Below are 57289 nucleotides of genomic sequence, written 5' to 3'. Positions count from 1 at the left end.
TCACCGATTTCTCGATCGCTAAAGCTTTCACGAGCCATCACGTGGCACCAATGGCAGGTGGCATAGCCGATGCTGATCAGGATGGGAACATCGCGCCGCTTTGCCTCAGCGAACGGTTCGAGGCCCCAAGGCCACCAATCGACCGGGTTTTCCGCGTGTTGGTGCAAATAGGGGCTCGTTGCCAAAGCGAGACGGTTTGCCATTGCTGTCACTCCTCACGAGTGGAACGCGCATGAGACCTTCAGAGTGATGCGCGACGCGCATCGGTCCCACCTGTTCCCCGGTTGTGCCCACAGGCTACAACTCCAAGCGTAAGAGGGCAGCCCCGGAGCGCCAGGACACATCATGTCTCCCGGGCCCGCTCACTGCGAGCGCGTCAACTTTTTCGACCCAAACGAACCACGTGTTAAAAATTTCGAAAAAAGTTAACACATCGGGAGAGTAGGTCAAATCTCTCAACACATCGGAATAGTTCCGACAAGGCGCTGACTGTCCGGAGGTCACACACCACACGAAGCCATTGCCGAATGACCAACAACGAAACCCAGTAATCCGATGCCTCCAGGGATAACCTGCCTGACCTCCAGTGTGGTGATCCAAGGCCCGGGAGGAGCTGCACTGACCACGCCAGCGGTGGATGAGCGACCTACCAGTTGCCTTCATTCGGGTGGGTGCCCACCCGCATCCCCTGGTCCATGGCTTTCATGGTCGCCATGTCGTCGGCGTCGAGCTCGAAGGAGAACACGTCAAAGTTTTCTACCAGGCGCTCCCTCCTTGTGGTCTTGGGAAAGACGATGACGCCTTCCTGGAGGTGCCAGCGAAGAACCACTTGAGCGAGAGTCTTGGAGTGCTTGGCGGCAATATCAGCCAAACCCGGCATGTCCTCCAGAGAGTACTTACCTTGGCCGAGTGGACCCCACGCTTCTGTCAGGATGCCCCGGGGTTCCTGCAAACCTCGAAGCTCACGCTGTTGAAGGGCTGGGTGTAGCTCTACCTGGTTGACAGCGGGAATCACCGAAGAGTGTTCTGCCAACCGATCGAGGTGTTCTGGTTCAAAGTTTGAGACCCCGATAGAGCGCGCCAGGCCTTCACCGTGCAGCTGCTCCAATGCCCGCCACGATTCGACATACAGGTTGCGCTGGGGTGCTGGCCAGTGGATGAGATACAGGTCGACGTAATCAAGACCCAGCTTCCGCAAGCTCTCTTCCAATGCGGGCCGAGGACCGTCAGTTCCCTGGTCGGTGTTCCACAGTTTGGTGGTGATGAACAATTCCTCACGAGGAATCCCACTTTCAGCGAGAGCCCGACCCACACCTTCTTCGTTTTGATAGACCGCCGCGTTATCGATGTGGCGGTAGCCAATCTCGAGGGCGTCTGCCACCACACGCTGGGCATCATCTTGTGGAACACGAAATACGCCAAGGCCGAGCTGGGGAATCGTGTGCCCCGAATTCATGGTGAGCTCTGGGGTGGTGTGGGTCACGTGGTTGTCCTCTCGTGTCGATGTTGCCCTGTGCCATCGGCCAGACAGCGATGGGCCGCTACACAACAGTGGGAGGGGACTCCGTCGCTGTCCCCTCCCACTGTGTTGGGAAAAATCTACCGCGCTCTGGCGGTTGGTGGTATCCCTAGCCCACCTTTCACTTCTCGCTAGACCTTCGTCGACTGTGCGTTGACCTCGTAGGAGGTGTTAGTCGATTCGAAGAAGTTCACCAACTGCAAGGTGTCGTTGGCTGTTGCCATCCACTTGGCTGGGTTGGTCACGTTGTACTGAGCGGGGAGACCCAACTCTTCGAACCGGCGGTCAGCCAAGTACTTCACATACTGGTTGACGTAGTTCGCGTTGAGTCCGAGAATGCCTGAGGGGAACATCTCCTCGTTGTATTCGCACTCCATCTCAACCGCTTCTTTAATCATTGCGACGACCTCTTCAACGAACTCCTCGGTGGCGACCTCGGGGTTCTCCTCCAGCACGGTGAGGATCAAGTTGATACCGAACTTGAGGTGAAGGGACTCGTCACGCACAACCCAGTCGATCAAGGAGCCGTAGTTCCTCAGGAGGTTGCGCTGACGGAAGCTCAGAGCAACCATGAAGCCCGAGTAGAACCAGATGCCCTCCATGATGATGTTGTAGGCAATGAGGTTGCGCAGGAAGTCCTGCTTACCCTCTGTGGTGTTGATGTCGAGGGTGGACTCCGTCATGCGCTTGATGAACTTTGTCTCAAACGCTTCCTTACGAGCGATTGTCGGAGACTCGATGTGCTGACCATAAATCTTCTCGCGGTCAACCGGGAAGGTCTCCAGCACGTATTCAAAGCTCATGCAGTGGTTGGCTTCTTCCCACATCTGCTTTGCGAGGTAGAGGTGCGCCTCGGGAGCATTGACGTAGGGGTAGACGCCGAAGGCGAGGGCCTTGTTGACGATGAGTTCGCTGGGGTTGAAAAAGGACATGAGGAACTCAATAGCGTGGCGCTCTTCGTCCGTCATCTTCTTGAAGTCAGCGATGTCTTCACCCAACTGAATTTCGTTGGGGAACCAAGTGTTGGCGACAGCTTGGTCGTAAAGATCCATTGCCCAGCGGTATTTCACTGGTTTGAGCAGAAGACCTTCTTGGATTCCTGTTCCTAAGATTCCCATGAGTGGGGTCCTTTCACGTTGTGATGTGGTCGTTGATTAAATGTGTGGTTCGTTGTGTGAGGTAGTCGGTTCGTGCTGTTGCGGCCTGTTACTGGCAGGACTCGCACTGGAGCAGATCCATCGGGTCCACGGGGACCAAGTAGTCCTCGTGCGTGGGAGTCTGGGTCGGATTCATCACTCACCCCCCTTGCTGGCTCCACCGAAGCCGAAGCCTTTTTTGGCTCCTGCACCGGCAGCGACCGGAGCGGGTTCAGAACTTCCAGCGGCAGCGCCAAATCCTTTACGCGGTGCCGATGAGCCATCACCCTGGTTAACTTGCTCGGACTTGTTCACCTTCACTGTCGACTGCTCAGCAGTGTGGCGGGGCTTCATGTGCAGGTAGTAGGTGGTTTTCACGCCACGCTTCCACGCTGAGGTGTAAATGGACATCAGGTCGTCAATGTCTCGGGTTTCGAGGTACATGTTTCGACTAATGGCCTGATCGATCCATTTCTGTGCTCGTGCCGCCACCTCGAGGAAGGCGTAGGGCGAGAGCTGGAAGCTGGTCTTGTAGATCTGCTTCAGATCGTCAGGGATTTCTGCAATGCCTTGGATGTCTCCCTGGCTTTGCAAAATGGCCTCGCGGGTCTTCTCCCACAGCCCACGCTCACGCAGTGCCTCAACGAGGTTGCGGTTGACTTCGAGGAATTTCCCGGAGCTCGTCGAGCGGCTGAAGATTTGCGAGAACTGGGGGTCCAGCCCAGGAGTGGTTCCGGCAACCAGTCCGATGGACGCGGTGGGAGCGATCGCCATGAGGGTGGCGTTTCGCATTCCACCCTTCACTTTTTCGCGCAGGGCATCCCAGTCTAGGCGGGTTGTGCGCGGCACGTCGATTTCGATACCACGATCGGCTTCCGCCAGGTCGATGGTGTCGAAGGGGACGAGACCCTGCGACCAACGCGAACCCTCAAAGTTCTTGTAGGACCCGCGCTCTTTGGCCAGGTTGGCTGATTCGTCAATGGCGGCGTAGGCGACGTGTTCCATGATTTCGTCGATGAGGTCGTAGGCCTCTTCAGATTCATAGCTGTAGCCCAGACGCTCAATGATGTCGGTGAAGCCCATCACACCGAGGCCCACTGCGCGGTTTTGTTCGTTGGAGAAGTCGGCTTCTTCCACGCTGGAGCGGGTGATGTCGATGAGGTTGTCCAGCTGGCGCACGGCCACCCGGGCGCTCTCGTGCACCAGATCCCAATCCATTTTTCCGTCGATGAGGTGCATGGAGAGGTTGATGGACGCAAGGTTGCACACTGAGACGTTGTCGACATCCTGCGGCAGGCAGATTTCGGTGCAGAGGTTGGACAGGTGGATCGTGCCGGTGTTGTTGTTCACGGCACGGTTGTTGATGGTGTCTTTCCAGGTCAACCACGGGTGGCTGGTTCCTTGGAGAGAGATGAGGATGGCTTTGAACTGCTCCCTCGCGCCCATCTTCTTGAACATTTTCAGCTCGCCAGCTTCTGCCATGGCGACGTATTCGGCGTAGCGCTTGGAGAAGGCTTGGCCGTACAGCTCGTTCAGGTCGGCCACTTCGAGCGGGTCAAAGAGGTACCAGTAGTCGTCGTTTTGTACGCGCTTCATGAATTCGTCAGAAATCCACACCGCGGTGTTTGCCGTACGGGTACGGCGGTACGGGTCACCGGAGTTTTGGCGAAGGTCCAAGAATTCGGGGAAGTCGAGGTGCCAGTTTTCCATGTAGAAACACAGCGCCCCGAATTTCTTTCCCCCACGGCTCACCGCGCGCAGCACCGAATCAATGGTGTGCATGAAGGGGATCGGACCGGTGCTGCTGGTGTTGTTCGAGCGAATGGGTGAACCCTGGGCACGCAGCTTGGTCACCGACAGGCCGATTCCTCCGGTGCCTTTGGTCAGCCACATCACATCGCGGGTGGTTTTTGCGATGTGCTCAATGTCGTCCTGCATTTCCATGACGAAGCAGTTGGCCAGCTGCGGGTAGCTGGTGCCACCATTGACAAGCGTTGAACCTGCGGCGAGGTATTCCAACTTGGACATTTTTTCGTAGAAGCGAAGCGCCTGCGTGGTGGGGTCTTGCTCGTTGAGGGTCAGGCCCATGGCGATGCGCATCCAGAAGTACTGGGGGACTTCGAGTGGGTCGCCGTTTCGGCCTTTAATGCCGTAACGGTTGTTCAGTGTGACCACACCGATGTACTTGAGGCGGTCGTCGCGGGAAGGCTCGAGGGCTTCAGCGAGGCGATCGAGGTCAAACATTTGGGTGAGGCGTGGATCGAGCAAGCCTTCTTCCACCCCGCGGGTGATGTTTTCGGCGAAGTGTGCCCGGTGGAGTTCTTTGAGCTCTTCGGGGGCGTCGTAGTCACCGAGTACTCGCTTGTACAGGGTTTTCAGCAACAACCTGGCGGCCACAGTGTCGAATGCAGGGTCATCTTTGACGTTCTGCAGGGCGACCTGAATGACGGCTTCGTCGAGCTGTTGAGTAGAGATGCCATCGAAAAGCGTGAGTTCCAGTTCGCTGGCGATTTGGGTCACCCACGCGATGGAGTCGTCCAGGCCTTCGGCAGCCTTCTCGATGGCCAGGTTGATCTTGTTGGCGTCGTAGCCCTCTTTTTGGCCATCGCGCTTTACGACTGTGATGTTCACGTCTTCTCCTTACACCGACTGTGCCGGGTTGTCATCTCTGTTGCGTCTTGTGTTGTCTGAAGTCTCTCGGGGACACCTCTATGCCCCGATTTCACCCCGGGTATTACTCCGGCGGACCCTCGCGGGTCGGTGAGGCTTAATCACTATATCTATGGCCCCTGACAAGTCGTGAACCCTAGATATTGTGGGCGTGTCCTCCCCACCTGTGGACAACTTCGAGGGGTTTTCCACAAGATTTCCGGCCACCGAGGCACGCCTAAAAGTCAGCTTTTCATTGACCACCGACACTCTCCCGCCAGGGCCTAGGCTGGCAAGGCTGTGAACAGATATCGCGACTTGTTAACAACTCCCGGAGTGGCCCGACTGATCTCGGCGCAACTCACCGCCAGGCTGCCCTCCGGAATGATCTCTTTGGCGTATCTCATCCACGTGGAGCGCCTCTTTGACTCTTACGGTCTAGCGGGCCTCGTCCTCGCCGCTACCAGCTTTGGGCAGGCCGCAGCCGGTCCACTCACCAGCCGGTGGATGGGCCGCTGGGGTATGCGCCCCGTGATCAACCTCACCCTGGCGGTGTCGATCGTGAGCATGGCCGCCATCGCCTTTCTCGCCATGCCCCTGTGGGGCTACATGGTCTTTGGGTTAATCGGTGGCCTCGCCACTCCCCCCATCCAACCCGCAGTGCGCACCATCTACCCCAAGATGGTGACCTCAAAACAGCTCGTGCCACTGTTTTCTCTCGATGCTTCTGCCCAGGAAATTATTTGGGTGATGGGCCCCGTGATTACCACAGTGCTCGCCATTCAAGTCTCCCCACCAGTCGCCATCATCGTCGCAGGGGTGTTTCTCATTGTCGGCGGGGTGTGGTTTGTCAGCTCCCCAGAGCTCGGCAGCGTGCGCATTCCTCCCAATAAGGGACGCATCGGTCGCGTTCTCACCAAACCACCTGTTCTCCTCGCCACCGTCACCGGCTTTTTGCTCATTGGTGCGGCTGCCGCCGTCGAAGTCGCCGTCGTGTCGGTCTTCGGTGAAACCGGTCCGCAAGCAGGCGCAGTACTCGCCCTGTGGGCGATTGCGTCACTTATTGGCGGGCTCTCCCTGGGTGGGGTGAAAATCGGACCCTGGGCGCTCACCGTGCGCATGGCACTGGTCACTGTGGGCATGGCGTTAGCCATGGGCAGTACTGACTTTTGGTGGCTGGTCGCCACACTCGCCATCGCCGGTGCCGGGTTAGCACCGGCCTTGGCGGTGATGTTCGCCATCGTCTCTGCCAGTGTGAAATTCTCCGAAACTGCCGAATCTTACGGTTGGGTCGGCTCCGGCCAACTCATTGGAGCCGCACTGGGCTCCGCCATCGCAGGCTTCGCCATCGATGGCTACGGCTCGATTGGGGGCTTTGCCACCGCGTTCGTCTTTTCCCTGGTCGGCACCCTGGTCGCACTCGCTTTTAAACGCTCACACCCCGACTTACGCGATCGGGACCCGAGCCCTATGCCCGATACTGAACCCATCTCTGTTGTGCGCCCGGCACCGCCGGTAGCCTAAAAAGCATGACTCCACTCACCTTGCCCCGCCTGTGTTGGGGCGATTCACACTCCACCCGCCACGCCCTCATCGTTCACGGCTTAGGTTCCTCTGCACAGACCGGCTGGCAACTCGGTAGTGGCCTGTCAGAAGCCGGCTGGTATGCCACCGCCGTGGATTTGCGCGGCCACGGTGTGGCACCGAGAGCACCGCGTTACCGCATCAGCGATTTTGCCACCGACCTGGCCCACACCCGCCCCGAACACGGTGGCGCCTGGGATGTCGTCATCGGCCACTCCATTGGCGCCGCCGCCAGTGTGGTCGCCCAAGCAGGCTCCCCCCAGTGGGCGAGGAAACTGATTTTGCTCGACCCGGCTCTCGCCCTCGGTGACGACCGAAAAGAGTTGGTGCGCACCGGTCAGCTCTATGCCCACGACCAGCTCACCGAAGAAGAAGCTGCGAAAGATAACCCGCACTGGCATCCGATGGATGTGGAACTTCGGGTGTGGTCCAACCGAGCAGCCAGTCGTTTTGCGATTGAACACGCTGTGTTGGATAACCCCCACTGGGATGTCACCGAAGAGGCCAGCAAAGTGAACGTGTCGACATTGGTTCTTGGCGGTGACCCGGCGGTCGATTCGATGTTTACCGGCGAGCACGCCGCCGCAGTGCTGGAATCAAACGCGCTGATGACCCACGTGGTGATCCAAGGTGCCGGTCACAGTGTCCACCGCGATAAGCCCGAAGACACACTGAGCCAGATTGTGCGATTCCTCGTTTAGTTTTCGCCGCCCACTAACCGAATGGGCGCCGTCGGGGGCGACGGGTCATTAATGATGCGCACTAATTCGTGCGCCATTTTGGGGCGAATGACGTGGTCCACACCCTCAACTCTTGTGGTGGCCACACCGCGCATGCGTTCAATGACCCGAAGCCCCGCCGGGGCTAAAAACGGGTCGAGAGTTCCATACATCAGGTCGACGGGGGCTTTGACTTGGGCCAGGTCAGTCACCGTCGACTGGGATTCAATGCAGCGCTCGAGGGAAAGCGAAAACGCCCTCCAGTTACCTTCGGACACGTCCACCAGGCCACGAATGGGCGAAATGCGCTCTAAGGCCGCCGCGGCCGTTTGAGTGAAACCAGGATTGTCTCGCATGAAGTGATACAGCCTTTTATACACATCCATTTGGGCGCGATCGAGCGGGTCGGCCATGGTGTCACTCGGCAAGTACACCGGAGGTGCCACCACCACCAAATGCTTTACGTATTTGGGGTATTTCGACGCCAACCGAATGGCGATTAGGGAACCCAACGAATGCCCCACCAACGTCAACGGCGCCTTGATTGTCAGGCGCTGCAACGTGGTCACCACCGCATCGACGTGCTCATCGAGGGTGAACTGAGCATCATCGGGCGAATCCGAGCGACCAAAGCCCATCAAATCGACCGCCACCACGTGATGGTTCGGCGTCAGCTCAGAAATCACGTTGTGATACGTCACCGAAGAAGACGCAATGCCGTGAAGGAGCAATACCGGAGGGCCTTTACCCTCATCGACGGCGACAAACAACGGCGGTTTACGCCGAAAAGGCCACACGCCACGAACCGCCATGTCCTAAGTATGCCCCGATAGCAACCAAAACATCCTGGGTCACGATGTAATAAACACGATGCAATAAACCTGTCACGATGTCATAAACCTGACGTCATAACCCTCAACGAGTCGTAGCATTGCGCTATGACGCTCCTACGCACCCTCGCACTGGCCGGGCTTGTGGCATTGGCCGCCGCCGGCTGCACCAGTACCGACATGAATTCCGGTGGCTTCGAGACAGCCGACCAGGCCGTCGAATCCATGCCGCCAAACTACTCCGGGGACATGGCGTCAGAAGAAATGGGCGTCGATGCTCAAAACAGCGCCCCCGGCAGCCAGGGCGCCGACACGATCGAGCGTTCACAAATCATCACTGGCGATCTCTATCTCACCGCTGATGACCCACTGGTCACCGCCGATGCGGTCGAAGCCGAAGTCACTGCCGCCGGTGGTCGCGTTGACTCCAGAAGCGAATCAGCAGAAATCGACGGCCAAACCCCTCGTGCCTACCTGTGGGTGAGAATCCCCACAGAGGAACTAGAGGACACCCTGGACGCCATCGAAGCCTTAGGTGTCGTCGAATCCAAGACACTGTCCAACCAAGACGTCACCCTGCAGGTTGTTGATTTAGATGCCCGCATCGCGGTGTTGGAAGAAAGCATTAGTCGCCTCCAAGAACTTCTCACTCAAGCTGCCACCACCGCCGACATTGTCGAAATCGAAACGGCCCTCTCGGAGCGCCAAGGTGAACTCGACTCGCTCAACTCGCAGCGCAACTACCTAAGCGACCAAGTGCAATACGCCTCCATCGGGGTCGATATTCGATCGCCCGAAGTGGCACCCGAGCGTGACCCGGATGGTTTTGTCGACGGAATTGTCACCGGCTGGCAGGCGATGCTCGCCTTCTTCGCCGGAACCATCGTCTTCTTCGGAGTCATCGTGCCCTGGGTCGGCCTCCTGGTCGCCCTCGGCCTCGTGATCTGGCTAATCGCCAGGCTGCGGCGTAAAAACACAACGCGCCGCGGCGAGGAATAAACCCCGCCCACGGCGCGCATCCCCAGAGGGGACTGGTGGCTAGGCCGGCAGTGCGCCTAGACCCGCAATGTGACTAGGCCAGCAGTGCGGCAGCGTCAACTCCCGGGGGAAGAATCACTGCGTCAATGACGTGGATGACACCGTTTGAGGCCAACACGTCGGTAGCGGTCACCGTGGCAGAACCATTGAGGGTGACGGTGTCGCCGACACTCACGGCAATCGTGGAACCTTCAACGCTGGCCACATCACCAGTGGCAACATCGGCGGCCATGACCTTGCCGGGGACCACGTGGTAGGTGAGGACCTTGGTCAACACCTCGCGGTTTTCCTCAACCAACAGGGCTTCCACGAGACCATCGGGTAGTGCCGCAAATGCGTCGTCGCTGGGGGCGAACACCGTGAAGGGGCCTTCACCTTGGAGGGTGTCGACCAAGCCGGCGGCACTCACCGCGGCGACGAGGGTGCTAAATGTTCCCGCACCGGTGGCGACAGAAACAATGTCGCCTAGTTCGTTGGGTGATTCGTTGTGCGAATCAGTCATAGTGATCTCCTTTGTGGGGATGGCCCGCCAGGTGTGAACGTGCACAACCTCGCGCGACGGGCCGAAGCGCGGTGATGTCTTCACGCTAAGACCCCAACATGGCCGGGAGCCATCTAACAGATGTGCCCCACCCCCCAAAACCGATACGCACGGCTAGCCCACAGGCTGCGAGCCCATCCGGGCGTGTTGGGTGGAGGAGTTCCCGCCGAGTGAGAGCCTCAGCGGTGTGTAAAGCGCAGCAGGCTTAGACGCCGCCGACGTCAACACCTTTAGGATTCGGGCCGTATTGGTTGTCTCCGGGGGTGGAATCCAACACATAGAAGACGAACAAGACGATGGAACCAATAATCGGGATAAACCCCAATAACACCCACCAACCGCTGCGGTTGGTGTCGTGAAGGCGACGCACCCCTAACGCGATTACCGGCACAATAATGGCCAAACCAAAGACAATGGATAGCGGCCCCGACCCTTGGTCGAGTAAGTCTTGCGACCACAAACCAGCGAAGAGCTGAAGGTCAACAAACCACAGCACAAACGACACCAACACGAGGAAAAGAACAACCCACCAGTAACCACTGCGCTGGGTGCGGCCCTGAAAGTTCGCGTAGTTGGAGAAAAATGACGAGACTGCTTGACCAAATGACATAAGGGGCTCCTTCACGCTGGTTGTGTTTCGAGCCTACGCCCCCATCACCGCGCCACGCCAGAGGGGGACAGTCCCTCACGGTGACACATCAGACAGACGGATACATCTCGAGACGTGTGGCCGGACTGGCCAACAGCGGTGTGAGATCCCTTTTTAGACGGGCGATAGCGGGCTCGTCAAAATGGGCCTGCCAGTGCTCCCTCGTCGACCACCGCTCGATTAACACCACGCTGTCATCCACCGCGCGGTAGAGCTCATACAGCTCACAACCGGCAGCACCCCGAATGTCATCAAGCTCTTGTGCGACCACGGCTTCCACCTGATCGGCACATCCGGGCAAAGGTTCCAACGTCACCACTACCGAGCACGGGTTCGACATGGCGACAGTGTAAATCGCCGGGGTGAGTGGGGCACGAAAAAGGGCCAGTGGCATATGCCACTGGCCCTTTCACGAGTCGATTACTTACTCGACGAGTGTTGCGGGGTCCACGCCTTCGGGCAGGATGACCTGGTCGATCACGTGGATGACACCGTTGGAGGCTTCCACGTCAGTAGTCACTACCGTGGCGGTGCCGTTGAGGGTCACCTGGTCGCCAACTTCAACGGCGATGGTGGAGCCTTCAACAGTGGCGACATCACCGGTGGTGACGTCGGCAGCAAGAACTTCACCGGGCACAACGTGGTAGGTGAGGATTTGCTGGAGAACTTCGAGGTTCTCTTCCAGCAGGAGTGCGTCAAGCACGCCTTCGGGGAGAGCAGCGAATGCCTCGTCGGTGGGTGCGAAGACCGTGAACGGGCCTTCTCCCTGAAGAGTCTCTACCAGTCCGGCAGCCTCAACGGCGGCAACGAGAGTGGTGAATGAACCCGCTTCAGTGGCGACGGCGACGATGTCACCGGCCTCGGGCTCCGGTGCGGGCTCTACTTCTTCTTCGACCGCTTCGGTCTCTTCAACCGTCTCTTCAACGGTTTCTTCCATTTCTGGTGCGACCTCTTCGTCAGCTGCTGCGCAGCCAGAGAGCACCAGGGTGGCTGCTGCAAGTGCAGCCATCAGGCTTTTCTTCATGTGTTACCTCCGTGATTGTGTTCAGAAGTGATGCAAACGCCACCTGGATGGTGTCCGGGTGGCGCACTTTCCACAGTAGGAAGCCCAGATGTTTACCGGCTGTTTACCCGATGCGTAAGCGTTGTGGATTGGCACCGAATGGGTTGTGTGGAGCCTTGGTGTGGGCTGTACGCTCGGAAAGTTTTCTCGGAAAAGTCTTGCCTAAGAAAAAGAGGGAGAAAGGGAGGAAGGGGATGAAGAATGAGAGAGAAAAGGGCTCAGCGGTCGACCGCTCTCACACCACACGCTTCATGTGTGACACCCTCGGCGCTCACCCCTGGTGAGGCTGAATGCGAGCGTACGTCTCGCTGTGGGCGCGGGCCGTGCGAGACAACTCCCAATTGGTTTGCAGGCTAAGCCAGAACTGGGGAGTGGTGGAGAAAAAAGCCGCCAAGCGCAGCGCGGTATCCGCGCTGATCGCTCGCTTGCCACGAATGATTTCACTGATGCGAATGGGGGGCACATCTATTGCGCGGGCAAGGCCACGTTGAGTGATTCGGGCCGGGCGCAGGAAATCTTTCAACAAGATGTCTCCAGGCGCAGCTGCGGCAGCCATCGGCTGCTGGCGGTTTCGAGGAATCAGCGTCCGAGAACTGTCAGTGATAGTCAATGATTTCAACCTCCTCGGGCCCGTCAGGACCCCAACAAAAAATAATGCGCCACTGTCTGTTTATCCGAATACTCCACATGCCCAAGTGATTCCCTCGCAGTTTCTCAAGAGCGAGCCCTCTCGTGGCGTGGAGATCGGACAGGGCATGGGCTGCCTCCAACACCGTCAGCCGGCGCAACGCAGCGAGACAAAGCCTCGGATGCCATCGTGATGGGCATTGACCATAAAACACCTTTTCTGTCGCGGCAGTCCCAAAAGAGCAAATCACGCGCAAAACGTAACGCGCCACGTTACATTGTTGCACGAGTTATCCCCCACTCCACTCGTCTCCGCCTCACATCCGTTAGCCCAGCCACACGCATGAGGGCAACAACCGGCGAGGAGCCACGTCCCTAAGGCGCGCTGTTCACCCGAACGGGAAGGGCCCGAAAAGTGTCAGGATGCACGGGCCAAACCGGCTGATGCCCAGCGGTGTCAGCCAAAAATGAAGACCACTGAAGTACTCAAGGGCACACCCTTCGGCCGTAAGCGCCGCGTGCGTCCCCGCCTTGGAGATTGATTTCCGGCTTAGTCGACCCTGGTCCGGCGGACCCGAAGCAGGGCAACACCAATCAGGAGTAACGCAGCCGCCTAAGTCAGCCCCATCAGGACTGCGCTTTCCGGCGCACCGGTCCTCGCCAATGTCTCCCCGGTGACAGCAACGACACCTCCCACTGGTGAATCAACTGACGCGAATCTTCCATCAGCACCCACGCTAAAGCGCTGCACCAAGGTGAGGTTGGTTCCGTCTTCGGTCTGCGCCGTCAAGGTCAGCGAGTGCGCGCCCGGTGAGAGTCCCGCCGGAAGAAACACGATTTCTTCCATCGCGGCAGAACTACCCACCACATCATCCGCGAGGACCATCGGATTCGAACGCAAAGTCAGCGTGTATCCAGATCCCGTCCGGAGCTTCACCCCAGCAATTTCTACTTGCGCCCCGGTTGCTGAATCGCCAACTCCGGCCAAAAGATTGAGGTGAATCCCCGGCGTCACGTTGATGTCGGAATTGTCTGATCGGGTCTCAATGTCCGAGCCCCCAGAATCTTCTTCCTCAGAAAGAGCTGGGGTGAGGAAGCTGAGAGGAAGCAGGCTCGCAGTATCAATTTCCCAATAATTGAGGGCTGTGCGTGCATCAATCTGTTACACACGACCGGTTGGCACGGCTATTGAGACCTCAGTTACTCCAGGAATCACTCCGTCGCCGAACCCAAACCCGAAGCCGACACCATCATCCCCGGATAGCGCTACGTTCGGGTCGTTGTAACTATAAATTGAGCACTCTCGCCCATCGAATACATCATCGGCGAGGTTTGATGTCACGCTGAAGAGCAGTTCTCCTCCACCGTTCTTACAGTCACCCGAAGCATCGAGTGTGAGACCTGTCTCACTCACGTCGTTGTCGGGATTTCCGCCCAGGACAAAGATGCCCGGAAACTGCACATAGAACCACTCAAAATCTGTTGCGTCGCCGGTGAGGTCGGCTCCCAAAGTGATGGGTTCCGCATTCGGCACCCCCTCCGCGCCGTCCACGAAATTAGTATCAAACCCCGGCCAACTGGCTTCGCCCACAACAGTGCCCGCCGCCCAGGCGATAGAGGGCGCAATGACGAGCGCCACAGCGCTCACAATGATGGCGGAAAGCTTTTTCAACACAGCAAACATCCTTATCTAAGAAGAATGTAATTCAGATTACACGAATATGCGAAAAATATTAACGGCTCAGTACTTACAAAGCGTGGCCAGCTTGTTAGATGTTCACACGCGAGGAATTAACTGGAGAATCAAGGCTCGTAGGAGGCGTGCGGCATTCAGCACACGCCGGCTGCTGGGGGACTACAGCGTCAAAGTGCGCTCACACGGCCGTCACGAAGAATATGGGTCAGTTCCATGTCTGTCGACCAGACCAACAAATTGGCCGGTGCCCCTGGATTTAGGCTTGGAGCGTTGAGGCCATAGGCGTGGTGGGGGTTCACCGTTGCGGCGTTGATCGCGAGAGTCGAGTCAACTCCCCAGCTGGCCACGTTGGAGACCGAATCACTGAGTGTCAGAGTGGACCCCGCGAGTGCTCCCCCAACCGTCCGTGCGACGTTGTCTTGAACTGTGACCGCAATCCCGCCCAGACGCGCAGCCCCATCACCTAGGCCGGCAGCAGGCATGCTATCCGAGACCAATACGACCCGTGCAGGTGCGCGGTCGAAAAGTAACCTCACGAGGCTCGGGTGTACGTGGTGACCATCTGCAATAACTTCAATCCAGGCACCACAATCGATGGCGGCAAGTACCGGGCCGGGCTCGCGAGCAGCAATCTGGTTCATTGCATTGAATGCGTGGGTGAGGACTGTCGCCCCTTCTTCAAAAGCCGCAACCATTTCGGCGTAATTGGCCTCTGTGTGGCCGAGTGCAACTGTGACGCCCTGAGAAACAAGCCAACCGATCACCCCCTCGTCAACCGATCGAGGATCAAGGGTGATTGATGTCACCACATCCAGATAGTCGCCAACGAGAAGCTTGACCTGTTCAAGGGTTCCAAATCTCAGAAGGTCCCGATCATGGGCACCGTGTTTTACCGCCGAAAGGAAAGGTCCTTCAAGGTGTAGGCCCAGAAGTTCAGTGCGGGCGGCCCGGACCATGCGCGCCGCGTTCAATGTGCCCCGAAGGTCGTTTTCATTGAGCGTCACGGTACTCAGTTGCACCGCGCCTACACCACAGGCGAGGTAACCTTCCAGCAACTGCTCTAACTGCTCGCTGTCGGGCAGGACGGCCATGCCGCCCCTGCCATGGGTGTGGGTGTCGGCCAGCAAAGGGGACACAAAGGCCCCTTGGATACTCTTCTGGCCGGCAGCTGGGGTGAAGCCCCCGCTTCCCCTAATGAGAGTGTCTCCCCACAGCAAACCGTTTTCGCCAGGCCTGTCAACACTCCACACGTCCGTCACACAACCAGCGTATTCAATGGCCACACGAACACCCTCGACCGATACACAAAAGCAGGCCCGGCGTGCCTCCAGTTTCCTGAAACGCCCATACGGCAGACCCTTCCCCCAAGTTCTTTGAGTGCGCCAGTTGTAGCAACAAGCTCACTGGTGGAGCAAGACCGCTGAAGTTTTGAGTCCACCACAACGACCCTCATCGATGCCCGCCTACTCTCATACAAAGTCTCTCTTGTCGTGTGAATAGCACTGAGAGATACCGTGGCCGAAAACTTCTCACCGGTTGGCCTTCATCATTATTCAGATTAACTTCCCCACAAAACCGGCTGTCTCCTTGGTGAACGGCGGGTCGGACAGCTCGCACGGGAGACTCCTGAACCAAATGCAAAATCAGACACCGTGGCGTGGGGGAAGGCCGGCTGCGCGCCGCAGTGAAAACGCAACCGACCTTTCCCCACAGTATGTGGGGCTCCCGTTTAGGGAGCCCGTCGGGTCCGAGCCTTAATCCTCGAAATGGGGGGCGAGGAATTCGTAGGCTTCCAGCGAGGCACGGTCCATGTCTGCCAATCCAGGCATGTCCATGTCACCAACACCTCCCGGTCCTCCTTTGAACCACCCTTCCCACTCAACACAGACGTACCCGTCATAATCAATGGCTCGAAGCGCTTCGGCGTACCTCGCGAAGTTCACCAGGCCACCGCCGAACCAACACATGTTCCAATTACCGATCACGCCCGTAATGTCCTTCGCGTGCACGTGGTCGAGATAGGGCGCGAATTGGCGGAACGCTTCCTCAATTTCCATATGGGGTCGGATTCCAAGCTCCATGCCACCAAAATCAACGGTGACTCGGACGTTGTCTAGGCCGACACGCTCAATAACTTCCAGCGTCACCGCAGGAAGGTTAATAAAGGTCTCCTGGTGGGGCTCGATGCTAAAGGTCAACCCTCGCTCGCCCGCATACTCGGCACACTCCTTGACCATATCGACCATGATTTGCATCGCTTCTTTGCGAGACATCAACATGTAGGTCTGAGGCAGGTAGTAACCAGCGATATAGGCCACAACGGTGCGAGCACCAATGTCAGCGCTGAAATCAATCGCCTTCTTCATGGCCTCGATCTGCTCCCGCCGACGCCAATGTTGAGGGGTCAACGTCAGGAAGTGGGCTCCTACCGAGGCGATCTCCATCTCCTTGTCGGCGACGTAGCCTTTGAGCTCCCGGGAAAGCCTGACGTACTCCTTCTCGTCAAACTCCAGAAATCGGGTAAAGAAGAAATCTACTGCGCTATATCCGTATTCCTTCGAGCGGTCGACACACCACTCGATTGGCTTATCACCCCAACTGTTGATGGGAACGCCTGTGACGCCCATTTCTCCGTAGGGGTTGTTCGGCCATATTTCATTTGACAGTTTCACCGTCTTCTCCTTCTCTGTTGATGGTTTTTGTTGGAACATCAAATGGTGGCGACACCGGATCAGGACCCATTAATTAGAAGAGACGAGAAGTGTTGGAAGCGTCGGCGCGCTTGCCTGTCCCTGCCTTCTTCAGATGTTGGCGTCACCCGATTGGCGGATTGGAGGACCCTGCCCGACACGTCCCCGACGTCGAGGGCCTCGGAGCCCACGGCAGCCAACACAGCAGCCCCGAGCGCTGAGCCACCCTCGGGCAGGTGGTAGACGGAAATATCGAGTGTGTTCGCCAGCAAATCACGCCAACGACGCGACCTGCTCACTCCCCCGACGAGGATGAGGTTCTCCGGTTGAGCACCGAGAGCAGACACCTGATCAACACTGTCCGCGCACGAAAATGCGACGCCCTCTAGGACGGCGGCAGCAAAATTTTCGGCGGAGTGGCTTGGGTTTTGGCCCAAGAAACCCGCTCGCACCGCGTCGTTCTTTGACGGCGCGGCAGACCCCATCATGTACGGAAGGTAGGTCAACCCCGCAGACGAACTTGTCCCGCCCTCCGCAATGTCCCAAATAGTCGGCGAGAAGCCAAAAGTATTTTGGGCCCACGCCGCACTTGCACCAGCGGCGTAGGAGGAGGACATCGCGAGCATCCCTTCTCCCACTGCCGGGTGGAAAAGAAAACCATTCGGATGGCGTTGGACCTGAGTCAATCGCATTGCTTGAGCGGCGGTTCCCGCGTTGAGGCAGACCGTCTGACTATCGGTTACCCCGGCACCGACAACGGCTGCAGAGACATCTCCCGCACCACAAAACACCGGCGTTCCCTCGATGAGGCCGGTTTTCTCAGCTGCCTGCCGCGATACACCACCGCGCTCCGCCACAGAGTCGTCGATCGGCGGCCCAAGCGTCGAAGTCGCTCCACATAATGCAAAGAGGTCATCGTCCCATTTTCTGGTGGACGGGTCCCACAACAGGGTGCCCATAGCATCTGACGGATCCGTGGCGACGTCACCAGTAAGCAGGTACCTCAGATAGTCCTTAGCACCCAGCCAGGTTGCGGCACGCTGAACCGTTGATGGTTCGTTGTCAACTAGCCAGGCAAGCCTTGGTGCGGTAAACGCCTCGACTACCTGATTGAGTCCCCTGGCCTGGAAGAGCGGCTCCCGAGCCAAAACTTCAGCCTGGCTCGATGCCCGGCGGTCTGCCCAGGTAATCGCTGGCCGCACCGGTGTGCCTTGCTCATCGACCAATAGCAGTGTGTGCATCTGGCCTGAGAGGCCGATAGCTGTGATCGACGCTGGGTCGACAAGTTCAAACAGGTCCGACAGGAGGGAATGGAGAGCAATTTCCCACCCGGCTGGATCCTGCTCATGCGCGTCACCATTGACGAGTGAGCGATGCTCTCGGCTCACAACACGGGCAATCGTCCCTTCACGAGGCTCCCACAGCAAACCTTTCAGCGTGGTGGTTCCGATATCTAGACCGAGCACGAACTGTCCGTTAATTTCTCTCACCTCCATACCGCGTCACCGTCCGAGCTGCTTTGTTGCCAAGAAGGAGGGGGCGTACTTGGCGTGCTGGGACGGGAGAGGCCCAGTTACACCAAGCTCAACACCGTCGGCTACGCCCGTCACTTCATTCCCCCGTTTCCTCAACGTCACTAATGGCTTGAAACTGCTCACAAATGCGGCACTCGTTGTTCAATCTGTTTCACTAGCTTCTGGTTGTGTTCAATTGCTCCGTCCATCCCGGCACTTCGGAAGATGTCTGGTGCGATCCCCGATTCGCTGACCAGGCCCATGGCTTGCACCAAAACCGCATTCAAAATCGTCAGTCCCACCACCGTCGAACCCGGCCCAATTGCGGGCACACCCTCAGCAATATGCATCAGGGCATCCCCGGCGGGACAGTGATTATCAATCACGATGTCTGCCACATCGGCCAAAGTGACAACGCCATCCTCCGCCTGTGCACTGTATTGGCGAGACGTGATGGCCAGGGTGTGAATTCCTCTTTGCTGAGCAGTTTGCGCGACTTCCACCGGGACAGCATTCTTGCCGGAGTTCGACACCACCAATAAGACATCTTTTTGAGGATCGATTGTGTAGCCGGACAGAATCTCCTCCGCGTGGCCTGCCTCTCGCTCCAACGTGGTCGACTTCAATGCCCCTTCATGGAGCATGAAGGGAGGTTTAAAAATCGGGCAAATTCTCGTCGCGCCACCTGCCCGGAAGAAGGCCTCTTCAGCAAACATGTGAGAGTGCCCACTTCCGAAAATGAACAGCAGTCCGTGGTTCGCAAAACACTTCGCAACCGACGCGCTGGCCTCATTTACAGCGTGAGATTCGCTGCTGATGACGGTGTCGAGTAGACGGCCGATTTCTGCGAAGTATTCACCACTGAAGTTTCGATTACCGAGCATCATTTATTTGCCCCACTCATCAAGCCGCCCACAAAGAACCGGCCCACTACAGCAAAGAGGAGAACTGTGGGCAGGAGGGTGAACACAGCACCGGCCATGACTAACCCCCAGTCGACCGTGTACTGGCCGATGATCGCCTTCAGCCCGATGGGTAGCGTGTCCAAAGAGTCTGAGAGCACGAACTGGGAGGCGAAGACAAACTCTTTCCAGGCGTACACGAAAGAGAAGACCGCAACGGTTGCCACTCCGGGCGCGAGCAGAGGGAAGACCACTTGTGTCATCGTGCGAATCGGACCGGCACCATCCAACGCTGCCGCCGCATCGAGGTCGTCAGGAATGGAGAGCAGGAACCCTCTAAGCAACCAGGTGCAAAAGGGAGCGGTGAATGCGACATTCACCAGGACCAAACCAAGGTGAGTGTCGATGAGACCTAGGCGGAAAAGTGTTCCATATAGGGGGACAATTAGTAGTGTGCCGGGAATCATGTAGGACAACAAAATGATTCCCGCCAAACGCCCACTACCGGGAACCCTCAGACGGTACAAGGCGTAGGCGGCGGCCATCGACACAATGATTGTGACAACCATTGTGGCTACCGCGACGCTCGCACTGTTGGCAAGGTAGGTCGGATAGTCAGTTGCGGTGAATAGGCGCCGAAAGTTGTCGAGCGTTGGAGTTTCAGGAAAAAGGGTGGGCTCGCGCCGGATAATCTCTTCGCGATTTTTGAATGCCGACATGGTGACCCAGTACAGCGGCCCTAGAACGACAATCGTCAGGCCTGCCATAGCGAACCATCGCGGAAGCGATGATGCCCATGTCCGTGAGGGAGAAGTTTTCATCAGTCCTCCTTTGGCCTCGCGAAGCGCACAAACGCCAGCGCTGCAATCACGAGAATCAGTACCGTCAGGACACTTGCTGCCGCCGCCTCACTCGAACGGAACGCTCCAAATGCTGTGTTGTAGACGTACACAGGCATCGTCGTCGTCGCCTCAGCCGGACCACCTTCAGTAATGAGATAAATGGAATCCAAGACGTTGAAGGACCAGAGGGAGCCGACTAGTCCTAAAGCGAAAAGAATGGGGTGCATAATCGGAAGGACCACCGAGATAAATGTCTGCCAACTGTTGGCGCCATCGATCTTGGCCGCCTCCATTACTTCGTGGGGCACTGTGGTCAAGGCCCCGTAGATCACCACGGCTGAGAGCGGGAACCAGTGCCAACTGTTCACCAAAATAATGGTGAACAATACGACGCCTGGATCGCTAAAAGGCGAACCCAACGAGAGTCCGAGATCCTCTAGGGCGCGGTAAATGACTCCATAGTTACTATTGAGCATCCACTGCCACACGATGGTCACTGCCACGGTGGGAATAACCCACGGAAGCATCACCCACACTTGGGCTAACCGAGACCACAGCCCTGGACGCTGTAACAACAACGCCGTGGAAAAGGCGAGGATAGTTTGGATAATAAGGTTCAAAAGGAGCCAGATTCCCGAGCGTCCGAGCGCGTCCCAGAAGCTCGCATCTTGAAGAATCTTGATGTAGGTGGCGAAGCCGACGAAGTCCGCTTCGCTACCGATCACTCTTTGGTTTTGGAAGCTTGTCCACACGGCATCCACAATCGGAACAGCAATCACTAATGCCATCACGATCAAGATTGGGGCAACCAGACTGTAACCCAGGGTCAATTCGCCGGGGTTACGCCTACGAAAATTCGCGGGGCTGGGGCGCCCCGCGCGCGCCTTGCGCACGCGGGGCACCTTCACCTGTTCGGGATTAGCCATCGGTTTAACCGATTGCCTCTTCCATTGCCGACTGAGCCCATGCAACTGCCTCAGCCGGTGTTTCACCATTTACGTACACTCTCTGAATGGTTTGGGCGAGAATGTTCTGACCCGAAATATCACCGATTCGGTCGATGTATTGGCCATCAACGAATCCGAAGAGGCCACCACTGTCGGCCTGTTCGAGCATCACATCGACACACTCGGAGTACGTGTTGATGATTTCGCCCGATCGCCACGCTTCCGTCTGAGAACTGTCGGAAGTGACGGGCAGGAACAAGCCCGGCTCAGCGTCAAGGAAACGACCATAGACATCCGGCTCCATCAGCCACTTCAAGAAGTCAGCAGATGCGGCCTGACGATCGGCATCCTCCGCGAGGACCATTGCCCCATTGGAGTAGTAGATGCTTCCCGCGGAACCACCGTCATCTTTCACGGGAATCGGTGCGCAACCGAGGTCTTCCGGCTGCAAACCAGATTCGGCCGTCCAAGGAGCAAGGTACTGACCTTTCTCCACGGCCATGGCCGCAGAACCGCTGTTCAGCGCAGCTTGGGGCTCGCCCCATGCATAGTTGGCTGAATCTTCTGGCGAGAACTGCAAGAGCTGGTTGTAGAAATCGATGCTCTCGGTTACCTCGGCTCGGTCAAATGCAACCGTCCCGTCGTCACCGAACCAGTTGCCAGCACCACCAGTCAGCATGAAGCTGTAAGCGACCTGGTCGGACGCAAGGTTACGGCCAGCAGGTACAGCGATTCCGGCCCGGTCATCGGTGGTCAACGCCTCGGCCGCGGCCAGGAGTTCACTCCATGTTTCGGGCGCCTCTAGTCCTGCTTCTTCAAGCATGGGCTTGTTGTACCAAAGCAACTGAACCATCCCGTACATTGGAACGGCCCAAACGTCGCCGTCGTCGGTGTAGGAAGCCGTTGCAGCCGGAATTAGTCCGTACTGTGAATCAATCTCATTGACCGTTTCCGTCACGGGCTGCCCGAGACCCAGGTTGCGCACGTAGGTCGCGAAATCGGGGATTGCAAACAAGATGTCTGGCTGCGCACCGGACTGTGCTGCGGCAGCGACGCCTTGGTAGACCGAATCCCATTCCTGAACCTGGACGGAAACGGGAATAGCCGGATCTGTGGCGTTGTATTCGTCCGCCAACGCTTCCCATGCCTCGACCCGGTGCGGCACACTCTCCATGTGCCACATGACTAACTCAGATGACGATGCTGAAGACTCTCCCGAGTCACCAGCTTGACCCCCAGCGTCCGATCCGCCTCCTGTGGCGCAAGCGCTCAGTGTCAAAGCACTCAACGCTGCCAGCGACAATGCTGACATTCTCTTGGAATGCATTGCTTTTCCTTTCCTCTATTGATCGCCTGGTCGTTCGGATCAATTTCCGAACGCCCCGACTCACACAATTGTGCTCTAGAGCACTATAGCCACAGATACGGATATCTGCATAGACCTAGCGGTACCAAAATTTAAAATGTTATCGTCACAATGAGAAATCGTTTTGCCAGTGGAAACCTGGTTAGCCTGGCGGGAGAAGAGTGAAACGGGACACGAAGTACCAGCAAATATCCGAGGAAATGCGCTCTAGATGTCAGAGCCTTCCTATGGGTTCTCGCCTGCCCGCTGAACGCCAGCTCGCTGAAGAGTTCGGTGTCAGTGTGATGACAGTGCGTCACGCACTCGGAGTCCTGGCCGACGATGGCTGGGTGCGCAGATCGGCGGGTAGCGGAACTTTTGTGAGCCGGCCGACCGTTTCAATGGGGCCCTCCCTGACGTCCTTCACCCAAGACATGATGCGTCGCGGATTTACCCCCTCCTCAACGGTTATTCGCGCGGAGGTGGTCACTCCTGATCTCGACACAGTGACTCGACTAGGGCTTCGACCGGGAGAAATGGCTTTCCTCGTCGAGCGCTTACGGTATGCCGACGGGGAGCCAATGTGCCATGAAATCGGACTATTTCCCCAACACCTAGGCGCTCTGCTTCAAAACCAGGACCTCGAGGGATCGCTTCACCGCGCCCTATCCGAGCATGGCGTTGTTCCACGATCCACCCAGCGATCTGTCCGCGCGGTAGTCGCAATGAACCGCGAGTGTGAACTGCTTGACCTCCCAATCAACTCGCCGGCGCTGGAAATCGTCGACGTGTTTAGCGACGCGCTGAGCCGACCCATTCACTATGTTCGCTCGCGCTATCGCTTTGACCGTTACGAGGTCCTCACAAACATCGCCACTCCTGACGGAACCCATTCCGCAGATTTTGATACAGCCGACACTGTTCGACACTCTGATCCCGCGGAACGTAAATCCAGCCAACACGACTTTTTTGGAGAACAGAAAGAAGAAACCGGCCAGCCCCCCGTGGTGAGCTCTTAACTCTGTTACCTCACGAGTACTCTGAGTGAATGTTGACAACCGGAGGGCGCTACGACAACCGCCAACTTTGCCAATCCGGCTTGTTCTCCCACACGAATTTGTAATACCGCAGCTGTTCGAGTCGACTTGCTGCACCCTCGTCAAGGATCACGGTGGCGTGAGGGTGTAACTGAATAGCGGAAGCAGGACACGAGGCGGATATCGGCCCTTCTACGGCTGAGGCCACAGCCTCTGCCTTTTTGTCGCCGAAGGCAAGCATTACTAAAGAACGTGCTTCGAGAATAGTCCCGATTCCTTGGCTAATGCAGTGAACAGGAACATCCTCCGGCTGACTGAAATACGCCCCATTGTCTCGCCGAGTGTTTTCCGTCAGGGTTTTTACTCTCGTCCGAGACCCGAGAGAAGAACCTGGCTCGTTGAATCCAATGTGCCCGTTCGATCCGATGCCAAGGATTTGGCAATCAATGCCGCCGGTATCCAGGATTGCTTTTTCAAAATGGTCACCTGCGGTGGCGATCGTCGCAACATCCCCGGAAGGGACAACAAGACAGTTCGGATCCAAGCCGAGCACTTCGATGAAGTGTTCCTCCAAGAAGTGGCGGAAGCTTTGAGGGCTTCCCGGTTCCAGCCCGACATATTCGTCAAGCGCGTACGCCTGAAGCTCACCGAGATCAATTCCAAACTGCTTCGCCAGCACAGCCATCTGACGGTACAGGGACACCGGGGTTGCCCCGGTGGCGACCCCCAATCGAAGAGCTGGTTTAGTGCGCACTTTCGACAAGATCAGTTCGGCGGCAAGCGCACTCGCGGAATCAGGTGAATCAACAACGACGACTTCAGTCACAATCACTCCTGGAGCTATGAAAGGAAAGGTCAGCTTAACCGAGCGCCGACAATCGTCGGTCCCCCTACACTCTGGGTTCACGGAAAAATTTGGTTCTCCCGTTGGTTCCTTTAGGCTCGGAGATGGCCTGAAAGTGCGGTGAAAAATGCGAGGAGAAGCCTCTGACTTTCTCACGCGATGAGCTGCTCCCACGACTGCGAGTCGCTTTGGCCCACGAGACAGGTGCCGCGTTGGCGGCGGATGAGACTCTCTGGACGACCACCGAACAGATCGTCGAACAAGCCATTAACCACCGCATTTCGCTGGTCATACTTCGAGCCAAAAAAAACTTTAGGCATTACCCCGAAGCAGGCAGAGGTTCTCGAAAAGGATGTGGCGGCCCACCTCGTCGCTGCCTCCCTGCTCATCTCCCAGACTGCGTCACTCTCCGGTGCACTTACCGATGCCCACATCGACCACCTGGTCTATAAGGGCGCGGCGTTGGGGGCCCTCCAGGGTGGGGTGTCCTCCAGGGGTGCGGGTGATGTGGACGTGCTGGTGGAGCCAGAAGATATCCCCCGGGTTGATTGGGTACTGAAAGATCGGGGATACCGGCCCGCCCAGCAACTGCCCCCTGTGGGCCACCGGGGCAGTTGGAAGTTCATCACCACGATTGATCGTGAAGTGGCCTACACCGGCCGACCGGTAGGCGTGGATGTGCACTGGCGCATTAGCCCCCCACGGCACCTTTTTGCCACACCGCGCGAACTATTCCAGCGCTCCATAACCTTGGATGTCGGTGGGGTGGGGGTTCCCACCGCGGCAGCGGGGGACGCACTGGCCATGGCGTGCTTCCACGCCTACTATGACCGCTTTTCCCAACTGCGCGCCATGGTCGATATTCACCGGTTAATCCCGCTTGCCCTGCAGTCACGCCTGCCGCCACTCAGTCCAGCCCTTGGCCGACTGACCGCAGGCGTGCTGACCCTGCACCGGGAGCTTTTTCCCGGCATTGTTGATGACGAAATCACCGAACTTCTCACTCTCCTGCCCAAGCCACTACCGATGGTGCGGAAGGTGTGGGAGCGCTGCGGGGGCGATCCGACCTGTCGGGAGGCCACCCGGCATCCAGGCCTGCTGTGGCAAAGGTTCCTCGCAGAACTCGCCTACGACCACCCAATAGAGGCACTGCCCCGGTGGGTGGCGAAACGCTTAGTGTTCTTCCCCCCTGCCACAGCGGTGGGACAACACCAGAGCCTGCCGCGAGCCTTCGGCTCGCAATTGGTGCGTATTGCCCAGGGCCGGGCGTCGTAGTGAGAGTCTTACGGACCCAGTAGGGCCAGGGGCACCACCGCCACGCCATCCGGGCGGCGATACGCGAAGCGACCGGTGTTCACCACCACCATGTCGACCATCCGTTCACCCAGTTGATCTTTTAACCACTGCAGGTGGCGGACGTCACCATCGTTCACCGTGTCGGCCAGTTTCACTTCAATCCCCACAATGCGACGCTGGTCGTCTTCGACAATCAGGTCAATTTCTCGCTCGCCACCGCTGGTGCGCAGGTGTCCCGTCTGGGCGCCGTGCGCCTCGGCGTAGACCCGAACCGACTGGGTCGCCAAGCATTCAAAAAGCGCACCTAACCACGACCCCGTATCGCTTGCTACCCGCTCGCCCTGCCCGACCAGCAGCCCACCTCGGGCTACTCCCACTAAACGGGCAGCGAGGGCCGGGTCGACCAGGTGGTGCTTGCTGGCGAGGGTGAGGCGCTTTAGCGGGGCGAAGCTTGGCTGCCAAGCGGGAAGCGGATCCAGGAGGAACACCCTGGTGAGGTGTTCACGGTAGGAATCCACTGTGTGCCTGGTGGGCTTGTTTCCTTCACCCGGTGTGGCCGCATTAAGAATTTTGGCGTAGTCCGCTGTTCCAGATGTGGCGGCCGCGTAGGCACGTAGCCACGCCATGAGTGCACCAGGCCGTCGAATACTGACCCCCATCTGTTCGAGGTCACCCTCCACGACGCGCTCCAGGTAGCTGTCGATTGCTCGAGTACGCACCTGGTCATCGAGTTCGCGTATTCCGGGGAAGCCGGAGCGGAGGATTTCGTCGACGTAGTCTCCGAGCGAAAGGTGTGTCTCCCCGTCGATGGCGTGCACCTCGTCGTTGGTGTGTGGGCTGTCAAAAAGTGCTCGGAGGGACACGGTTGGGGTTTCCAGTCCGCGCTCAGCCAGCGACAGTGGGCGCATGACCAGGCGCACAATGCGCCCCGCACCACTGTGGATGCGCACAGTGGGTTGCACTCCTGAGGAACCGGCCAGGAGAAAACGTCCGCGTGCCCGGGGGTCTTCGTCGACAAGGTGGCGCACCCGATTCCACAGGTCGGGAACCAATTGCCATTCGTCGAGGAAAACCGGAGGCGTCAATTCGGCAATTGCATTGGGGTTAGCACTAATCACGTCAAAAGTTTGGGGGTCGTCGAGGGAGAGGGTCGTGTGTGCTCGACGGCTTGCTGTGGCCGTTTTTCCCACGGCTTTGGCTCCCTCGATGGCGATGGCGGGTAGGCCGGCCAGTAACTGATCGAGTGTGTCATCGACGATGCGTCGCTGGTACCCCTGCGCCATACTCTCACCGCCCTTCGCCCTATTATACATCTGCGCGCCTTTCTATTATACATTTACACAGGTTTCGATTAGACATTTGCGCGGATTTCTATTGCACATCTATGCAGAGCACGGGCCGCGTGTCACGGCAACGCTAGGGGCGACTTCAGTCCACTCCGTGATGTGTCCCTGACCCAGACCTAATACCCAGTGCAAATACCCAGTGCTAACTATTTCGTGGCGCCTAAGACTGGCCCAGGAGCTCCTGGAGGGCAGCGAGGGCTTCTACCGCTTCACCGCGTGTGCCCTGTAAACCTTTGACCTGACGCGACACGGCCGCAATGGCGCGCAAGGACTCTTCTGGTCTCGACTGCGCACACAGGGTGTTTTCTAACAGACTGAAGGCCACATCCCCTGGCTCTAAAGGGTTCAGGGCCAACACCTCTTCGGCGTCCGAGCTATAGCGGACGTCAACCACATGGGTCGGGGCATACAGAGCATCATCACGCTCTATGGGGACCCTGGTAATGCTGCCATCTGGCTCTCGGCGTCTAATCGGTCGAGGCCAACCTCGCACCCGACCAGAATTCACATCGACCAGGGTGTATTCGTCACTCAAGATCCGGTGCCCGGCACCCAGTGCCGCGTGAGTGAGGGAGGATTTTCCAGCGTGGGACCTCCCCGGCACGATGACCACGTGATCGCCCAACACCATCAACGCCGAGTGGATGGCCACATACCCATCAAGTTTTTCTGCCACATAGAGACCAAAATCAGATTCGAAGCGCAACAGGGACGACACGGAGTCAAGGTCCACCGAGAAACCCCTGGAGGATTCCCCTCCAGGAGCGTCGACCACTTCACCGCCAAACGGTGGCCAGTAATCACCACAGACCGAAGGGGCTTGATTGCCCTCCACACCCTCCGGCCAGCCAGTGACCACCACATCGAAAAAATCACCGTCGTCGAGTCGAACCCAGAGGGTCTTCGCCTCGAGCGATTCCATAGACACGATTATCGCTCACTACTTGGGGTGCCAGAGCGTTGGTGTGGGGCTGTGGAATACACAAAGCCCAATCGGTGCTGGGCCGCTACCCTCGGGCCCATGACTGATCACTGCCCCATAGACGCACACGAATGCAGTGCCACACCACAGCGGAAAGCCAACATTCGCCTAGTATTAGCTAGGTTAGCTAATGTACGCTGTGGTGCATGACGCAAATGGTAAACATGCATGACGCGAAATCGAGACTGTCAAGTCTCATTGCCTCTGTCGAGAACGGCGAAGAGGTGATTATCGCGCGGGCAGGCACGCCCGTGGCGAAAATTGTCTCCTACGCAGAGCCGGCTCACCCGGACAGGTTCGGCAGTCTGAAAGACATAGTTCCGTACATTTCTCTTGACGCCTGGGAACGCTCAGATCGTGACATGGAAGACGTGTGGAAGCTGCGGGGCGAAAACCTGTGACGCCACAACCCGGAGTGTTGCTCGACACCCATGTTCTGTTGTGGTCGCTAAACGGGGCACGAAAGGTCAGCCAGCGTCTGATTGGGGTTGTGAACTCTGAGCGACCCGTGTTTTTCTCTGCAGTGTCGATTGTAGAAATTGCCATTAAATCACAGCGGGGCACGCTGCCCGATATGGGCGACCTTGTTCCGCACCTCCAGCTGGCCGGATTTGTTGAGCTCACCCTTGATTCGGCCAGTGCTCAAGAGATGAGTCGATTTGGGGGACTGGCCCGGCACGACCCATTTGATCGAATGCTGGTCGGGCAAGCAGCAGCCCACAAATTGAACTTCGAAACCGCAGATCACACACTGCTCTCACTCGGCATGCCCTTTATTTATGACGCCACTCAATAGTGGTGGCGTTCACTAGGACATCGTCGATTGCTAGCCTGTGCCTATGGGGAACATGGACGAGGTGCGGGCAATAGCCCGCGATTGCTCCGAGATCTTTTTGGCGCTGGGCGACCATCAGCGACAGGACATCCTCATTCTGCTCGCCACCGAGGGCCCTTTGAACGTCACGGAAATCACTCGGAATATGGACCTGTCGAGACCCTCCGTGTCACACCACCTCAAGGTGCTGAAGTCAGCGGGGTTGGTCAGCGTGGAAAGTAAGTCTCGGGAGAACTTTTACACCGCCCAGTGGGCGGATGCTTCCGCCAAGCTCCTGCCTTTCATGAAGAAGGTCTTGAAGGCGTAAGCGGCCCCGTAGGCGGGGGCTGTTGACACCCTCCCTATCCGTTGATACGTTGAAACGCATCAACCTGTTGTCTGGTCATCACCGTGATGTAAGACGACCTCACCCAAAGGGCCCCTCAATGACATTCACCACCGAATCCATCCCCCCGCTTCACAACACTGTGGCACTCATCACAGGGGGAAACGGCGGACTGGGCTACCACAGCGCACTCGCACTCTCCGCCAAAGGAGCACACGTCATCTTGGGCTCACGTGACCCCGACAAAGGCGCGCAGGCGCGGGACACCATCACCTCCCAGCATCCGGATGCCTCCATCGAAGTACTTCCCCTCGACCTCGCCTCACTCGCCTCAATCGCTACCGCAGCCCACACCGTGACCTCCACCCATAGCGCGCTGAACATTCTGATGAACAACGCCGGAATCATGGCGCTACCTGAATCGACCACCGAAGATGGGTTCGAATCACAGTTTGGAGTAAACCACCTCGGGCACTGGGCGCTGACCGCCCAGTTGATGCCGCTGTTGACCCAGACACCAGGTGCACGAGTCGTTACCACCACAAGTACCGCCCACCACTTTGCCAGCGGCATCAACCACACAAACCCCCACCTGCGGGGCAAGTATTCGCCGTGGGGCGCCTATGGGCACTCAAAACTTGCCAACTACTACTTCGCTCTAGGCCTTCACAAAAAAGCCCAAGCGGCAGGTATGTCAATCATGAGCATGTTGGCCCACCCCGGCCTCGCCCACACCGACCTCCAAGTGCGCACCGCCGCCGAAGGCGGCGCGGGAGCATCCGGGGAGTTCTTCAAACGCTTAGCCGCCACAAGAGGCATGACCGCCGCTGACGGAGCACTGCCTCAACTGCGGGCCGCAGTAGACCCCGACGCTCAAAGCGGTCAGTTCTATGCGCCACGAAAGGTCAACACGGGTGACCCCATCATTCGGCCGTTCCTGCGACCCTTCGCACAATCACAGATCGCCAAACTGTGGGCACTGTCCGCGCGGGAGACCGGTCTCGCAATTCTGTAGTGGTGAGACCACACTCATAGAGGACAAAACGGTTGGCTAGAACTATTCACGCCGCTTGCGCGGAACGTGGACCTGAGGGTGTCCGGGTTCACCGCTTAGGTGACACATGAGTCGGGGCCCCAGTGACACTGATGAGTCGCGCCATTGGTGACACTCTGGCGCCATGTCGAAAGCCAAAGTTGTCATCTTGTCCATCGTCCACCAGGGGCTGTCTGTCACCGAGGCAGCCGCCGTTCACGGCTACAGCCGCACCCACATTTATCGGCTTCTTGAGCGTTACAACACAGGCGGTATCGACCCGGTCGAACCCCGCCCTCCGATTGCGAAATCCCAACCCCACAAGACACCCGAACCACTGCGCGAAAAAATAATTGAACTGCGCACATCACTCACCAAAATGGGCCTGGATGCCGGCCCAATCAGCCTCCAGTGGTATCTACAACGCGAGGGCCTGCCGGCACCATCCACCTCCACAATCCGCCGCATCCTCCACCAAGCCGGCCTCATCGTCGCCCAACCCCAGAAAAAACCCAAGAGCGCAACCCTCCGGTTCGAAGCCGCTCAACCTAACGAAACATGGCAATCCGACGTCGTCCACTGGTATCTCCAAAACGGCACCCGCGTCGAAATCCTCGGATGGCTCGATGACCATTCCCGATTCCTCCTATCAAGCACCTGTCACCACAGCGTCACAGGCCAACGCGTGGTCGATGACTTCACAAAACTCATCTCCACGTTCGGACCGCCTTACTCAACACTCACCGACAACGGTCAAATATTCACCTCGCGCAGCACAGGCGGGAAAAACGCCTTCGAATACCTCCTCGCCAAGCACGGAATACGACAAAAGAACGGACGCAAAAACCACCCCCAAACCCAAGGCAAAATCGAACGATTCCACCAAACCCTTAAACAATGGCTGCGCGCCAAACCACGACCAGAAACCCTCCAAGAGCTTCAACAGCAACTCGACCAGTTGCGCCACCACTACAACCACACCCGACCTCACCGATCCCTCGGCGGCAAAACACCACACGAAGCCTACGAATCAGGAATCAAAGCCACACCAGACCAACCACCCATCACCCACGCCTGGCGAATCAGACACGACCACGTCGACAAAGACGGAAAAGTATCCCTCCGACGGGCAGGCAAAATGCACCACCTCGGCGTCGGCCGCACACACCGCCACACCCCAGTGCTCATACTCGTCGACAAAACCAGCGTCACCATCACCAACGAACAAACCGGCGAGCTACTGAGCCAACACCAAATCGACGAAAACAAAAGCTACTGGCGAAACCAACTCAGACCACCAGGACGCTGGCCCACAGAATAAAAACGTCACCCAAGGCGCGACTCATCTGTCACCTAAGGCGCGACTCTTCACAACGTGGACCTGAGGGGAATCGAACCCCTGACCTCTTCATTGCGAACGAAGCGCGCTACCAACTGCGCCACAGGCCCTAAAGCGCTCCCAGATTAGCACCGTGGTCTAGGCGACAGCGTGGGGTTTAGGGTCGAGGGATGACACCCTTGCGAATTGGAATTCTTGGCGCCGCTCGAATCACTCCCGACGCTCTGGTCATTCCCGCTGGACTGCTCGGACACGAGCTGGTGGCCATCGCGGCGAGGGATCAACGCCGCGCTGAAGCGTTTGCCGCCGAACATCGCGTGGCGAGGGTTCACGAGAGTTATCAGGACGTAATTGACGACCCAGATGTGGACGTAGTTTACAACCCGCTACCCAATGGCCTGCACGGGCCGTGGAATATTCGGGCACTGCAGGCAGGAAAACACGTGCTCAGTGAGAAACCTTCTGCCAGTAATGCCACCGAAGCGCGTGCTGTAGCGAAAGCGCACCAGGCTTCTGGGGTGCGGTTCATGGAGGCATTTCACTACCGCTACCACCCGGTGATGAAGCGGATGGTGGACATTGCGGGCAGTGGTGAGATTGGCGAGATTGAACACGTCGAAGTGGTGATGGGTTTTCCGCTAGATAACCTGCTCGACCCACGCTGGGATTTTGACCTCGCCGGGGGTGCGCTGATGGATGTGGGCTGTTACGCATTACACGGTATTCGCAGTGTGGGGGTGGCGATGGGCGGTGAACCCACCGTCACTGACGCCAAAGCTGTCCTACGAGATGACGACCCGCGGGTCGATAGCGAACTCTTCGGTGATGTGGTCTACCCCTCGGGGGCGAGCGCCCACTTTCGCTCCAGTTTTGTCCTACCCGAAATGACGTTCACCATGCACCTTCGGGGCACAACCGGTGAAGCCTTGGCCCACAATTTTGTCCTCCCCTCACTCGATAACCGAATCACCGTGGTCACAGCTGGCAACAGCACGACGGAGCGCTACGGCGATCAGACCAGCTACACCTACCAGTTGGATGCCTTTGCTGCGCATGTGGCTGATGGCGCGGAGATTTATTCGGACTCGCACGATGCCCTCATCCAGTCTGAACTGATGGATGCCTGTTACGAGGCAGCCGGTTTACCACTTCGGCCCACCAACACCATTTAGCTCCGGCATTCTCAGCAGAACCCCTTCTGCCCGTGTCAACCACTGACGCGGTCTGCCCGGCCCACCGACTCAAGCCTTCTCCCAGTGCGCTGGCTTACGCTCGAGCTCTGATGAACCTTCGCGATCGTATCTACCAACTCGATGCCCTGATCATTCGTTTCATGAACGCCATCGGGGTTCCGTTCCTCCGGGTCGGCATTGGTGTGGTGTTTATTTGGTTTGGTGGCCTCAAAGTGGTGGGCTTAAGCCCCGCCGAAGACTTGCTGGCTGCCACCGTGTATTGGTGGACTCCAGAAATCATCGTTCCGGTGATTGGCTACTGGGAGGTTCTCATTGGGGTGTTCTTCCTCATTCCCCCACTGACACGGGTGGCCATTTTTCTCCTCGCGCCGCAAATGGTGGGCACCTTTCTGCCGCTGGTTCTCTTGCCCTCAGTGTGCTGGGAGGTGTTCCCTTGGGGACTCACCCTTGAGGGTCAATACATCGTGAAAAACCTTGTCGTCATTGGTGCGGCGGTCGTGATCGGCTCCCGCGTGGAGGCGGTTCGTACTGAGCGCCGCCTCGCCACCCGGGAAATTCCACTACCTACCCAGTAGGTCGGTGCCAGTACGGACTCGGCACCCAGTGTGGACTGGAAACTGAGCGCCTCAGGGCACTATTTCCCGGCCGGGCGTCAGATGACGGTCGTACACTGGCGACAGAGACGCCTTGGGGGTGAGTGCGATGGCCGTGTGGTTGTGGTTGTTAGCTGCCGGTGCACTGTTCGTGCTCGAAGTGGTCACCGCTGATCTGCTTTTCGCGTCACTCGCGATCTCCGCGACAGCGGCGATGCTCACCGCCTGGGGTGGTGGTGGTTTCCTCGCCCAAGGTGTGGCCTTCGCCATTTCCGCCATCATTACGGTGTTCATCCTTCGCCCAATAGCGCTTCGGGAAATGGCGAAGCGCTCACCCAAAACGGCAACCAACACCGAAGCACTGCTCGGTGTTGACGCCAAAACCCTGTCAGTGACTACTGCCGAATCGGGTCAGGTGAAACTAAAGGGCGAAGTCTGGTCGGCCAGGAGTGAGTCGGGCCGAATCCCTGCGGGCCAATCGGTCACCGTAGTCACCATCGACGGCGCCATCGCCGTTGTGCGTTCGAAATCAACCAATGATTGACCTTCTGGAGGTAATCAACGTGGACCTCATCATTCCTCTCATTCTCATCGTGGCCGTCGTGGCCTTCTTTGTCCGCGCCATCCGCATCATCCCCCAAGCAAACGCGGGAGTTGTCGAGAGGCTTGGCCGCTACAACCGCACCCTGGAGGCAGGGCTAAACCTTCTGATTCCGTTTGTCGACCGGCTTCGGCCACTTATTGACCTTCGTGAACAGGTCGTGTCCTTCCCCCCACAGCCCGTGATCACCTCAGACAACCTCGTGGTGCAAATCGACACGGTGGTTTACTACCAAGTGACTAACGCCAAATCGGCCCTCTACGAAATCGAAGACTTCGTGATGGGGATCGAACAGATCACCATCACCACGCTTCGAAACGTGGTCGGTGGAATCGATTTGGAGCAGGCGCTGACCTCCAGAGAAACCATCAACGCCGCCTTGCGCGGTGTCCTCGATGAGGCCACCGGCAAATGGGGGGTTCGAGTCAACCGGGTCGAAATCAAATCCATTGAGCCACCGGAGACTGTCAAGGTCGCGATGGAAATGCAGATGCGGGCAAACCGTGAAAAGCGTGCGGTGATTCTCACCGCTGAGGGTGCCAAGCAAAGCGAAATTCTCACCGCAGAAGGCGCCAAACAGGCCGCGATTTTGAACGCTGAAGGTGACGCCCAAGCCGCCGTTCTTCGGGCAGAAGGTGAAGCCAAAGCGGTCACCGAAGTATTCAATGCGGTGCGTGCCGCGGAACTCGACGAGTCGATGCTCGCCTACCGCTACCTTGAACAACTTCCCGAACTGGCCAAAGGTGACGCTAATAAGGTGTGGGTCATCCCCAGTGAACTCTCTGGTGCGATGCACAAATTAAGCCAAGCCTTCGGCCAGAAGGGCAAGTAATACCCCGCCGAAACGCAATGGGAAGGAGTCAATTCCCCCAATGACGGAAGAAGAACGCTCCCGCGAATCAGCTCGAGCGCTAATCAACACGGTCGACGAAGTATCGGCTCGCTCTAACAGGAGCCTGGCCATTTCTGTGATGTTCTATGTGGGCATCGGGCTGGTAGCCGCCATCGTTGCCGCCATCGCCATCATTAGGACCTTCGAAGGGCGAGGAGTTGCCATTGCAATTGCCGTCGTCGGCGGAGCAATTGGCGTATTCATCCTCACCCTCGGCGCACGGCTTGTCGGCGATGCGATCGTCAAAGCCATGAAGCTCGCGCAAGAAACACGGGACACAGAGTCAAAGAAATAGTTCTGCCGAAAATAATCCTGCCGAACTCAGCAGAAACGAACTCCGCAGAAACGAATTCGGCAGAAACGGCCTAGCCGGAAATTGCTCCGACCAGCCCTAAGGCGAGTACTAGCGCGGCGAGCATCGAGAGTCGAAACGGCCAGATCGTGGAGCCTGGCCAGAGCGCAAGTAAACCCGCCCAAATGGCAATAGATGACGCGATAATCCCGGCTAACACTGTGGTGATGAGGGCGCCACTGCCCCCACCGGTAATGAGCATTACCGACGACAACACCGTCAACACCACAATGACCGCAGCGGCAACGGGGCGAGACAGCCGCTGTGGCAGGCCACGGACACCCTCAAGGCGGTCGGTGTCGCCGTCGGGTAAGACGTTTGCGAAGTGGGCCGAGACTCCCAAACTGGCACCGACCACCACCACCCACAAAGGTGGCCAGGCGGCGGGTTCAGCACCCATGCTCACCAGGATGGGAAGTGAGCCAAACCCAGTCGCGTAGGTGAGAGCGGAAAACACTGTGGCTTTGAGGCCAAAGTTATAGGCCAGTCCGGAGGCTAAAAACACTGCCTGCCACAGCCCCACAATGGGATGCACCCACGCGGAGAGACCCAAAGACAACGTGCCCGCAATCACCACCGCCCACCGTGCGGTGGCGAGAGTGATTTCCCCGGCGGCAATCGGTTTATCTTTTCGTCCCGCCCGCCGGTCGCGTGCCACATCCACCACATCGTTTGACACCCCAACAGCGACCTGGTTCAACAACACCGCAATCACAATCCAGGCAGCATTTCCCGCCGGCAGGTTAAAGGCCAATGCGAGTAGCAGCGACAGAGTGGTGACTGCCAGTGTGGGGCCAGGATGGCTGGAGCGAATAATCGCGCTCAATGTGCGCACCACTAACTCGCCAACCTGTTCACAACAGCACCGAATAGTCCCGGGAATCGGTGGGCCAGGGGCACGATACGTCCCCGAAGTGGCGACGACGCCAACACCACCAAACCTCTCGTCAGCACTCGAAACTCCCTGGTCACCGCCCGCCAACGCCCGGGATACGACTCGGGGGAACCCGAGCGAATGCTCGCCACAGCTTCTTTGGCTTGGGCAAAGCCCACCCGGAGGCCCTCACCGGTGATCGCATCGACGTAACCGGCGGCATCCCCCACGAGTAACACTCGGCCCACCCGCGCCTTTTTCACCCGGTGGGGAAAAGGCCCCGCACCGCGAAGGCTGGAAGCAGGAGTCGCTCCGGCCAGACGCTTCGCCACCGCGGGCACCTGGGCGATGGTCTCCTGGAGGCTCAGACCTTTCGGACCCAATACGGCAACACCGACCGTGTCGGTGGCTACCGGGGTGATGTATAACTCGGTGTCACCCGCGTAGTGGACTTCAATCATGGAACTCCATGGTGCCCGGTAAAAATGCTGTCGAAGGCCATAGCGACGAGAGTTCTTTGCGGGTGGTCGCACGAGACCCAATTCGGCGGCGATTGTGGAGTGCAGCCCGTCACAGGCCAGTACATAATCTGCGTGTTGATCAGCTGCGTCAGCACAAACGAGCCGGACACCCTGTCGGTCCTGGTCCACTCCGGTGACCCGAGCGCGAATGCGCTCCACACCGCACTGGTCGGCGCGTGTTCGAAGAGCGTCAACCAGTGCAGTTCGTCGCACACCCCGCCCCGATGAATCGGGAAACAGGTGTTCGACGTGGGTGTTGCCGTGAGAGTAAGACACCCCCACCAGTTCGTGTCCTGGTGGGTCAATACCCAACTCGGCCAACAGCGGCGCAACTCCGGGCATCAACCCTTCACCGCACGCTTTATCGCCATCAGAAGCTCCCGCCTCCACAATCACGGGCGTGAGGCCAGCCTGGTGGGCAAACACTGCGGCGGCCAGACCCACTGGTCCGCCGCCCACAATGAGTACTCGCGCACCACTCACGTCAAACGCTCCAAGGCCCGGTTTTCTGTGGGGATGCGAAAGCCCAACAACAAGATGGCATTCAATACGGTGAATGCCACTGCCGTAATCCACGCACTGTGCACCAGGGGTAGGGCAATTCCTTCAACTGCAACAATCCAGTAGTTGGGGTGTCGAAGCCAGTCAAAGCGGTAGGGACCCTTTCGCACCCGCGGTGCACCAGGAACCACAATTACTCGGGTATTCCACTGCCAACCCAATGCCGAGATCACCCAGTAGCGCCCGAACTGGAAGGCAATAGCAATGACCAGCATCGGGATACCGAGCCACGGGATAAAGGGGCGATCGAGTAACCACACTTCAGCTACTGCTCCGACTAACAGTGAGGTGTGTAGAGCGACCATCCAGGGAAAATGGCGTTGGCCAAATTCTTGGCCGCCTCGCTCAAACGCGATGCGAGCATGTTTTGTGGAGACCACTAACTCGTAGAGGCGCTCAAACCCTGTGGCGAGAACAAACAGTGTGTAGGCAATCACAGCCACTCCACCAACACAAGTTCAACGCTCACCCCTGGCCCTAGGGCAAAGATGAGGCCTCGGTGACCGGCGGGGTAGTCCCCGTGTCGGGCCAGGACGTGCAGCACGGCACTGGAGGACAGGTTTCCCATTTCGGCCATCACGTCCCAGCTGATGGCGAGATCACCTGGGGCGAGATCTAACGCATCAGAAAAAGCTTCTAATACTCGGGGGCCGCCGGGGTGGGCCACCCAGGCGTCGATGTCTTCTCTCTCAAGATTGTGCTCGGCCAGCAGTGTGTCGACATCACCTGCGAGGTGCCCGTCAATAAGTTCGGGTACCGCGGGGGTCAACATCAAACGAAACCCCGATGCACCGATAGTCCACCCGATGGAATCCAGAGAGTTTGGATACAGGGCACTGCGGGAACCGACGACTCGCATTGTGGGTTCTTCGGCCCGATTCACCCCGGCCATCACCACTGCGCCGGCACCGTCACCGAAAAGCCCTGTGCCCACAATGTTCGCCATCGAGCGATCATCCCACTGGATGGTCAGCGAACACAGTTCAACAGAGACCAACAGGGCAAGCGAGTCGGGATGGCCGGCAAGGAAATCGGCCACTCGGGCAATACCGGCCGCGCCGGCCACACAACCCAGCCCAAAACTGGGAAGCCTTTTGAGGTCCGAGCGAAAACCCATCACCTGCGCCAATTCGACGTCCAGTGACGGCGCCCCAATGCCGGTGACCGTGGTGAACATGAGGTAGTCAATCTCCTGAGCGCCCACACCGGCGTCATCCAGGGCTTTTCTGGTGGCAGCTTCCACGAGTGGCAATGCGTGCTGTCGAAAGAGCTGATTGGCGTGGGTGAAATCGGTAATACTGCGATAGTCCTCGATGGGCATCACCAGTGACCGGTGTTCCACACCGGTCGCACCGTGAATTCGGCGAATCACCGCCGCCGTTTTATCGTCCTCGGCTAAACCTGTGACAAGGGCGTCGGTAATGTCGGCTTGGGCCTGACGAAATGCGGGAAGAACCGGTGATACCGAAAGGATTCCCGCCATTGTCGAAAACTAGCAGGACGCCGTGGGCGTCCGCCGGTAAACGCTGTTTTTAGACGGCGCGACGCCGGCGAAGAACTTCATCCAAATCCACGTTGCCGGAAGTGGTGGAGCGTTCAATACGGCCCATCTGGTCAAACTGTGACACCGGGGCCAACCGCTCCGCTTCAGCAGCAGCCTGTTCGGGCCGGGCATCCCGCGCTGCCGCGCGGGCTTGGCGAAGGAGCTCCTCACGGTTGGGAAGCGGAGCCTCCTCACGGGCAATCGTGTGGCGCGTCGAGAGGGGTTCGGGCAGTGGTGGCGGGCTCCAGGAGCCGGCCGTCCTCGTCGCCATGCGCGACTGAACCGGAGTGCTCTGGGGACGCTGCGGGGCCGCTTTGGCTCTCGCCTTTTTCGCCGCCTTGGCGATGGCATTTAAGACCATCAGCCCCACAAGTGTCTTTGCCCCGAGTGCGAGGGTGACCCACATTGCAGCCTGCAGGGTGATGGAGGAAATGAGCCCCACAAGACCAATAGTGGTGAACAGCGTGGTAGTGGAGCGAAGGATACGCCGGCGGCGGGCGCGAAGCTCGTCCTTGCTGTAGGACACTTCGCGAAGCTTGCGCTCCGCTTCTCGCTGCTGACGGGCAACATCTCTGGCGGTCAGCTCCGTCTTGAGCTCTTCGGTAGTTTCGGCCGTCTCGGCGAGTACACGCAGAGTTTGGCCAAGCCTGGCGGCATTGCGTTCGGTGGCCAGATATTCGCTTCTGCGCAGATAGATGGGGACCAGGTACACAAGCCATAACACTCCTGCGATGAGCAGGAGTAGCGCTGTGCCTGAAAACGGTGTCTCCACGGCTTTTAGGGTAGGAGTGAGGGGGCCTCTTCGCCGGTATCCCCGGGTTATGGGCGTGTTTACCGGGGTGGAAGATGAAGCGGGTTTTGCATCTGGATGCGCACGTATTCGGGGATTTCTGACACTCCGGTAGGTACTTGCCCCTGTTCAAAACGCTCCAACACCCCACGGGGAACTTCTTCCACTGTCAGCGCGTAACACAGATGGTCGCGCCATTGCCGATCGATGTGGATGTAGCGGCGACGAAAGCCCTCAAACCGAAAACCCAACTTTTCGACAACCCGCAGAGAAGCAACATTTTCTGGTCGGATACAGATCTCCATCCGGTGGAGACCTTTTTCAAAAAACAGGTAATCGGTGGCCATGGCAACCGCCACCGGGGTAATGCCTTTCCCGGCCTGAGATTCGACAATCCAATACCCAAGGCCCGCAGAGGACAGCGACCCGTAGGTGATTTGGGAGACGTTTAGTTGGCCCACCATCTGCCCATCAACTTCCAAAACGAACGGTAAGCCGTAGCCTTTCCTCGCTTGCTGAAGAAGGCTTCGAATAGCGCCGCGCTGATCCAGTGCTATCGCGGGAATAATGGGGTGGGTTGCCTCCCAGGGTTGCAACCAGGAACGGTTCTTCGACAGCAGTGTGTCCATCACCCGCGAATCGCGTAAGCGGACACCCCTCAGGGTAACCAGTGGGTGAGTGAGGGTGGGAATCAGATTTGTCACCGGATTACTAGCCCTCTACACCTCGGGCAAAATCTGCCAACCAACGCCGAAAATCGGGGCCTAAGTCTTCACGGCTACTGGCAACCTGCACGATGGCTTTCAAATAGTCCAACCGATCACCGGTGTCGTAGCGGCGACCGCGGAAAATCACACCCAACACGCCACCACCCGCGCCCGAGTGGGCCACAGTATTGAGTGCGTCAGTGAGCTGGATTTCACCGCCCGAACCGGGTGCGGTGGTCTCGAGCGCATCAAAAATGTCCGGCTGAAGGATGTAGCGACCGATGATGGCCAAGTTTGACGGTGCATCGGCCGGTTTCGGCTTCTCTACCAGTTCGCGCACACGCACCACGTCGTCTTCGTCGGTGGCCTCCACTGTGGCAATTCCGTAAAGGTTCACCTGTTGAGGGTCGACTTCCTGCAACGCGATGATGCAGGCGGGCTTCGAATCAAAAACCTCAATCATGCGTTTTAACAGGTCATCGCGCTCATCAATGAGGTCATCACCCAGCAGTACCGCAAAAGGGTGTCTGCCCACGTGCATTTGGGCGCGAGCCACCGCGTGACCGAGACCCATTGGGTCGCGCTGTCGCACATAGTGAATGTTGGCTAAATGAGTGGATTGGTGGACTTCGCGAAGACGACGATCGTCACCTTTTCGCTCCAAAACCGCTTCCAGCTCTGTGTTGCGGTCAAAGTGGTTTTCCAAAGCGTTCTTATTGCGCCCGGTAATCATCAACACGTCGGTGAGTCCGGCAGACACCGCCTCTTCCACCACGTATTGGATCGCAGGTTTGTCCACGACGGGCAACATCTCTTTAGGCATCGCTTTTGTGGCGGGCAAAAATCTCGTACCCAAACCCGCTGCAGGGATGACCGCTTTCAGAATCGGCATAGGGACACACTAGTAGGCGACTTAGACTAAGCGCATGGCCGAAGCCAGCCCCGCCAGCGCACCAGGCGACAAACCCGCCCTCCGGGCGGAAGCCAGAGAGCGCCGGAGGATCATGACATCTGACGAAAAAGCGGCCGCAGAAGCCGGTCTTGGCAAGAACCTTTACGCCCTCGCCACGGAATATGGCGCCAAACGCATTGCCTGCTACCTCTCCGGCGCGGATGAACCCACCACGAGAGGTTTCATTGACCAGGTAATGGCTGACGGCATTGACGTGTTGGTGCCGGTCAGCCGTGAAGACGGGTTAATGGATTGGGCACTGTGTGACCGCGAAGGCGAAAGCCTCGACGTCTTGGGAATGCCCATTCCCACCTCAGAGTTGTTGGGACCGATGGCGGTCGACGGAGTCGACGTCATGTTCATTCCCGCGTCCCTAGTGGACGCTAAGGGCGGTCGGATGGGCTGGGGTCGAGGCTACTTTGACCGCATGCTGGGCTCCATGGCACACAGGCCACCCGTGTTCGCCGTGGTTTATGATCATGAAGTAATCGACAACGTCCCCATCGAACCCCACGATCAGGGTGTGGACGGGGCGGTAACACCCACTCAAATCATCCGGTTTGGTTAATTCCAGGCCATAAGCAACGAGGATTGTGCTGTGCCCACCTACTCTTACCGCTGTAGAGACTGCGGTATCGAATTCGATATCCAGCAGGATTTCACCGATGAATCGTTGACGACCTGCCCCGAATGTGAGGGTGCACTTCGGAAACTCTTCAGTGCCGTGGGAGTCACCTTCCAAGGTTCCGGCTTTTATCGAAACGATTCGAGGGCTGAAGCCAAGAAGGCGTCTTCGTCTTCCTCCTCTTCCTCGGATTCCAAGAAATCAAAGGGTTCCAAGAAGAAATCCGACAAGAAGGCCTCGTCCTCAAAGAAGTCCTAAGCCGCGTCCAGCGCTCGGTCGTCGGTGGTCGGTGGTCGGTGGGTGGCGATTCTGCACACCCGCCAACCAGTCCCGCGAAGAAATTGGTTCGGCTCAACGGCCTGAACCACGCTCCTGAACCATTCGCCTGAATCATCAGACCGGCTGATCAGTAGTGCGGCGGTTTATCTTCTCGAAGCCGCTGATCGTTTTCTGTCGACGGGCCGCGTGACTGCTCATCATCGTGATCAGCAGGGTGTGGATCAACACCGGGTGGGTCGGGTCTGGTCGCCCTGCGACGAGTCTTCCTGGTGTCCTTTTTAGGAGGAGGCGTGGGTGTCTGCTCGCTCACTGCCCAAGCCCTCACTGTGATCTGCTTCCGGAGTGGTCGCCTCCTGCGCGGCGGCCACTCCCGCCACGGCGGCAATCTTTCTGGCCACACCATCGGGGTCAGAAAAGAGCTCGAAAGAGTGCACTCGGACATAGTGCCAACCCAGTCGACTAAGCGCTTGCGGGCGCAGACGAAGTCCCTCACGAATCGACATTCCCAACAACTGCCGATCGGTGTCTACGGCGATACACACGCCGTGGGCGTGCGCGGCTAACGGAATGACGCCGTGGTGGTCGAGCGACACCGTTAGGCCAAGCTTTTTCACTCGCTCCGCCAAGTCCACCAACATCGGATCAGACTCGTGGGCGACTTCGGGAAGCGCGGGAGGGTTCAAGATTTCTCCGAGGACTTTACCGACAGCGCGAACGGAGGGCTGCAAACGGGGGTCACTCAAATCGTCGGGACGCAAACAGCTGACGACCCGAAGGTGCCGCCGCGCTCTGGTGAGACCCAACGCCAGCAGTCTTTCGCCGCCCGGCTCAGAGAGCATGCCCAAGTCGCTCAGCACCCGGCCGTGTGGTGTGCGACCGAAGCCGAGGGAGAAAATCACTCGATCGCGACTCATGGCGTGAGCTTGTCGAAGCGTGACCGACACGAACGGTTCCGGACCATCGGCGGTAAAAAACTCGGACAGGTCGGGGTGTTCCCCGACAGCTCGAGCAACACCCTCATAGACGCGCTGTGCGTGTCGATTACTGGCGGTCACCACCATCAACGACTGTGTGGGCTGGCTTCGGGCGTGGTGGATGACCTGGTCAACAACAGCCCGCACTTCCGCATCGACACTTTCAATCACACCGGTGATGGGGTCAGGCAGACCAAAACCGTCCTCCACAATGTCTAGCTCAACACTGCGGTGACCAAGGAACGATCCCGCCCACGGCAGTGACGCAATGTGTCCCGAATACAGGTTTCGATCGACCAGGTCGGCCAGGTCTTCTCCGGTCACCCGATAACTTCTGGTCAATTCGTGACCGGGAAGGATCTCCGACAAGACACCCAAAGCAGAGTGGGGGTGTTGGGCTTCAGGGTCACTGGTTGACTCTTCGGCCTCAGACCACAACCCGACATCGAACTCTTCGGGGCGCTGAATGACCGGATCACCCATGGCAACCACCTGTCGACCCCGGCGAATAGCGGGAGCCACTTCGGCGAGGGTGACGGCACCAGCGTCGGCGACGACCACCACGTCGAAGCTTTGGCTAGCCGGTAACTTCCACACGTCGTAGGGGCTTGCCAACCACACCGGAGCCAGCGCACGAGAAAGGTGGGGTGCTTTTTCATGAAGATCTGTGGGGGTGACACCACCGGACTTCAGGGCCGATTTCAACCAAGCCGATTCTTCTGGCCAGTCCATCAAACCCACCGACCAACGCTCTGCTAACTGCCAGGCCAAACGCTTCGCGTTGGATGACGCATGTGCTTCATCCACTAGGCGGTAATCCGATTCCAGGCGGTGCAACAAAGTGGCATCTTGGCCCAACAGGTCCTGGTTGTGGCTCAAGATGTGCTCGAGTGCGCCTCGCCACCAGGCGAGCTCTAATTCGTTTTCCACATCGCCTACGGCGACGTGTCGATTGGCCAGATCATCGACCAGGGGACCCAGGTCCCACTCCTGCAGGGTGGACGTGACTTGTGCTCGGTCTTCGAGGGTGCGAAGAACATCCGATTCTTCACCCAGCGACCCCATCAACTCGATGAGCTCATCGACCGATGAACGGGTCAGCGACCGCTCGGGTTCACGACCCAGAGTCTCGGACAGGGTGCGGATATCTTGCTCTGCTTCCTGAAGGAGCGGCTGCAAATCTGCGAGACCCGGGGGGACACTAGGTGGGTGGCCACTTTCAACGAAGCGTTGCCAGGTGTGGCGCTGCTCGTTGATCTTGACCAACGAGCCGTGTAGGTCGCCGACGTGCATTCCGGGGCGGACATACTCTTTGGCGAGCGCTTTCAGCCGGCGGCGTTGAATTCGGGCGAGTTGGCTAGCCTGCTCAGTACTGCCCGTTGCGGCAATGAGGTCAGTCAGCGGTCGATCAAACACTCCCGGTTGGAAACGGTCCAAGCTTTCTCGAATGTCCACCAACAGGTGCACGAAGAGAGCGAGTTGGCTGAAATCTTTCGGTGTGGGAAGCGCAGTGTGTTCTAACACCTGGTGAGCCATGGTCTTTAGCCTGGGCAACACCTCATCGGCTAAGCGCTTGGCCAGTTGTTGTGAGCGAAGCGCGTGCTCGTGGTCAGAAAATTCCACCCCGTACCAGGGCGAATCATCTGGGCCGAATCGGAATTGGCCAAGCTCCGCTGCTTCACGCAACAACTGGGCCGCGTCATCGCGGCCAGTTGCTAAACGGGTGAGGGCTTCGGTGGACAGGCGTGCCTGGCTCTGTGGTGGGTTGTCCTGGAGGCTCAAACGAGACAGCCAGTGGATGGCTTCCAACACGCTGACACCCAGTTGGGGGTCGTCGTGGGAAAGAGCGCCCCGGTAGCGAATGATGACTTCTCGAACGCGTTGCAGTGCCCCATCGACATCACGAGAGTCAATGTGTGTGGCTTTTTCATTCCGGCCAATGGAGCGAATCAGATCACGAGAGACATTCGTGACTCGTGCTGCCATGCCGGGCAGTGCTGTACGCGCCAAACGGTCGCCAATCGCCCCGAGGGTTGCCCGCCTGGGGCTGACCACCAAGACGCGTTTATTGTGTGCGACCAAAGCACCCAACGCGTTCACCAGCGTTTGGGTGCTTCCGGTGCCCGGCAGTGTGCGCACCGTCATCGAGTTGCCGGCCAAAATGTGGGTGACGATGAGGTCCTGCTCGGTGTCCGCATCGACGATCAGGCGGTCCACGTCGGGGCTCCGCCGATCGGCATCAGGCACTTCCACGGGAGCTCTGGACTGTCGCACTTCTTCTTGTGCGGCGGGATTACCGCCAATGGCATCCAGCAAGGGGTGCGACAACTGACTGGCGTCACTCAGCAGTGGCGCAGCTACTTCGGCAAAGGACCCGACGACGAGTTGGGCTTTAACACTCACATCGTCACGGTGGGCGGTGAGGTCCCTCAGACGATCGAGAGCGAAGTTAGGTCGAAACGCTCCCTCATCTTCGGTGAGGCGCACAAACGCTTCGGCGTCCAGCTGAAGTTCCAAATGTTTGGCAAACTCACGCTGCAGCGCAGGGTTTAACCGCACCCCAGTTCGTTGCAGGGTGAATTCGATATCAGAGCCTCGGCGGCGAAGAGTGACCGGGCGAAGCAGTAATGGCCCGCGGTAGGTCTCACCGTCGTGTCGCCACTGCACAAGGCCAATACCCAACTGGATGGAGTCAATTCCCCTGGAGTGGAGCAGTTCAGTGTGGTGGGTGAAAAGCTTGGTTGCCGCCTGGTGGGCCCGCCGGCGCTGCACGTCATCTCGAATCAACGTTCCCAGCAGTGTGGGTGAACCGGCAATAAAACGTGCCAAACCACCAGGGTGGCTGTGGCCCAAATCGATGTGGTGTGCGGCGTCCTGATCAAAGTGAATCAGTGGGCTCACGCCACCCAGCGCCGCAATTTCAATTCGCCAGTCATTCCAGGCGGACGCCGCCTGGTTCACCGGAACCACGTCGGGTTCTCCCACAGAAATTTGTGACGCGAATTGGCTGGTGGGAGGGAGGGCTTGATTCCAGAGGTCCTCAGACCCCTGGGCTTCATCAAAAGAGTCAGCGCGCCACACGCCCACACACTATTGTCCGAGGGCCAAATGGCCTCGTATCCCACGCCGTGGGGCGAAAGCGCCCGGGAAGTGCCCCTGGAGGGACTCGAACCCCCAACCCTTTCCTTAGGACGGAACTGCTCTTCCATTGAGCTACAGAGGCGGGCGTTCACCAGTGTAACGGGGGAAGACGTCACGCTAGCGTTGCAGGATGCGGATGTACTTTGTGGCCTTCGGCTCGAGGGGCGATAACGAGCCCTTCCATGCGCTGGCCAACTACGCGGCATCAGCAGGCCACGACGTGGTCTTTGCCCACACCACCGATTTACCCGACCAACCCAATGCCCACTACACCCGCTGGACTCTCCCCGGATCAATCAGCGCCCTTATTGCCGACCAAGGGGTGAACGTGTGGCGAGCACTCGCGCAGTATCGCTCGGTATGGAAGCCAGCACTGGAAGCCATTTATGCGACCAGTAGTGACCACATCCGCAGCCTTTGCCCCGACGTGGTGGTCTACCACCCGAAGGTGGTGACTGCGCCAGTTGTCGCCCACGAAGTGGGCGCACTGGCGGTGATTGCTGAGCTTGCTCCCATGTTGACCCCCACAAGCGAATTTCCGGTTGCAGGAATCCCGTGGGATATGCCAAAGAGCTTGAACCGAGCCAGTTTTCGACTCGTGCAGGCAGGGCTCTCAGCGTTTGGCGACCCAGCCCGGGCTTTGGCCACCAGGCTGGGGGTGGACTCGCATGAGGCTGACCTCACACTGTGTGCCATTAGCCCGAGCATTGTCCCGCCTCCTGCCGATTGGCCAGAGTCAGCGGTAATCACCGGGGCATGGCACGAGTCGCCAGGCACCGGCGAAACTCTCGATGCCGAGCTGGAGGATTTTCTACGCGCCGGGTCCGTGCTCTATGCAGGCTTTGGTTCGATGAAAGCGGGCAACCCGGCCAGGCGGGCCGAGGTCATCGTGGCCGCTGCTCGTGAATGGGGTCTGCGGGTTCTATTGGTCACCGGGTGGGGTGGGCTGAAGCCTTCGGCCGAGTTAGCCGCCTCAGAAGATGTGCTGGTGCGAGAAAGTGTTCCCCACGCCGAGTGTTTACCCGAAGTGGATGTCGCTATTCACCACGGCGGTGCGGGCACCACTCACGCGATGCTTCGCGCTGGGATACCCAGTGTGGTGATGCCCTTTTTGGGCGACCAACCTTGGTGGGCCACCCGGTTACACAAAGCCAGGTTGGGTCCAGCTGCCATCAATAAGAACACCCGCAGTGTGGCCACACTGCGGGCATCCATTTCCGATGCCCTCGATAAGACACCGCAGGTCACCGCCGTGTCGAAGGAGATGGCGACAGAAGACGGGTGCGCGGTGGCGCTCCAGACCATCGCCGATGCGCTGGAGCCCGGCGCTTAGGCTGCTTGAGCTAAATATTCTTCCCAGTGGGGTTGTGGCCGCTCAATGCCGCGCACCAACCAGGCTATACCGTAGGGCGCCTTCGGGGGTTGGCGCAGTGACCACCCCATTTCGGCCGGGGTGCGATCGCCTTTGATGTTGTTGCATTTCAGGCAACAGGCGACCAGGTTTTCCCAGGTGTCGCCACCACCACGCGAGCGCGGAATGACGTGGTCGATGGTGCTGGCCGACTGTTGGCAGTACGCACAGCGGTGATTGTCACGGCGTAGTACTCCCCGCCTGGAGACGGGAACACTTCGACCGTGGGGGAGTCGCACATAGCGGTTGAGAACAATGACGGTGGGGCGATCAAATTCGCCCATGATGGTCCGCACCGGATGGTGCGGGTCCTTTTCCAACACGGTTGCGCGGGCATTCATGACTAACACCATCGCCCGGCGGAAGGACACCACCGAGAGCGGCTCAAATCCTGCGTTTAGTACCAGAGTGCGAAGTGCCGGCTCTTTGGTGGCCGCCGTCTGAGTGGGGGACGCGAGCATCGTCATCAGGCCCACCCCGAAGACAGTGGTGGGGAAACAAAAAAGGACACCGTCAAAAGACGATGTCCACCGAGGTATGAAGCCTGACACGCTATCGCGCGCGGCCGCTGTCCGACCTGTATCCGAAAGTGCGTGCGGGAGTCACAGACTGGACTCAACGGATGCGATGCCACGTCATCACCCCTCCCCGTCACGATGACCCGGATAGCTGCCAGTGTACCGACCCGGGGTCAGTATCGGTTGAACGCCTTGTCAGCCAAGGCTCCGTGTCGCACCCACTTCCGAGCTGTGCTCAGGAGGCGACGTAAAGGTGCTTGGCGATGTCTGGCTCCAGCGACACCGTCCGTTCGTGTTCCAAGGAGGTCAATTCGACGTGTCCGTTGCTCAGTTCAACACCGCGCACTCGTGCACCGGGAAGGAGACCAGCATTTTTCAACACCACCAACAAGTCGGTGTCGAACTGGGCCGGTTCTCCCAACCGCCGCAACAGGCCCTGCTGTGGGGTGTCGGTCACCCAGTCGGTCAGGCGGGTGACACCGTCGAGGAAATCGTTCGCCGGCTTGCCACCAATCTTTTCTAACCCCGGAATGGGGTTGCCATAGGGCGATTCGGTGGGTTGGCCCAGCATCGTCACCAGTCGCTTTTCGACGTCTTCGCTCATCACGTGTTCCCAGCGGCACGCTTCATCGTGAACCAGCGACCAATCCAAACCGATCACATCGGCGAGTAGCCGCTCAGCCAAACGATGCTTTCTGGCTACCGCTAACGCTTTTTCCCGGCCTTCGGCGGTGAGGGCGAGGCGCCGATCGGCTTCGACCACCACAAGCCCATCGCGTTCCATCCGCCCCACAGTTTGCGACACGGTCGGACCGGAGTGGCCGATGCGCTCGGCAATGCGCGCCCGAAAGGGCGCGATTCCTTCTTCTTCAAGGTCGACGATGGTGCGCAGATACATTTCTGTCGTGTCGACAAGATCAGTCATAGCAACTACACGCCTTCACCGGGTTGGTAAGGCTTAGCTTACCGAGGGCGCGATGGGGGTCAGTGCGGTGCTCTCTAGAATGGTGGGGTGACTTCTCTTCAAATCCCTGTCGATATTCTTCCCCTCGATGGTCGCTTCGGCGCGGGCCCCAGCAAGGTGCGAGCTGAACAAATTGATCACCTCATCGAGCACCAAGACATTCTGGGAACCTCACACCGTCAAGCCCCCGTTAAAGATCTCGTGGGTCGGGTGCGCACTGGCATTGCGGAGTTGTTTAATCTGCCCGAGGGCTACGAAGTGGTGCTGGGAAATGGCGGCTCCACCGCCTTTTGGGATGTCCTAGCGGCGAGCCTCATTGAGCGCCGAAGTGCCCATTTGAGCTTTGGTGAGTTCGGCGCAAAATGCGTCACTTCGGCGAGCGCCCCCTGGTTGGATGCCCCCCACGTGGTGAAGACCGAACCGGGCACGGTGGGACATTTTGAACCGGTCGCCGGTGCGGACGTCTACGCCTGGCCACACAACGAAACGTCGACTGGAGCGAGCGCTCCGATTAAGCGTGTCGAGGGTGCCGACGATGGTGCGCTCATGGTGGTCGATGCCACCAGTGCGGCGGGCGGTATCGCGATGGACCCTCACGACTTCGACGTCTACTACTTCGCTCCGCAAAAAAACTTCGCTAGTGACGGTGGCCTGTGGTTTGCTCTGCTCTCACCGGCAGCGATTGCCCGAGTGGAAAAAATCGCTGCAAGCGACCGGCACATCCCACCCTTTTTGAGCCTCCAGGCAGCCGTGGAAAATTCGAGACTGAACCAGACACTGAACACTCCCGCGCTGGCCACCCTGCTGTTGATGGAAGCCCAAGTCGAGTGGATGAACCAGCTCGGTGGGTTGGATGCCTGCGCACACGTCACCGCCCACAACTCCCACCTGCTGTATTCGTGGGCCGAATCCCACGAGTTGCTCTCACCGTTTGTGGAAAACCCCGAGCACCGCTCGCCGGTGATTGTCACCCTCGACGTCGACTCCCGGGTTGATGCCACCGTGTTGACCACGATTTTGCGCGCAAACGGTGTCGTGGACACTGAGCCGTATCGGAAGTTGGGGCGTAACCAAATCCGCATCGCCACATTTGTGGGAGTCAGTACTGATGATGTGGAGCGGCTAATGTCCAGCATCGACTTTGTGCTCGCCCACCTACTCGGTGAAGGATCCTGAACCGGTCAGTACTTAGTGCGCCTCGTTGAGGCTGGGAGGGCCGAGGGCGGCTCGATGAGCCGGATGATTCCGCCTGGTTAATCCTTGTCGATGACGTCGTCATCGTCTTCGTCGATCACGTGATCGAAGACGTCGTTGGGTTCATCGGGTATTTCTAACCCGCTGGGATCCAAGTCAAGTTGGTCGATATCGACCCCGTCGAGGTCGTCATCGTCGAGATCGTCATCCAGGTCCGGGTCGTCATCAGCATCGTCATCAGCACCGTCGTCGGCTTCTTCATCTTTGAGAGCCTGGGCGTCTGCTTCTGCTTGAATCCGTTCGGCCTCACTGCGTTGGTATTCCTCAAGCCGTTCCGACCACGGCACCCAATCCGGCGACACCAGAGCGTCTGGTCCCGGCACGAGGTGGATTTCTAACACACCCCACTGGCCACCATCACCGTCGCTCATGGTCACCAGCCACTGCCAGCCCGGATAGCCAGACATTTCCGAATCGAAACGCACCGCATAAACATCGTCGGCGCTTTCCACACCGTGGGGCGTGCCAATGTCTGCTGGCGGTGCGACTTCGAGCAGGGCAGTGTGTGCCAGTTCGGTGAGGGTCTTGCCGTCTGGCACAGAGGGTTTCTTGGTGGCGGCAGGTTTTTTAGCCATCGAAGTCGTCGGCCACCCGTCGAAGCATCGCAGCAACTTTCCGGCCAAATTCCCGATCGGGGTAGTGGCCTTTTCGAAGGCCGCCGCCTACCCGGTCCAAAATTTTTACCAGGTCTTCAACGATCACCGCCATGTCATCGGCTGATTTGCGGTCCATTCGAGCGAGGTGTGGGGTGTCCAGGACGCGCACAGTGAGTGCTTGGGCACCACGTTTTCCTTCGACAACCCCGAAGTCCACACGGCTTCCCGACTTGACCACCGCACCATCGGGCAGAGCTGAGGAAGGAAGGAACACTTCGTCGCCATCATCCGATTGGATGAAGCCGAAGCCTTTTTCGGTGTCGTAAAACTTCACCTTGCCTGTTGGCATATTGTTCTCCCTTAACTCACCCACGGTCCAGCCCGTGATGCCAGTCCCCCCAGGATACCCCGCCTGATGGACGGGTAGGCTGGACAGGTGAGTATGCAGACCCCTTCCGAACCGTCACGGTGGGAGCGCGTCCTCGCCACCATGGTCGCCAGCATTGTCGGTATCAGCGTGTTGGCGTTTTTCGCCATCATCATTGGCACCTGGACCGGGATGGAAAGCGACGACTTTTCTTCCGGTATTTGGCCGACTGTGAGCCTGCTCCCCCTGTTTGGCTTGCCACTTGGTTTCGTCCTCATCATTGCTCTCCTGGTCGTCAGCACCAGACGCCGTCGAGCCGGCGAGGCACCAGGTGAGCGTGAATAAGTGGACCCTGGGGGTATTTCACGAGCTCTCCGGGGCACCCGCTGACGTCCTCGCCAGGCTCCTCACCGAACGGGGGGTTGTGGCCCAGGCGGAAGCCGACCCGTTAACGCTTGCCCGCCAGCTGGTGTCGGCCGACGCCATCACCAGCCAGTTGCAGCTGCTCACCGAGGACGAACTCGACGCCCTGGACGCCCTTTTTGACCAGGACCCACCTGCTGACTCCTCTGCACCTGATGAGGCCAGCGGTCTTCCCGAGGAGGCCCACACCAGGCAGTTGGTGCACACCGTGGATTCGACCACGGCCTTACGGCCCGAAATTGCCGCACTGTGGCCGGACATCCGCACCCACCGCGACGGTGCGACACCGCCTGCGGTGAACCCTGGGGTATCCGACCAGGGACCTGCAGCGATTGATGTTGCCGCTGTCATGAGTTCGTTGGAAGGTGTGGAAATGCTGCTTGCGGCGGCTTCTACCCAGCCAGTGGATTCGACCACGCTGCCCGATGACGACACCTGGGCGGCTCGCCTCGGTTCAGATTCCCTCGGCCAGCGACCCTGGGCGCAACTGGGTGAGTTGGCACAGCGCACCGGATTGCTCGGCCAACGCGGACACAAATGGATGCTCACCCAACGGGGTCTTCAGTGGTGTCGACGGCCACTGGTGGAGCGTTGGAGCCACCTCGTACACACCTTTTGGAGCCAAGCTCCCACCTGGTTTACCCGTGCCCTAGGCGATGGTGTCACCGGTGGGGCGCACCCCCTCGTGGCCTACCCCCTAGTCGACAGCGATGTGTGGAATCACTGGAGTGAGCTCGCCCACCGCGTGGGGGTAATGGTCGATGGTCGACCGAGCGAATTAGCGGAAGTCTTGGCGTCACGGGGCGACTCCACCAAGGTCATGCACGAGTCGCTGCCGGAACCGCTCCGCCAGCTCTACCCGGATGGCCCTGACAGTGTGGTGGCTGCCGGCGTGCTGGATCCTGAGGTGGAGGCAACTCTTCGAGATATTGGTCAGTGGATTTCCGGGGGCCTTGCCCCACGTTTCATCATCAGCCCAGCCACCGTCTTGGGTGCCATTCAACGCGGTATTAGTCCCGGCGACATCGAGACCTTTATTGACGGGGCACTTCCTGGCGGTCGCACTGGTGCGCTGGGCCAAGTCATCAGCGACACCCTGAAGAAAGCACAAGCAATCACCGTGGATGGTGTTGAAGGTGGCTCGAGGCTTCGGGTTCGAGATGGCCTCCTGGTCGACCTTCTCCAGGCTGACCGCAGACTTCAGTCGCTGAAGTTGACGCCTACCAGCGAAAACGAATTCTTCACCGCCCACAGTGTGGAGGATGTCCACCGGGTGCTATTGGCCGAAAACTATCCGCACCTGGTGGTCGATGCCGAAGGCCAGCCACAAGATAGTGAAGGCCACGACGTCGTTCTGCGCCTTCCTGCCGAAGGCGGGGCGTGGTCACTTCCAGACACCGAAGCGTTGGTGGCCCAGTGGCAGCAGCAACGCGCTGAGCAGCCCGCGCAATGGTTCCTGCCAGCCCTTGACGTGTGTATTGCGGAAAAGTTGGCCGTGCGCGTCGGGGTGAATATGGGCACCGAGGTGGCCACCTTGCAGGTAGAGCCCCGCAGTGTCCAAAATGGCCGCCTGCGCGCAAGAGATACCCGCTCCGATGTGGAGCGCACGATCCCGGTAAAACAGATTGTCTGGATTGACCATGGGGGCTCTGCCAGCGACGAGTCGTAGACTGGCCGATTGTGGTTGAGACTGGCGCAGCGATTGTCCAAAGCGACAAAACGGTGCTCATTGAGTTGGCACACCCCGGTGCTGAAGAAGCCCGGCACGACATTGCCGTGTTTGCCGATTTGGAGCGTGCACCAGAACACGTGCACACCTACCGCATCACCCGGCTGACGCTGTGGAATGCGGAAGCCGCCGGTCACACCGGTGAAGAGATCATCACCACACTGTCTTCCCATTCGCGTTTTCCGGTGCCCGACGCGGTCATTGCCGACATTCGAGACACGATGGGCCGTTGCGGTCAGGTGGTTCTCCGCCGAAGCGATGACGGTGAACTCATCTTGGGCGGGGAGCCCTCCATCTTGCGAGAAATTGAGGGGTCGAAGAAAATTGTCCCCCTTCTCGCCGGTCATACCCCAGAGGGTGAGCTTCTGATTGAACCGCTCTCCAGGGGGAAACTGAAACAAGAGTTGTTGCGTATTGGTTGGCCGGCGACCGACTTAGCCGGTTATGTCGAAGGTCAACCCCACGACATCGAGCTCCACACCCACTCGTGGGGTCTTCGCGACTACCAGAGGGCAGCCGTTGAGCGGTTTGTCCAACAGGGCTCCGGGGTGGTCTGCCTGCCGTGCGGTGCGGGAAAGACAGTAGTGGGTGCGGGCGTGATGGCCACACTGGATCAGGCAACCCTCATTCTGGTCACCAACACCCTGGCTGCGAGGCAGTGGCGGGATGAGCTTCTGGCCCGGACGTCACTGACCGAAGACGACATTGGCGAATATTCGGGCAGTTCGAAAGAGGTGAAGCCGGTCACGATCGCCACCTATTCGATTGTGACGGCGAAGCGTGGGGGCGAATTTCGACACATTGGACTCTTGGGTGCACAGCGTTGGGGTTTGGTCGTCTACGACGAGGTTCACCTACTCCCTGCTCCCGTGTTTCAACTGAGCGCCGAACTTCAAGCCACCAGGCGACTGGGTCTCACCGCCACCCTCATTCGCGAGGATGGTCGCGAAGGTGACGTGTTTAGTTTGATCGGCCCGAAACGCTACGACGCGGCGTGGAAAGACCTGGAGCGTCAAGGCTTTCTCGCCCCCGCACACTGTGTGGAGGTGCGCCTGGAGTTGGAGCCAGACCAACGCATCCACTACGCGACACTGCCCGATGCGGAGCGTTACCGCTTCGCCAGTTCGGCGCTGGATAAAGACGACATCGTCCAGACCATTGTTGAGTCCCACCCCGATGAGCGCATCTTGGTGATGGGGATGTATTTGGACCAACTGGAGCGTCTCGCCACCCGTTTGGGTGTTCCACTGGTCACCGGGGAAACCCCGATGGCGGAGCGGGAGAAACTGATCGGTGGTTTCCGTCGTGGCGACATCAGCACTCTTGTGGTCTCGAAGGTGGCGAACTTTTCACTCGACCTGCCAGAAGCATCGATTGCGATTCAGGTGTCGGGAACCTTTGGTTCCAGACAAGAAGAGGCGCAGCGTTTGGGGCGGATTGTCCGGCCCAAGGCCGATGGCCGCCGGGCTGTGTTTTATTCGGTGGTCACTCGCGACACCCTCGATCAGGATTATGCGATGAACCGCCAACGCTTCCTCACCGAGCAGGGGTACGCCTACGACATTGTGCGATCTGAGGACCTTCCCGGCGCACTAGCAACTCACCACTAGCACTCAGAAATCGCCAAGCAAACTGTCAGACAATAGAGACATGGCTGACGGACCGAAAATTCTCATTGTTGACGACGAACCCAATATTCGCGACCTGCTGACCACCAGCCTGCGCTTCGCCGGCTTTGCCGTGCGAGCAGTGGCTACCGGGGCGCAAACCATCTCGGCAGTGCTCGAAGAAGAACCGGACCTGATTCTGCTCGACGTGATGCTTCCCGACATCAATGGCTTCGGGGTGACCAAAAGGCTCCGCGCCAGTGGGTACACCTGCCCCATCTTGTTCCTCACCGCGAAAGACAGCACCGAAGACAAAATCCAAGGACTCACCGTCGGTGGGGACGACTACGTCACCAAGCCGTTTAGTCTCGACGAAATTGTTGCCCGCATTCGCGCCATCCTGCGTCGCACCCAGCAAGAAGAAGACGACGCCACACTGAGTGTGGGCGAGTTGGAGATGGACCAAGACACTCACGAAGTGAGTGTCAAAGGGAACTCTGTGGAGCTCTCCCCCACCGAATTTAAGCTGCTTCGCTACCTGATGCTGAACCCCAACCGCGTGCTTTCCAAAGCACAAATTCTCGACCACGTGTGGGAATACGACTTCAACGGCGATGCCGGCATTGTCGAGAGTTACGTGTCCTACCTGAGGCGAAAGCTGGACCCGTTCACCGAGGAGCCCCTGATCCAAACCAAACGCGGATTTGGCTACATGCTGAAAACCAAGGCGTAAGCCGCACAGCGCACAGGCTGCCAAGTCATGTACGAGCGGCTCAGTAACTGGTGGCACGCCACTTCGCTGCGCAGCAAAATCACCGGCGTCACTGTCATCGTCGTGACCGTCGGACTGATGGTCATCGGTGTGGGCACAGTACTCAGCATTGAGCGCTACCTCACCGCCCAGATCGACAACAAAATTGACGACGCCGCCACCGCACTGCCGGGAATTCTCAACACCCTAGATTTCAACGATTTTGATCGGGCTCGGGCAAACGGTCTGTCCAACGAGTTTTTTATCGCCGCCGTCAGCGCCACCGGCACCGTCTTGGCGAGCAACCTCGATGACGACAGTTTCGAGTACGGACCTGATGTGTCCCGACTGAGCCTTGCCGTCATCAGCGAAGCCAACGAACCATTCACTCTGGAGAGCAGGAACCAAGAAACGACGTGGCGGGTGAAAACCTTCCGACTCAACATTGTCAGTGCCGAATCGGGCAGGACGCTTCCCGCGACATTAGCCATCGGGATTGATTTGGAAGAATCCCGACAAGTGGTCGGATCGTTCGCCTCAGTCTTTCTCGCCTTCAGCCTTGTCGTCGTGGTACTCAGTGCCGCGTTCACCCGCATCCTGGTGAGCACCACCTTTAGACCGCTTCGCGAAGTCGAAGAAACCGCCGCGCGTTTCGCCGGCGGAGATTTTTCCCAACGACTGAGCGGTAGTACCCCCAACACTGAAGTGGGGCGACTCACCCGGTCGCTGAACACCATGCTCTCTCGAATCGACCGGGCTTTTGCCGACCGGGCCGACACCATCGATCAGATGCGCCGATTCATTGGTGACGCCTCCCACGAACTGCGCACCCCATTGGTGTCTGTTCGCGGTTACGCCGAGCTCTACCGTATGGGGGCCCTCACCAGCAAAAAAGATGTTGCCCAGGCGATGGAGCGAATTGAAAAAGAAGCCGACCGCATGACCCGGTTAGTCACCGACCTGCTCGAGTTGGCACGCCTCGACGAATCTAAACCCCTCGACATTCAGCCGGTATCCCTCGCCCAAATTGCCAAAGACCAAAGCCTCGACGCCGGGGCCATTGCCCCCGACCGGGACATCACCTTCTCACTTGCTCCCGGAGTGGTGGAAGCCGACACCGAGGTTGAGGCAGACGAAAACAAACTGCGCCAAGTGATCACCAACCTTCTCCAAAATGCCCTGCGCTTTAGCCCAGAAGGCTCACCCGTGGAAGTGGAAGTCGACCGAAGCCACGACCCCGAGCGAGGCATTATTCGGGTCATCGATCACGGTGAAGGAATCCCCGAACAGATTCGACAAAAAATCTTCCAACGTTTCTGGCGGGCCGACACGTCACGGGCCAGGGAAACCGGGGGTTCTGGTTTAGGTCTCGCCATTGTTTCCAGCATCATCTCCCGGCACTCCGGCACCATTTGGGTGACAGAAACACCCGATGGCGGAGCCACCTTCCACGTCACTCTGCCCCTTGTCCAGAACGCGGGAGGCCTGCGGTCAGTCCACACAACGTCTGCGCCGGGCTCCGACTAGTCACTACCGGGATACGCTCCTCGCCACACCCCCTCCCGCAGTCACAGCAAAGGAGCATCATGACCCGCTACCACGTCGACAGCGAAGCCGTATTAGCCGCCACTGGCACCGCCAACGCCACCATCAGTCGCGTCCAAGGCGACATTGCGTCGCTCACCAGCCAACTCCAGTCACTGCAGTCCTCCTGGAGTGGCAGTGCGTCATTGGCCTTTCAAC

61 protein-coding genes and 2 tRNA genes (2 of these 63 cut by a window edge) are annotated in these 57289 nt (G+C 58.6%); 25 read left to right on the top strand and 38 right to left on the bottom strand.

What is annotated here, in order from left to right:
• The 4 genes from C3B54_RS02465 to C3B54_RS02440 all read right to left on the bottom strand — a co-directional run.
• A protein-coding gene (locus tag C3B54_RS02465; protein ID WP_104913092.1) for a thioredoxin domain-containing protein crosses the window boundary here: on the bottom strand, nt 1–203 show its 5' end (the start). 1633 nt of this gene lie to the left of the window's left edge; only the first 203 of its 1836 coding nucleotides appear in the window; the start codon lies at nt 201–203; its stop codon lies off the left edge, out of view.
• 443 nt (nt 204–646) lie between these two features.
• The gene (locus C3B54_RS02455) at nt 647–1456 is read right to left on the bottom strand and encodes an aldo/keto reductase (RefSeq protein WP_104914216.1); all 810 of its coding nucleotides are present in this window, start codon (nt 1454–1456) and stop codon (nt 647–649) included.
• Nucleotides 1457–1650: 194 nt separating this feature from the next.
• On the bottom strand, nt 1651–2637 hold the full coding sequence (locus tag C3B54_RS02450) for a ribonucleotide-diphosphate reductase subunit beta (RefSeq protein ID WP_104913090.1): 987 nt from the start codon (nt 2635–2637) through the stop codon (nt 1651–1653).
• A gap of 174 nt (nt 2638–2811) precedes the next feature.
• Nucleotides 2812–5286, bottom strand: a complete 2475-nt coding sequence (locus C3B54_RS02440) for a ribonucleoside-diphosphate reductase subunit alpha (protein ID WP_104913088.1) — start codon at nt 5284–5286, stop codon at nt 2812–2814.
• Between the two features lie 318 nt (nt 5287–5604).
• Here C3B54_RS02440 and C3B54_RS02435 point away from each other — a divergent pair, with 318 nt between their 5' ends.
• Nucleotides 5605–6828 (top strand): MFS transporter, encoded by a 1224-nt coding sequence (locus C3B54_RS02435; protein WP_104913087.1) that lies wholly within the window; start codon nt 5605–5607, stop codon nt 6826–6828.
• A 5-nt stretch (nt 6829–6833) separates the two neighbouring features.
• Nucleotides 6834–7589 (top strand): alpha/beta fold hydrolase, encoded by a 756-nt coding sequence (locus C3B54_RS02430; protein ID WP_104913086.1) that lies wholly within the window; start codon nt 6834–6836, stop codon nt 7587–7589.
• Here C3B54_RS02430 and C3B54_RS02425 read toward each other — a convergent pair.
• Nucleotides 7586–8419, bottom strand: a complete 834-nt coding sequence (locus tag C3B54_RS02425; RefSeq protein ID WP_104913085.1) for an alpha/beta fold hydrolase — start codon at nt 8417–8419, stop codon at nt 7586–7588. The two genes, C3B54_RS02430 and C3B54_RS02425, sit on opposite strands and share 4 nt — an antisense overlap.
• Nucleotides 8420–8545: 126 nt before the next feature.
• Between C3B54_RS02425 and C3B54_RS02420 the strand changes: the two genes are divergently transcribed.
• Nucleotides 8546–9436 (top strand): DUF4349 domain-containing protein, encoded by an 891-nt coding sequence (locus C3B54_RS02420; RefSeq protein ID WP_104913084.1) that lies wholly within the window; start codon nt 8546–8548, stop codon nt 9434–9436.
• A 73-nt stretch (nt 9437–9509) separates the two neighbouring features.
• Here C3B54_RS02420 and C3B54_RS02415 read toward each other — a convergent pair whose 3' ends face one another.
• The 15 genes from C3B54_RS02415 to C3B54_RS02345 form a co-directional block, all read right to left on the bottom strand.
• Nucleotides 9510–9977 (bottom strand): fasciclin domain-containing protein, encoded by a 468-nt coding sequence (locus C3B54_RS02415; protein WP_104914215.1) that lies wholly within the window; start codon nt 9975–9977, stop codon nt 9510–9512.
• 244 nt (nt 9978–10221) lie between these two features.
• On the bottom strand, nt 10222–10626 hold the full coding sequence (locus C3B54_RS02410) for a DUF805 domain-containing protein (protein ID WP_104913083.1): 405 nt from the start codon (nt 10624–10626) through the stop codon (nt 10222–10224).
• An 88-nt stretch (nt 10627–10714) separates the two neighbouring features.
• Entirely contained in the window at nt 10715–11005 is a 291-nt protein-coding gene (locus tag C3B54_RS02405; protein WP_158665480.1) for a putative quinol monooxygenase, read from the bottom strand.
• A gap of 84 nt (nt 11006–11089) precedes the next feature.
• Nucleotides 11090–11674 carry a fasciclin domain-containing protein gene (locus tag C3B54_RS02400; RefSeq protein WP_245867979.1) on the bottom strand — a complete coding sequence of 195 codons (585 nt, stop codon included), beginning with the start codon at nt 11672–11674 and terminating at the stop codon, nt 11090–11092.
• 325 nt (nt 11675–11999) lie between these two features.
• Nucleotides 12000–12338, bottom strand: a complete 339-nt coding sequence (locus C3B54_RS02395; protein WP_245867978.1) for a HigA family addiction module antitoxin — start codon at nt 12336–12338, stop codon at nt 12000–12002.
• Nucleotides 12325–12501, bottom strand: a complete 177-nt coding sequence (locus C3B54_RS02390) for a type II toxin-antitoxin system RelE/ParE family toxin (protein ID WP_245868032.1) — start codon at nt 12499–12501, stop codon at nt 12325–12327. Before C3B54_RS02390 ends, C3B54_RS02395 begins: the two co-directional genes overlap by 14 nt.
• A gap of 467 nt (nt 12502–12968) precedes the next feature.
• Nucleotides 12969–13370: a hypothetical protein gene (locus C3B54_RS02385; RefSeq protein WP_104913080.1), complete on the bottom strand. Its 402-nt coding sequence runs from the start codon at nt 13368–13370 to the stop codon at nt 12969–12971.
• Nucleotides 13371–13517: 147 nt separating this feature from the next.
• On the bottom strand, nt 13518–14039 hold the full coding sequence (locus C3B54_RS02380) for a hypothetical protein (protein ID WP_104913079.1): 522 nt from the start codon (nt 14037–14039) through the stop codon (nt 13518–13520).
• A 179-nt stretch (nt 14040–14218) separates the two neighbouring features.
• Nucleotides 14219–15310, bottom strand: a complete 1092-nt coding sequence (locus tag C3B54_RS02375) for an N-acetylglucosamine-6-phosphate deacetylase (protein WP_158665479.1) — start codon at nt 15308–15310, stop codon at nt 14219–14221.
• A 495-nt stretch (nt 15311–15805) separates the two neighbouring features.
• A complete protein-coding gene (locus C3B54_RS02370) occupies nt 15806–16723 on the bottom strand; it encodes a sugar phosphate isomerase/epimerase family protein (protein ID WP_158665478.1) in 918 nt (305 codons plus the stop codon).
• A 59-nt stretch (nt 16724–16782) separates the two neighbouring features.
• Entirely contained in the window at nt 16783–18231 is a 1449-nt protein-coding gene (locus C3B54_RS02365) for an FGGY family carbohydrate kinase (protein ID WP_158665477.1), read from the bottom strand.
• A gap of 164 nt (nt 18232–18395) precedes the next feature.
• Nucleotides 18396–19142 (bottom strand): sugar isomerase domain-containing protein, encoded by a 747-nt coding sequence (locus C3B54_RS02360; RefSeq protein WP_104913075.1) that lies wholly within the window; start codon nt 19140–19142, stop codon nt 18396–18398.
• Nucleotides 19139–19978, bottom strand: a complete 840-nt coding sequence (locus C3B54_RS02355; protein ID WP_211286315.1) for a carbohydrate ABC transporter permease — start codon at nt 19976–19978, stop codon at nt 19139–19141. The genes C3B54_RS02360 and C3B54_RS02355 overlap by 4 nt, the downstream gene beginning before the upstream one ends.
• Complete coding sequence (locus tag C3B54_RS02350; protein ID WP_158665476.1) at nt 19978–20892, bottom strand: carbohydrate ABC transporter permease; 915 nt, start codon at nt 20890–20892, stop codon at nt 19978–19980. The genes C3B54_RS02355 and C3B54_RS02350 overlap by 1 nt, the downstream gene beginning before the upstream one ends.
• Before the next feature lie 37 nt (nt 20893–20929).
• On the bottom strand, nt 20930–22120 hold the full coding sequence (locus C3B54_RS02345; protein WP_158665475.1) for an ABC transporter substrate-binding protein: 1191 nt from the start codon (nt 22118–22120) through the stop codon (nt 20930–20932).
• A gap of 353 nt (nt 22121–22473) precedes the next feature.
• Here C3B54_RS02345 and C3B54_RS02340 point away from each other — a divergent pair, with 353 nt between their 5' ends.
• The gene (locus C3B54_RS02340; RefSeq protein ID WP_158665474.1) at nt 22474–23310 is read left to right on the top strand and encodes a GntR family transcriptional regulator; all 837 of its coding nucleotides are present in this window, start codon (nt 22474–22476) and stop codon (nt 23308–23310) included.
• Between the two features lie 49 nt (nt 23311–23359).
• On the opposite strand, the gene C3B54_RS02335 is transcribed toward C3B54_RS02340, so the two are convergent.
• Together C3B54_RS02335 and C3B54_RS08740 are read right to left on the bottom strand one after the other, a co-directional pair.
• A complete protein-coding gene (locus C3B54_RS02335) occupies nt 23360–24154 on the bottom strand; it encodes a glucosamine-6-phosphate deaminase (RefSeq protein WP_104913070.1) in 795 nt (264 codons plus the stop codon).
• A gap of 170 nt (nt 24155–24324) precedes the next feature.
• Nucleotides 24325–24492, bottom strand: coding sequence for a hypothetical protein (locus C3B54_RS08740; protein ID WP_158665473.1), 168 nt, complete (start codon nt 24490–24492; stop codon nt 24325–24327).
• On the opposite strand from C3B54_RS08740, the gene C3B54_RS02330 reads away from it, so the two are divergent.
• Nucleotides 24491–25447: a nucleotidyltransferase family protein gene (locus tag C3B54_RS02330; protein ID WP_281256247.1), complete on the top strand. Its 957-nt coding sequence runs from the start codon at nt 24491–24493 to the stop codon at nt 25445–25447. The genes C3B54_RS08740 and C3B54_RS02330 overlap by 2 nt on opposite strands.
• A gap of 8 nt (nt 25448–25455) precedes the next feature.
• Here C3B54_RS02330 and C3B54_RS02325 read toward each other — a convergent pair whose 3' ends face one another.
• Together C3B54_RS02325 and C3B54_RS02320 are read right to left on the bottom strand one after the other, a co-directional pair.
• Nucleotides 25456–26781: an ATP-binding protein gene (locus tag C3B54_RS02325; protein WP_245867976.1), complete on the bottom strand. Its 1326-nt coding sequence runs from the start codon at nt 26779–26781 to the stop codon at nt 25456–25458.
• 193 nt (nt 26782–26974) lie between these two features.
• The gene (locus C3B54_RS02320) at nt 26975–27742 is read right to left on the bottom strand and encodes a hypothetical protein (RefSeq protein WP_158665471.1); all 768 of its coding nucleotides are present in this window, start codon (nt 27740–27742) and stop codon (nt 26975–26977) included.
• Nucleotides 27743–27942: 200 nt separating this feature from the next.
• Between C3B54_RS02320 and C3B54_RS02315 the strand changes: the two genes are divergently transcribed.
• The 5 genes from C3B54_RS02315 to C3B54_RS02295 all read left to right on the top strand — a co-directional run bounded on the left by C3B54_RS02315 (nt 27943) and on the right by C3B54_RS02295 (nt 31310).
• Nucleotides 27943–28197, top strand: coding sequence for a type II toxin-antitoxin system Phd/YefM family antitoxin (locus C3B54_RS02315; RefSeq protein ID WP_104913066.1), 255 nt, complete (start codon nt 27943–27945; stop codon nt 28195–28197).
• Nucleotides 28194–28592, top strand: coding sequence for a type II toxin-antitoxin system VapC family toxin (locus C3B54_RS02310; protein ID WP_104913065.1), 399 nt, complete (start codon nt 28194–28196; stop codon nt 28590–28592). Before C3B54_RS02315 ends, C3B54_RS02310 begins: the two co-directional genes overlap by 4 nt.
• A 43-nt stretch (nt 28593–28635) precedes the next feature.
• The gene (locus tag C3B54_RS02305) at nt 28636–28938 is read left to right on the top strand and encodes an ArsR/SmtB family transcription factor (RefSeq protein ID WP_211286313.1); all 303 of its coding nucleotides are present in this window, start codon (nt 28636–28638) and stop codon (nt 28936–28938) included.
• A gap of 118 nt (nt 28939–29056) precedes the next feature.
• On the top strand, nt 29057–29971 hold the full coding sequence (locus tag C3B54_RS02300; protein ID WP_104913063.1) for an SDR family NAD(P)-dependent oxidoreductase: 915 nt from the start codon (nt 29057–29059) through the stop codon (nt 29969–29971).
• Nucleotides 29972–30134: 163 nt separating this feature from the next.
• A complete protein-coding gene (locus C3B54_RS02295; protein WP_104913062.1) occupies nt 30135–31310 on the top strand; it encodes an IS481 family transposase in 1176 nt (391 codons plus the stop codon).
• 55 nt (nt 31311–31365) lie between these two features.
• Here the strand turns inward: C3B54_RS02295 and C3B54_RS02290 are convergent.
• A tRNA-Ala gene (locus C3B54_RS02290) sits at nt 31366–31438 on the bottom strand.
• Nucleotides 31439–31498: 60 nt separating this feature from the next.
• On the opposite strand from C3B54_RS02290, the gene C3B54_RS02285 reads away from it, so the two are divergent.
• From C3B54_RS02285 to C3B54_RS02265, 5 genes are all read left to right on the top strand, one after another.
• On the top strand, nt 31499–32500 hold the full coding sequence (locus C3B54_RS02285) for a Gfo/Idh/MocA family protein (protein ID WP_104913061.1): 1002 nt from the start codon (nt 31499–31501) through the stop codon (nt 32498–32500).
• 110 nt (nt 32501–32610) lie between these two features.
• Nucleotides 32611–33096, top strand: a complete 486-nt coding sequence (locus C3B54_RS02280; RefSeq protein WP_104914212.1) for a hypothetical protein — start codon at nt 32611–32613, stop codon at nt 33094–33096.
• Nucleotides 33097–33223: 127 nt separating this feature from the next.
• Nucleotides 33224–33658, top strand: coding sequence for an NfeD family protein (locus C3B54_RS02275; protein WP_158665470.1), 435 nt, complete (start codon nt 33224–33226; stop codon nt 33656–33658).
• Nucleotides 33651–34547: an SPFH domain-containing protein gene (locus tag C3B54_RS02270; protein WP_211286308.1), complete on the top strand. Its 897-nt coding sequence runs from the start codon at nt 33651–33653 to the stop codon at nt 34545–34547. The genes C3B54_RS02275 and C3B54_RS02270 overlap by 8 nt, the downstream gene beginning before the upstream one ends.
• A 40-nt stretch (nt 34548–34587) precedes the next feature.
• Nucleotides 34588–34902: a hypothetical protein gene (locus C3B54_RS02265; RefSeq protein ID WP_104913059.1), complete on the top strand. Its 315-nt coding sequence runs from the start codon at nt 34588–34590 to the stop codon at nt 34900–34902.
• A gap of 70 nt (nt 34903–34972) precedes the next feature.
• Here the strand turns inward: C3B54_RS02265 and C3B54_RS02260 are convergent, their stop codons facing one another.
• From C3B54_RS02260 to galU, 7 genes are read right to left on the bottom strand one after another with little or no spacing between them, the layout of a single operon-like run.
• The gene (locus C3B54_RS02260) at nt 34973–35797 is read right to left on the bottom strand and encodes a UbiA family prenyltransferase (RefSeq protein WP_158665469.1); all 825 of its coding nucleotides are present in this window, start codon (nt 35795–35797) and stop codon (nt 34973–34975) included.
• Nucleotides 35797–36837, bottom strand: coding sequence for an NAD(P)/FAD-dependent oxidoreductase (locus tag C3B54_RS02255; RefSeq protein ID WP_104913058.1), 1041 nt, complete (start codon nt 36835–36837; stop codon nt 35797–35799). Before C3B54_RS02255 ends, C3B54_RS02260 begins: the two co-directional genes overlap by 1 nt.
• Nucleotides 36834–37358 (bottom strand): isoprenylcysteine carboxyl methyltransferase family protein, encoded by a 525-nt coding sequence (locus C3B54_RS02250; protein ID WP_104913057.1) that lies wholly within the window; start codon nt 37356–37358, stop codon nt 36834–36836. Before C3B54_RS02250 ends, C3B54_RS02255 begins: the two co-directional genes overlap by 4 nt.
• Nucleotides 37349–38398, bottom strand: coding sequence for a type III polyketide synthase (locus tag C3B54_RS02245; RefSeq protein WP_104913056.1), 1050 nt, complete (start codon nt 38396–38398; stop codon nt 37349–37351). Before C3B54_RS02245 ends, C3B54_RS02250 begins: the two co-directional genes overlap by 10 nt.
• A gap of 49 nt (nt 38399–38447) precedes the next feature.
• Nucleotides 38448–39230 (bottom strand): hypothetical protein, encoded by a 783-nt coding sequence (locus C3B54_RS02240; protein ID WP_104913055.1) that lies wholly within the window; start codon nt 39228–39230, stop codon nt 38448–38450.
• Nucleotides 39231–39289: 59 nt separating this feature from the next.
• A complete protein-coding gene (locus C3B54_RS02235; RefSeq protein WP_104913054.1) occupies nt 39290–39952 on the bottom strand; it encodes a GNAT family N-acetyltransferase in 663 nt (220 codons plus the stop codon).
• A gap of 7 nt (nt 39953–39959) precedes the next feature.
• Nucleotides 39960–40847, bottom strand: a complete 888-nt coding sequence (gene galU, locus C3B54_RS02230) for a UTP--glucose-1-phosphate uridylyltransferase GalU (RefSeq protein WP_104913053.1) — start codon at nt 40845–40847, stop codon at nt 39960–39962.
• Between the two features lie 34 nt (nt 40848–40881).
• Between galU and C3B54_RS02225 the strand changes: the two genes are divergently transcribed.
• On the top strand, nt 40882–41475 hold the full coding sequence (locus C3B54_RS02225) for a 5-formyltetrahydrofolate cyclo-ligase (protein WP_104913052.1): 594 nt from the start codon (nt 40882–40884) through the stop codon (nt 41473–41475).
• Nucleotides 41476–41505: 30 nt separating this feature from the next.
• Nucleotides 41506–41790, top strand: a complete 285-nt coding sequence (locus C3B54_RS02220; RefSeq protein WP_104913051.1) for an FmdB family zinc ribbon protein — start codon at nt 41506–41508, stop codon at nt 41788–41790.
• Between the two features lie 299 nt (nt 41791–42089).
• Here C3B54_RS02220 and C3B54_RS02215 read toward each other — a convergent pair whose 3' ends face one another.
• Together C3B54_RS02215 and C3B54_RS02210 are read right to left on the bottom strand one after the other, a co-directional pair.
• Nucleotides 42090–45866 (bottom strand): DUF4011 domain-containing protein, encoded by a 3777-nt coding sequence (locus C3B54_RS02215; protein WP_104913050.1) that lies wholly within the window; start codon nt 45864–45866, stop codon nt 42090–42092.
• Nucleotides 45867–45936: 70 nt separating this feature from the next.
• Nucleotides 45937–46008: transfer RNA gene (locus C3B54_RS02210), tRNA-Arg, on the bottom strand.
• Nucleotides 46009–46056: 48 nt separating this feature from the next.
• Here C3B54_RS02210 and C3B54_RS02205 point away from each other — a divergent pair.
• Entirely contained in the window at nt 46057–47259 is a 1203-nt protein-coding gene (locus C3B54_RS02205) for a glycosyltransferase (protein WP_104913049.1), read from the top strand.
• On the opposite strand, the gene C3B54_RS02200 is transcribed toward C3B54_RS02205, so the two are convergent.
• Nucleotides 47256–47804 carry an HNH endonuclease gene (locus tag C3B54_RS02200; RefSeq protein ID WP_245867975.1) on the bottom strand — a complete coding sequence of 183 codons (549 nt, stop codon included), beginning with the start codon at nt 47802–47804 and terminating at the stop codon, nt 47256–47258. The genes C3B54_RS02205 and C3B54_RS02200 overlap by 4 nt on opposite strands.
• 286 nt (nt 47805–48090) lie before the next feature.
• Entirely contained in the window at nt 48091–48780 is a 690-nt protein-coding gene (locus tag C3B54_RS02195) for a metal-dependent transcriptional regulator (protein ID WP_104913048.1), read from the bottom strand.
• Between the two features lie 87 nt (nt 48781–48867).
• Between C3B54_RS02195 and serC the strand changes: the two genes are divergently transcribed.
• Nucleotides 48868–49995, top strand: a complete 1128-nt coding sequence (gene serC, locus C3B54_RS02190) for a phosphoserine transaminase (protein ID WP_104913047.1) — start codon at nt 48868–48870, stop codon at nt 49993–49995.
• Between the two features lie 77 nt (nt 49996–50072).
• Here the strand turns inward: serC and C3B54_RS02185 are convergent, their stop codons facing one another.
• The gene (locus tag C3B54_RS02185) at nt 50073–50648 is read right to left on the bottom strand and encodes a DUF3027 domain-containing protein (protein ID WP_104913046.1); all 576 of its coding nucleotides are present in this window, start codon (nt 50646–50648) and stop codon (nt 50073–50075) included.
• Nucleotides 50641–51018 (bottom strand): cold-shock protein, encoded by a 378-nt coding sequence (locus C3B54_RS02180; RefSeq protein ID WP_104913045.1) that lies wholly within the window; start codon nt 51016–51018, stop codon nt 50641–50643. The genes C3B54_RS02185 and C3B54_RS02180 overlap by 8 nt, the downstream gene beginning before the upstream one ends.
• An 87-nt stretch (nt 51019–51105) precedes the next feature.
• Between C3B54_RS02180 and C3B54_RS02175 the strand changes: the two genes are divergently transcribed.
• The 6 genes in view from C3B54_RS02175 to C3B54_RS02150 are tightly spaced (at most 59 nt apart) and all read left to right on the top strand, a layout consistent with a single transcriptional unit that may run on beyond the window.
• Entirely contained in the window at nt 51106–51381 is a 276-nt protein-coding gene (locus tag C3B54_RS02175) for a multidrug ABC transporter ATPase (protein WP_425440308.1), read from the top strand.
• Nucleotides 51374–53128 (top strand): hypothetical protein, encoded by a 1755-nt coding sequence (locus C3B54_RS02170; protein ID WP_104913043.1) that lies wholly within the window; start codon nt 51374–51376, stop codon nt 53126–53128. Before C3B54_RS02175 ends, C3B54_RS02170 begins: the two co-directional genes overlap by 8 nt.
• Nucleotides 53129–53139: 11 nt before the next feature.
• Nucleotides 53140–54798, top strand: coding sequence for a DNA repair helicase XPB (locus C3B54_RS02165; RefSeq protein WP_245867974.1), 1659 nt, complete (start codon nt 53140–53142; stop codon nt 54796–54798).
• Nucleotides 54799–54838: 40 nt separating this feature from the next.
• Nucleotides 54839–55528, top strand: coding sequence for a response regulator transcription factor (locus C3B54_RS02160; protein WP_104913042.1), 690 nt, complete (start codon nt 54839–54841; stop codon nt 55526–55528).
• A 27-nt stretch (nt 55529–55555) separates the two neighbouring features.
• Nucleotides 55556–57073 carry a sensor histidine kinase gene (locus C3B54_RS02155; RefSeq protein WP_104913041.1) on the top strand — a complete coding sequence of 506 codons (1518 nt, stop codon included), beginning with the start codon at nt 55556–55558 and terminating at the stop codon, nt 57071–57073.
• Nucleotides 57074–57132: 59 nt separating this feature from the next.
• Nucleotides 57133–57289: the 5' portion of a WXG100 family type VII secretion target gene (locus tag C3B54_RS02150; RefSeq protein ID WP_104913040.1), read on the top strand. The gene runs 134 nt beyond the window's last position; the window shows 157 of its 291 coding nt (coding positions 1–157); it begins with the start codon at nt 57133–57135; its stop codon lies beyond the right edge, outside the window.

Source organism: Pontimonas salivibrio, assembly GCF_002950575.1.
GTDB classification, from domain to species: domain Bacteria; phylum Actinomycetota; class Actinomycetes; order Actinomycetales; family Microbacteriaceae; genus Pontimonas; species Pontimonas salivibrio.
The sequence above is the reverse complement of the archived record's forward strand: the minus strand, read 5'-3'. Positions and strand labels throughout refer to the sequence as shown.

Bases quoted from the DNA above. Each gene is read 5' to 3' on its own strand.
- C3B54_RS02315 (WP_104913066.1), top strand. From the start codon at position 27,943: ATGACGCAAATGGTAAACATGCATGACGCGAAATCGAGACTGTCAAGT.
- C3B54_RS02400 (WP_245867979.1), bottom strand. From the start codon at position 11,674: ATGGCTGCACTTGCAGCAGCCACCCTGGTGCTCTCTGGCTGCGCAGCA.
- C3B54_RS02300 (WP_104913063.1), top strand. From the start codon at position 29,057: ATGACATTCACCACCGAATCCATCCCCCCGCTTCACAACACTGTGGCA.
- C3B54_RS02225 (WP_104913052.1), top strand. From the start codon at position 40,882: ATGGCCGAAGCCAGCCCCGCCAGCGCACCAGGCGACAAACCCGCCCTC.
- C3B54_RS02450 (WP_104913090.1), bottom strand. From the start codon at position 2,637: ATGGGAATCTTAGGAACAGGAATCCAAGAAGGTCTTCTGCTCAAACCA.
- C3B54_RS02275 (WP_158665470.1), top strand. From the start codon at position 33,224: ATGGCCGTGTGGTTGTGGTTGTTAGCTGCCGGTGCACTGTTCGTGCTC.
- C3B54_RS02415 (WP_104914215.1), bottom strand. From the start codon at position 9,977: ATGACTGATTCGCACAACGAATCACCCAACGAACTAGGCGACATTGTT.
- galU (WP_104913053.1), bottom strand. From the start codon at position 40,847: ATGCCGATTCTGAAAGCGGTCATCCCTGCAGCGGGTTTGGGTACGAGA.
- C3B54_RS02280 (WP_104914212.1), top strand. From the start codon at position 32,611: ATGAACCTTCGCGATCGTATCTACCAACTCGATGCCCTGATCATTCGT.
- C3B54_RS02245 (WP_104913056.1), bottom strand. From the start codon at position 38,398: ATGGCGGGAATCCTTTCGGTATCACCGGTTCTTCCCGCATTTCGTCAG.
- C3B54_RS02345 (WP_158665475.1), bottom strand. From the start codon at position 22,120: ATGGAGAGTGTGCCGCACCGGGTCGAGGCATGGGAAGCGTTGGCGGAC.
- C3B54_RS02325 (WP_245867976.1), bottom strand. From the start codon at position 26,781: ATGTATAATAGGGCGAAGGGCGGTGAGAGTATGGCGCAGGGGTACCAG.
- C3B54_RS02410 (WP_104913083.1), bottom strand. From the start codon at position 10,626: ATGTCATTTGGTCAAGCAGTCTCGTCATTTTTCTCCAACTACGCGAAC.
- C3B54_RS02270 (WP_211286308.1), top strand. From the start codon at position 33,651: ATGATTGACCTTCTGGAGGTAATCAACGTGGACCTCATCATTCCTCTC.
- C3B54_RS02355 (WP_211286315.1), bottom strand. From the start codon at position 19,978: ATGAAAACTTCTCCCTCACGGACATGGGCATCATCGCTTCCGCGATGG.
- C3B54_RS02185 (WP_104913046.1), bottom strand. From the start codon at position 50,648: ATGGCTAAAAAACCTGCCGCCACCAAGAAACCCTCTGTGCCAGACGGC.
- C3B54_RS08740 (WP_158665473.1), bottom strand. From the start codon at position 24,492: ATGCCTAAAGTTTTTTTTGGCTCGAAGTATGACCAGCGAAATGCGGTG.
- C3B54_RS02425 (WP_104913085.1), bottom strand. From the start codon at position 8,419: ATGGCGGTTCGTGGCGTGTGGCCTTTTCGGCGTAAACCGCCGTTGTTT.
- C3B54_RS02295 (WP_104913062.1), top strand. From the start codon at position 30,135: ATGTCGAAAGCCAAAGTTGTCATCTTGTCCATCGTCCACCAGGGGCTG.
- C3B54_RS02160 (WP_104913042.1), top strand. From the start codon at position 54,839: ATGGCTGACGGACCGAAAATTCTCATTGTTGACGACGAACCCAATATT.
- C3B54_RS02285 (WP_104913061.1), top strand. From the start codon at position 31,499: ATGACACCCTTGCGAATTGGAATTCTTGGCGCCGCTCGAATCACTCCC.
- C3B54_RS02405 (WP_158665480.1), bottom strand. From the start codon at position 11,005: ATGTCGAACCCGTGCTCGGTAGTGGTGACGTTGGAACCTTTGCCCGGA.
- C3B54_RS02455 (WP_104914216.1), bottom strand. From the start codon at position 1,456: ATGAATTCGGGGCACACGATTCCCCAGCTCGGCCTTGGCGTATTTCGT.
- C3B54_RS02200 (WP_245867975.1), bottom strand. From the start codon at position 47,804: ATGACGATGCTCGCGTCCCCCACTCAGACGGCGGCCACCAAAGAGCCG.
- C3B54_RS02430 (WP_104913086.1), top strand. From the start codon at position 6,834: ATGACTCCACTCACCTTGCCCCGCCTGTGTTGGGGCGATTCACACTCC.
- C3B54_RS02265 (WP_104913059.1), top strand. From the start codon at position 34,588: ATGACGGAAGAAGAACGCTCCCGCGAATCAGCTCGAGCGCTAATCAAC.
- C3B54_RS02305 (WP_211286313.1), top strand. From the start codon at position 28,636: ATGGGGAACATGGACGAGGTGCGGGCAATAGCCCGCGATTGCTCCGAG.
- C3B54_RS02380 (WP_104913079.1), bottom strand. From the start codon at position 14,039: ATGTTTGCTGTGTTGAAAAAGCTTTCCGCCATCATTGTGAGCGCTGTG.
- C3B54_RS02195 (WP_104913048.1), bottom strand. From the start codon at position 48,780: ATGACTGATCTTGTCGACACGACAGAAATGTATCTGCGCACCATCGTC.
- C3B54_RS02155 (WP_104913041.1), top strand. From the start codon at position 55,556: ATGTACGAGCGGCTCAGTAACTGGTGGCACGCCACTTCGCTGCGCAGC.
- C3B54_RS02180 (WP_104913045.1), bottom strand. From the start codon at position 51,018: ATGCCAACAGGCAAGGTGAAGTTTTACGACACCGAAAAAGGCTTCGGC.
- C3B54_RS02205 (WP_104913049.1), top strand. From the start codon at position 46,057: ATGCGGATGTACTTTGTGGCCTTCGGCTCGAGGGGCGATAACGAGCCC.
- C3B54_RS02420 (WP_104913084.1), top strand. From the start codon at position 8,546: ATGACGCTCCTACGCACCCTCGCACTGGCCGGGCTTGTGGCATTGGCC.
- C3B54_RS02360 (WP_104913075.1), bottom strand. From the start codon at position 19,142: ATGATGCTCGGTAATCGAAACTTCAGTGGTGAATACTTCGCAGAAATC.